Origin of the sequence: Fructilactobacillus hinvesii (assembly GCF_024029435.1) — a bacterium.
GTDB classification, from domain to species: domain Bacteria; phylum Bacillota; class Bacilli; order Lactobacillales; family Lactobacillaceae; genus Fructilactobacillus; species Fructilactobacillus hinvesii.
On record NZ_CP097118.1, the window covers coordinates 57,672 to 114,130 of the forward strand.

General features: G+C 46.2%; 59 protein-coding genes and 1 pseudogene (2 of these 60 cut by a window edge). 12 read left to right on the forward strand and 48 right to left on the reverse strand.

Annotated elements, in window-relative coordinates:
- From M3M39_RS00280 to M3M39_RS00305, 6 genes are all read right to left on the reverse strand, one after another.
- Window positions 1–374 carry the 5' portion of an ECF-type riboflavin transporter substrate-binding protein gene (locus M3M39_RS00280; RefSeq protein ID WP_420842999.1) on the reverse strand. 175 nt of this gene lie to the left of the window's left edge, so only the first 374 of its 549 coding nucleotides appear in the window; it begins with the start codon at window positions 372–374; its stop codon lies beyond the left edge, outside the window.
- 161 nt (window positions 375–535) lie between these two features.
- Window positions 536–1,171: a DNA-3-methyladenine glycosylase gene (locus M3M39_RS00285; protein WP_252797252.1), complete on the reverse strand. Its 636-nt coding sequence runs from the start codon at window positions 1,169–1,171 to the stop codon at window positions 536–538.
- 32 nt (window positions 1,172–1,203) lie between these two features.
- Window positions 1,204–1,650 (reverse strand): universal stress protein, encoded by a 447-nt coding sequence (locus tag M3M39_RS00290; RefSeq protein WP_252797253.1) that lies wholly within the window; start codon window positions 1,648–1,650, stop codon window positions 1,204–1,206.
- Between the two features lie 64 nt (window positions 1,651–1,714).
- Window positions 1,715–3,307 (reverse strand): BCCT family transporter, encoded by a 1,593-nt coding sequence (locus M3M39_RS00295; protein WP_274705492.1) that lies wholly within the window; start codon window positions 3,305–3,307, stop codon window positions 1,715–1,717.
- 150 nt (window positions 3,308–3,457) lie between these two features.
- Entirely contained in the window at window positions 3,458–4,030 is a 573-nt protein-coding gene (locus tag M3M39_RS00300) for a sugar O-acetyltransferase (protein WP_252797255.1), read from the reverse strand.
- On the reverse strand, window positions 4,020–4,736 hold the full coding sequence (locus tag M3M39_RS00305; protein ID WP_252797256.1) for a ribonuclease H family protein: 717 nt from the start codon (window positions 4,734–4,736) through the stop codon (window positions 4,020–4,022). Before M3M39_RS00305 ends, M3M39_RS00300 begins: the two co-directional genes overlap by 11 nt.
- A gap of 110 nt (window positions 4,737–4,846) precedes the next feature.
- On the opposite strand from M3M39_RS00305, the gene M3M39_RS00310 reads away from it, so the two are divergent.
- On the forward strand, window positions 4,847–5,284 hold the full coding sequence (locus M3M39_RS00310) for a hypothetical protein (RefSeq protein ID WP_252797257.1): 438 nt from the start codon (window positions 4,847–4,849) through the stop codon (window positions 5,282–5,284).
- Window positions 5,285–5,327: 43 nt separating this feature from the next.
- Here the strand turns inward: M3M39_RS00310 and M3M39_RS07460 are convergent, their stop codons facing one another.
- Complete coding sequence (locus M3M39_RS07460; protein ID WP_274705478.1) at window positions 5,328–5,453, reverse strand: hypothetical protein; 126 nt, start codon at window positions 5,451–5,453, stop codon at window positions 5,328–5,330.
- Window positions 5,454–5,553: 100 nt separating this feature from the next.
- On the opposite strand from M3M39_RS07460, the gene thiD reads away from it, so the two are divergent.
- Window positions 5,554–6,357 (forward strand): bifunctional hydroxymethylpyrimidine kinase/phosphomethylpyrimidine kinase, encoded by an 804-nt coding sequence (gene thiD / locus M3M39_RS00315; protein WP_252797258.1) that lies wholly within the window; start codon window positions 5,554–5,556, stop codon window positions 6,355–6,357.
- 39 nt (window positions 6,358–6,396) lie between these two features.
- Here the strand turns inward: thiD and M3M39_RS00320 are convergent, their stop codons facing one another.
- The gene (locus M3M39_RS00320; protein WP_252797259.1) at window positions 6,397–6,579 is read right to left on the reverse strand and encodes a hypothetical protein; all 183 of its coding nucleotides are present in this window, start codon (window positions 6,577–6,579) and stop codon (window positions 6,397–6,399) included.
- Window positions 6,580–6,581: 2 nt separating this feature from the next.
- Window positions 6,582–7,283 carry an NAD(P)H-dependent oxidoreductase gene (locus M3M39_RS00325; RefSeq protein WP_252797260.1) on the reverse strand — a complete coding sequence of 234 codons (702 nt, stop codon included), beginning with the start codon at window positions 7,281–7,283 and terminating at the stop codon, window positions 6,582–6,584.
- A 255-nt stretch (window positions 7,284–7,538) separates the two neighbouring features.
- Here M3M39_RS00325 and M3M39_RS00330 point away from each other — a divergent pair, with 255 nt between their 5' ends.
- Window positions 7,539–7,742, forward strand: a complete 204-nt coding sequence (locus tag M3M39_RS00330; RefSeq protein ID WP_252766374.1) for a cold-shock protein — start codon at window positions 7,539–7,541, stop codon at window positions 7,740–7,742.
- A 95-nt stretch (window positions 7,743–7,837) separates the two neighbouring features.
- Here M3M39_RS00330 and M3M39_RS00335 read toward each other — a convergent pair whose 3' ends face one another.
- The 15 genes from M3M39_RS00335 to M3M39_RS00405 form a co-directional block, all read right to left on the reverse strand.
- Window positions 7,838–8,377 (reverse strand): TetR/AcrR family transcriptional regulator, encoded by a 540-nt coding sequence (locus M3M39_RS00335; protein WP_252797261.1) that lies wholly within the window; start codon window positions 8,375–8,377, stop codon window positions 7,838–7,840.
- Window positions 8,378–8,404: 27 nt separating this feature from the next.
- The gene (locus M3M39_RS00340; protein ID WP_252797262.1) at window positions 8,405–9,163 is read right to left on the reverse strand and encodes a biotin--[acetyl-CoA-carboxylase] ligase; all 759 of its coding nucleotides are present in this window, start codon (window positions 9,161–9,163) and stop codon (window positions 8,405–8,407) included.
- An 8-nt stretch (window positions 9,164–9,171) separates the two neighbouring features.
- A complete protein-coding gene (gene fabI, locus M3M39_RS00345) occupies window positions 9,172–9,939 on the reverse strand; it encodes an enoyl-ACP reductase FabI (protein ID WP_252797263.1) in 768 nt (255 codons plus the stop codon).
- An 83-nt stretch (window positions 9,940–10,022) separates the two neighbouring features.
- Complete coding sequence (accA, locus tag M3M39_RS00350) at window positions 10,023–10,793, reverse strand: acetyl-CoA carboxylase carboxyltransferase subunit alpha (protein ID WP_252797264.1); 771 nt, start codon at window positions 10,791–10,793, stop codon at window positions 10,023–10,025.
- On the reverse strand, window positions 10,786–11,625 hold the full coding sequence (locus tag M3M39_RS00355) for an acetyl-CoA carboxylase carboxyltransferase subunit beta (RefSeq protein ID WP_252797265.1): 840 nt from the start codon (window positions 11,623–11,625) through the stop codon (window positions 10,786–10,788). The genes accA and M3M39_RS00355 overlap by 8 nt, the downstream gene beginning before the upstream one ends.
- On the reverse strand, window positions 11,612–12,985 hold the full coding sequence (locus M3M39_RS00360; RefSeq protein ID WP_252797266.1) for an acetyl-CoA carboxylase biotin carboxylase subunit: 1,374 nt from the start codon (window positions 12,983–12,985) through the stop codon (window positions 11,612–11,614). The genes M3M39_RS00355 and M3M39_RS00360 overlap by 14 nt, the downstream gene beginning before the upstream one ends.
- 10 nt (window positions 12,986–12,995) lie before the next feature.
- On the reverse strand, window positions 12,996–13,409 hold the full coding sequence (locus tag M3M39_RS00365) for a 3-hydroxyacyl-ACP dehydratase FabZ family protein (protein WP_252797267.1): 414 nt from the start codon (window positions 13,407–13,409) through the stop codon (window positions 12,996–12,998).
- Between the two features lies 1 nt (window position 13,410).
- A complete protein-coding gene (locus M3M39_RS00370; protein ID WP_252797268.1) occupies window positions 13,411–13,836 on the reverse strand; it encodes an acetyl-CoA carboxylase biotin carboxyl carrier protein in 426 nt (141 codons plus the stop codon).
- Window positions 13,836–15,077, reverse strand: a complete 1,242-nt coding sequence (fabF, locus tag M3M39_RS00375; RefSeq protein WP_274705479.1) for a beta-ketoacyl-ACP synthase II — start codon at window positions 15,075–15,077, stop codon at window positions 13,836–13,838. Before fabF ends, M3M39_RS00370 begins: the two co-directional genes overlap by 1 nt.
- Before the next feature lie 26 nt (window positions 15,078–15,103).
- Complete coding sequence (gene fabG / locus M3M39_RS00380; RefSeq protein ID WP_252797269.1) at window positions 15,104–15,838, reverse strand: 3-oxoacyl-ACP reductase FabG; 735 nt, start codon at window positions 15,836–15,838, stop codon at window positions 15,104–15,106.
- Window positions 15,835–16,755 carry an ACP S-malonyltransferase gene (locus M3M39_RS00385; RefSeq protein WP_252797270.1) on the reverse strand — a complete coding sequence of 307 codons (921 nt, stop codon included), beginning with the start codon at window positions 16,753–16,755 and terminating at the stop codon, window positions 15,835–15,837. The genes fabG and M3M39_RS00385 overlap by 4 nt, the downstream gene beginning before the upstream one ends.
- A 24-nt stretch (window positions 16,756–16,779) precedes the next feature.
- Window positions 16,780–17,037 carry an acyl carrier protein gene (locus M3M39_RS00390; protein WP_252797271.1) on the reverse strand — a complete coding sequence of 86 codons (258 nt, stop codon included), beginning with the start codon at window positions 17,035–17,037 and terminating at the stop codon, window positions 16,780–16,782.
- Window positions 17,038–17,067: 30 nt separating this feature from the next.
- Window positions 17,068–18,045: a beta-ketoacyl-ACP synthase III gene (locus M3M39_RS00395; RefSeq protein WP_252797272.1), complete on the reverse strand. Its 978-nt coding sequence runs from the start codon at window positions 18,043–18,045 to the stop codon at window positions 17,068–17,070.
- 1 nt (window position 18,046) lies between these two features.
- Entirely contained in the window at window positions 18,047–18,490 is a 444-nt protein-coding gene (gene fabZ / locus M3M39_RS00400) for a 3-hydroxyacyl-ACP dehydratase FabZ (RefSeq protein ID WP_252797273.1), read from the reverse strand.
- 236 nt (window positions 18,491–18,726) lie between these two features.
- The gene (locus M3M39_RS00405) at window positions 18,727–18,897 is read right to left on the reverse strand and encodes a hypothetical protein (RefSeq protein WP_252797274.1); all 171 of its coding nucleotides are present in this window, start codon (window positions 18,895–18,897) and stop codon (window positions 18,727–18,729) included.
- 154 nt (window positions 18,898–19,051) lie between these two features.
- On the opposite strand from M3M39_RS00405, the gene M3M39_RS00410 reads away from it, so the two are divergent.
- The gene (locus M3M39_RS00410; protein WP_338028473.1) at window positions 19,052–20,110 is read left to right on the forward strand and encodes a YczE/YyaS/YitT family protein; all 1,059 of its coding nucleotides are present in this window, start codon (window positions 19,052–19,054) and stop codon (window positions 20,108–20,110) included.
- Window positions 20,111–20,152: 42 nt separating this feature from the next.
- On the opposite strand, the gene M3M39_RS00415 is transcribed toward M3M39_RS00410, so the two are convergent.
- The 3 genes from M3M39_RS00415 to purB form a co-directional block, all read right to left on the reverse strand.
- On the reverse strand, window positions 20,153–21,535 hold the full coding sequence (locus M3M39_RS00415; RefSeq protein WP_252797275.1) for a class II fumarate hydratase: 1,383 nt from the start codon (window positions 21,533–21,535) through the stop codon (window positions 20,153–20,155).
- 21 nt (window positions 21,536–21,556) lie between these two features.
- The gene (gene codA, locus M3M39_RS00420; protein WP_252797276.1) at window positions 21,557–22,792 is read right to left on the reverse strand and encodes a cytosine deaminase; all 1,236 of its coding nucleotides are present in this window, start codon (window positions 22,790–22,792) and stop codon (window positions 21,557–21,559) included.
- Between the two features lie 81 nt (window positions 22,793–22,873).
- On the reverse strand, window positions 22,874–24,169 hold the full coding sequence (purB, locus tag M3M39_RS00425) for an adenylosuccinate lyase (protein ID WP_252797277.1): 1,296 nt from the start codon (window positions 24,167–24,169) through the stop codon (window positions 22,874–22,876).
- 256 nt (window positions 24,170–24,425) lie between these two features.
- Here purB and M3M39_RS00430 point away from each other — a divergent pair.
- Together M3M39_RS00430 and M3M39_RS00435 are read left to right on the forward strand one after the other, a co-directional pair.
- Window positions 24,426–25,085, forward strand: a pseudogene (locus M3M39_RS00430) (tyrosine-protein phosphatase).
- A 132-nt stretch (window positions 25,086–25,217) separates the two neighbouring features.
- Window positions 25,218–26,489, forward strand: coding sequence for an adenylosuccinate synthase (locus M3M39_RS00435; RefSeq protein WP_252797278.1), 1,272 nt, complete (start codon window positions 25,218–25,220; stop codon window positions 26,487–26,489).
- A gap of 160 nt (window positions 26,490–26,649) precedes the next feature.
- On the opposite strand, the gene M3M39_RS00440 is transcribed toward M3M39_RS00435, so the two are convergent.
- The 9 genes from M3M39_RS00440 to pyrF form a co-directional block, all read right to left on the reverse strand.
- On the reverse strand, window positions 26,650–27,903 hold the full coding sequence (locus tag M3M39_RS00440; protein WP_252797279.1) for an MFS transporter: 1,254 nt from the start codon (window positions 27,901–27,903) through the stop codon (window positions 26,650–26,652).
- A 163-nt stretch (window positions 27,904–28,066) separates the two neighbouring features.
- Entirely contained in the window at window positions 28,067–28,645 is a 579-nt protein-coding gene (locus M3M39_RS00445; protein WP_252797280.1) for a 4'-phosphopantetheinyl transferase family protein, read from the reverse strand.
- Between the two features lie 20 nt (window positions 28,646–28,665).
- Window positions 28,666–28,923 carry an acyl carrier protein gene (locus tag M3M39_RS00450; protein ID WP_252797281.1) on the reverse strand — a complete coding sequence of 86 codons (258 nt, stop codon included), beginning with the start codon at window positions 28,921–28,923 and terminating at the stop codon, window positions 28,666–28,668.
- An 86-nt stretch (window positions 28,924–29,009) separates the two neighbouring features.
- Window positions 29,010–29,903 carry a hypothetical protein gene (locus tag M3M39_RS00455; protein WP_252797282.1) on the reverse strand — a complete coding sequence of 298 codons (894 nt, stop codon included), beginning with the start codon at window positions 29,901–29,903 and terminating at the stop codon, window positions 29,010–29,012.
- A 92-nt stretch (window positions 29,904–29,995) separates the two neighbouring features.
- The gene (locus M3M39_RS00460) at window positions 29,996–30,880 is read right to left on the reverse strand and encodes an aldo/keto reductase (protein WP_252797283.1); all 885 of its coding nucleotides are present in this window, start codon (window positions 30,878–30,880) and stop codon (window positions 29,996–29,998) included.
- Between the two features lie 44 nt (window positions 30,881–30,924).
- The gene (locus M3M39_RS00465; RefSeq protein WP_252797284.1) at window positions 30,925–32,112 is read right to left on the reverse strand and encodes a DUF998 domain-containing protein; all 1,188 of its coding nucleotides are present in this window, start codon (window positions 32,110–32,112) and stop codon (window positions 30,925–30,927) included.
- A gap of 137 nt (window positions 32,113–32,249) precedes the next feature.
- Entirely contained in the window at window positions 32,250–35,180 is a 2,931-nt protein-coding gene (locus M3M39_RS00470; RefSeq protein ID WP_252797285.1) for an SH3 domain-containing protein, read from the reverse strand.
- 135 nt (window positions 35,181–35,315) lie between these two features.
- On the reverse strand, window positions 35,316–35,945 hold the full coding sequence (gene pyrE / locus M3M39_RS00475; protein WP_252797286.1) for an orotate phosphoribosyltransferase: 630 nt from the start codon (window positions 35,943–35,945) through the stop codon (window positions 35,316–35,318).
- 15 nt (window positions 35,946–35,960) lie between these two features.
- Window positions 35,961–36,692 carry an orotidine-5'-phosphate decarboxylase gene (gene pyrF, locus M3M39_RS00480; RefSeq protein ID WP_252797287.1) on the reverse strand — a complete coding sequence of 244 codons (732 nt, stop codon included), beginning with the start codon at window positions 36,690–36,692 and terminating at the stop codon, window positions 35,961–35,963.
- Window positions 36,693–36,932: 240 nt separating this feature from the next.
- Between pyrF and M3M39_RS00485 the strand changes: the two genes are divergently transcribed.
- Window positions 36,933–38,153 carry an MFS transporter gene (locus M3M39_RS00485; RefSeq protein WP_252797288.1) on the forward strand — a complete coding sequence of 407 codons (1,221 nt, stop codon included), beginning with the start codon at window positions 36,933–36,935 and terminating at the stop codon, window positions 38,151–38,153.
- Window positions 38,154–38,184: 31 nt separating this feature from the next.
- On the opposite strand, the gene M3M39_RS00490 is transcribed toward M3M39_RS00485, so the two are convergent.
- From M3M39_RS00490 to M3M39_RS00535, 10 genes are all read right to left on the reverse strand, one after another.
- Window positions 38,185–38,754, reverse strand: coding sequence for an LOG family protein (locus M3M39_RS00490; RefSeq protein ID WP_338028474.1), 570 nt, complete (start codon window positions 38,752–38,754; stop codon window positions 38,185–38,187).
- 30 nt (window positions 38,755–38,784) lie between these two features.
- On the reverse strand, window positions 38,785–40,206 hold the full coding sequence (locus tag M3M39_RS00495) for a basic amino acid/polyamine antiporter (RefSeq protein ID WP_252797289.1): 1,422 nt from the start codon (window positions 40,204–40,206) through the stop codon (window positions 38,785–38,787).
- Between the two features lie 138 nt (window positions 40,207–40,344).
- Window positions 40,345–41,274, reverse strand: coding sequence for a DMT family transporter (locus tag M3M39_RS00500; RefSeq protein WP_252797290.1), 930 nt, complete (start codon window positions 41,272–41,274; stop codon window positions 40,345–40,347).
- 20 nt (window positions 41,275–41,294) lie between these two features.
- Window positions 41,295–41,612 (reverse strand): DUF7671 family protein, encoded by a 318-nt coding sequence (locus tag M3M39_RS00505; RefSeq protein ID WP_252797291.1) that lies wholly within the window; start codon window positions 41,610–41,612, stop codon window positions 41,295–41,297.
- A gap of 3 nt (window positions 41,613–41,615) precedes the next feature.
- Entirely contained in the window at window positions 41,616–42,557 is a 942-nt protein-coding gene (locus M3M39_RS00510; protein WP_252797292.1) for a DMT family transporter, read from the reverse strand.
- A 116-nt stretch (window positions 42,558–42,673) separates the two neighbouring features.
- Window positions 42,674–45,367, reverse strand: coding sequence for an MMPL family transporter (locus M3M39_RS00515; RefSeq protein ID WP_252797293.1), 2,694 nt, complete (start codon window positions 45,365–45,367; stop codon window positions 42,674–42,676).
- Complete coding sequence (locus M3M39_RS00520; protein ID WP_252797294.1) at window positions 45,360–45,992, reverse strand: TetR/AcrR family transcriptional regulator; 633 nt, start codon at window positions 45,990–45,992, stop codon at window positions 45,360–45,362. Before M3M39_RS00520 ends, M3M39_RS00515 begins: the two co-directional genes overlap by 8 nt.
- A 101-nt stretch (window positions 45,993–46,093) precedes the next feature.
- Window positions 46,094–46,999: a DMT family transporter gene (locus M3M39_RS00525; protein WP_252797295.1), complete on the reverse strand. Its 906-nt coding sequence runs from the start codon at window positions 46,997–46,999 to the stop codon at window positions 46,094–46,096.
- A 33-nt stretch (window positions 47,000–47,032) separates the two neighbouring features.
- Window positions 47,033–48,025 carry a UDP-glucose 4-epimerase GalE gene (gene galE, locus M3M39_RS00530; RefSeq protein ID WP_252797296.1) on the reverse strand — a complete coding sequence of 331 codons (993 nt, stop codon included), beginning with the start codon at window positions 48,023–48,025 and terminating at the stop codon, window positions 47,033–47,035.
- 5 nt (window positions 48,026–48,030) lie between these two features.
- Window positions 48,031–48,303 (reverse strand): GNAT family N-acetyltransferase, encoded by a 273-nt coding sequence (locus tag M3M39_RS00535; protein WP_252797297.1) that lies wholly within the window; start codon window positions 48,301–48,303, stop codon window positions 48,031–48,033.
- A gap of 169 nt (window positions 48,304–48,472) precedes the next feature.
- Between M3M39_RS00535 and M3M39_RS00540 the strand changes: the two genes are divergently transcribed.
- From M3M39_RS00540 to M3M39_RS00560, 5 genes are all read left to right on the forward strand, one after another.
- The gene (locus tag M3M39_RS00540; RefSeq protein WP_252797298.1) at window positions 48,473–50,212 is read left to right on the forward strand and encodes a phospho-sugar mutase; all 1,740 of its coding nucleotides are present in this window, start codon (window positions 48,473–48,475) and stop codon (window positions 50,210–50,212) included.
- 244 nt (window positions 50,213–50,456) lie between these two features.
- Complete coding sequence (locus M3M39_RS00545) at window positions 50,457–51,839, forward strand: AAA family ATPase (protein WP_252797299.1); 1,383 nt, start codon at window positions 50,457–50,459, stop codon at window positions 51,837–51,839.
- Window positions 51,840–51,915: 76 nt separating this feature from the next.
- Entirely contained in the window at window positions 51,916–52,677 is a 762-nt protein-coding gene (proC, locus tag M3M39_RS00550; protein WP_252797300.1) for a pyrroline-5-carboxylate reductase, read from the forward strand.
- Between the two features lie 58 nt (window positions 52,678–52,735).
- Window positions 52,736–54,154, forward strand: coding sequence for an MFS transporter (locus tag M3M39_RS00555; protein ID WP_252797301.1), 1,419 nt, complete (start codon window positions 52,736–52,738; stop codon window positions 54,152–54,154).
- Window positions 54,147–55,373: a DUF2075 domain-containing protein gene (locus M3M39_RS00560; RefSeq protein ID WP_252797302.1), complete on the forward strand. Its 1,227-nt coding sequence runs from the start codon at window positions 54,147–54,149 to the stop codon at window positions 55,371–55,373. Before M3M39_RS00555 ends, M3M39_RS00560 begins: the two co-directional genes overlap by 8 nt.
- Before the next feature lie 52 nt (window positions 55,374–55,425).
- Here M3M39_RS00560 and thiM read toward each other — a convergent pair whose 3' ends face one another.
- Entirely contained in the window at window positions 55,426–56,208 is a 783-nt protein-coding gene (gene thiM / locus M3M39_RS00565) for a hydroxyethylthiazole kinase (RefSeq protein ID WP_252797303.1), read from the reverse strand.
- A protein-coding gene (thiE, locus tag M3M39_RS00570; RefSeq protein WP_252797304.1) for a thiamine phosphate synthase crosses the window boundary here: on the reverse strand, window positions 56,198–56,459 show its final stretch. 398 nt of this gene lie beyond the right edge of the window; 262 of the gene's 660 nt are visible here — the last part of the coding sequence; its start codon lies beyond the right edge, outside the window — the gene reads right to left on this strand; its stop codon occupies window positions 56,198–56,200. Before thiE ends, thiM begins: the two co-directional genes overlap by 11 nt.

Below are 56,459 nucleotides of genomic sequence, written 5' to 3' on the forward strand. Positions count from 1 at the left end.
GCCCAAAGTAAGTAGTTCGTCACAATTTGCAGCAGGTTGAACCACAGCATGTCTTTTCCAGAAAAGATGCCATCCCGAACCTTAAAGTACTTCCCAAAGTAACCGATTACCAATCCAAATAAGGCGGAACAAAGGACCCAACTCCACCAGGGGTTTCCAAACATCATAAAGTCATTTAACGCGTGACCAATGAAACCGACGGAAAAGCCCACTACCGGTCCATAAATCAGCGCAAAAAGGGCCAAAAAGGCGTAGGTCGTAGCCAAGTTTGTGTTCGGAAAGCCAGTTGGAATCGATGCAAAGCGATCTAAAATGACAAAGATTGCCGCTCCAATCCCAATGGCCACCACTTTTTTCACCGATAAACTTTTCATGAGTATTATTCTCCCTTTAATTTTTTAATACATTCACCATTATACGGTTAATTAGGGATTATCTCAATCACTTCCAGAAAATAGTTCGGTTTTCATCTAAGAGTAGTTCGTACTAAAAAACGTGACCCCCTAACCGTAATTAAGGAGCCACGCTGTGCATTTTATTCAGTTTTCCAACCGTGATTTTCAAGGTCAAAGGAGCGCTTGGGCAACTTTGAGACGTATGGATTCCCAGCCACGTAGAACCGATACGGTTTTTCCGTCCAACTGCCCCGATCACTTACCCCAATTCGGCCACTGGCCACAATTTGGTGGGGAACTTTTCCGTGGTCTAAGTCAATGTCTAGAGCGGTCTCGCCAAATTCAAGTTCGTTAAGGCGCTTATCGGTAATCCCAAGGGCTTCCATCAACTTACCGGGTCCATTGGTTAGATCATAACCATGTTTCGCTCGGTTTTGTTCCATCAATTCTCGGCCCTGAACCGGTTCTAAACCGCGAATCAGAATCCCTTCCGGAACGTCCTTGGCTTGCGCCGCCACATCCAAACAGAGTCTAGAATGAATCGAATAGATGTAAATCGTTCCAGGAACCCCATAAAGAGCTTCGTTAGCTGGAGTACGCTTTCCTTGGTAAGCATGAGCCGCAGAATCTCTCTGTCCGAGATAGGCCTCAGCCTCCGTGATGTAGCCACTCATCAATCCCTGTGGGGAATGATAAAGCAAGAGCTTGCCTAGTAACCGCTTGGTAATTTCATCCGTGGTTCCCGTTGCAAAGAACCGTCGTAGTCTCTCTGTCACTGCTCGCGTCCGCCTTTAAAAATCGTCATTAACTACCGCACCACGATTACTGAAATCTTAGCGCGTTTAGCCAACTTCACACTGATGCTGTAAAAGTGGTGTTCGCCACCCTTATCTGCCCCACAAACCAACAAATCTGGTTTGAAATCAGGAATAATGGTGTCGAGGATTTCATCGTCGATGTCGCCACCTTCACTGGCAATTCCCGTGACTTCTTGCACTCCAGCGTCCTTGGCCATGTCAACGTACTTGTAAATCACCTGGTTTAAAGCATCCCGCTTCTCGTCCAATTTCTTCGGTGTCAGAGAATCGTAAATGTTAATGTCACCACCCTCTAATACCGAACAAATTCCGAGATGGGCGTGGAACGTTTTCGCCTGCGTTACTGCATAACTTAATGCGCGCACGTTAGCCTCTGGATCATCAGCATCAATTGTCAATAAAATCCGTTTGAATTCTAATGGCTCTACTTGACTCATTTATCTCACCTCCTCGTCTTTATCATAGCATGAAACCATTTTTCTCGCCGGTTGAATTTAACCGTTAATCCTCATCGTCGTCCTTGGCGTTCAACTGGGCAATCATGTGCCGAGCCCGAATCCGTCGCATCTTTTCCTTCTTCTTTTCGACCCGCATGTCTTCCATTCCCTTGGCTTTGAGTACGATTCCTTCGTCGTTTTTCACCATGTGGTAAATGGAAATCAGAATCATGATGCAGACAAACATTAACGGGAATCCAGCAATCGCACAGAAGGTTTGAATGGTATCAAAGCCACCAACTACGACAATTCCAAAGGCAAAGAGTACAAAGACAACGACCCAGGTCATCCGATTAACTTGGCTGGGATCCTGGTTCCCCTTTAACTTCAAACTCGTAAAGGAAGACACGATGTAGGCCGAAGAAGAAATCGTCGTGGCCAAGAAAATAAAACAGGATAAACAATAAACTGCAAACACAATTCCCTTCATGGGAAGCGTCCCCAGCACCGCCGTAATCACAGCAGCCTGCCCGTGGGTATTCAAAATGTGGACGAGGTTAATCACGCCATTCTTTTGCAACCACAAGGAGTAGCCCCCTAAAATGGCGTAAAAGCTTAAGCACCCTGCGGAACCGTACATCATCATTCCCAACAGGACCTGGCGAATTGTCCGTCCTTTAGAGATCCGAGCAATGAACAGCCCCATCACTGGCATGTATGATAACCACCAACCCCAGTAAAAGATGGTTTCAGAATTCGCAATGTCTGGGGTCCCGTTTGGAACCGTGTTGGTGCTGAGCTTAATGAAGTTACTAGCTAACAGCCCCAGACTGTTTGTTTCCGAGCTTAAAATGTAAATCGTGGGGCCGACTAACAAAACGAAGGCTAAAAAGATAATGGCGGTCCAAATGTGCATGTCGCTTAACCGGTCAATTCCTCCATTCAAACCGTGCCAGACGGTCCAGGCAAAGATCACGAATAAAATGGCAAACAAGCCCAGCTTGAGGGCCATACTATCAGGCCAGCCGGTCAAACCACTCAAAACGTTAGAGATAATGGGAATTTCCATTCCAACGGACGAGCCAACCCCGCCCATGATTCCAAAGACCACCAGAAAATCAACCAACTGGCGTCCCGCATACTGCCACTTAGCGTCTCCCTGTAAAAAATTAATCGACTTGCTCAAACGCTGCACCTTATTCTTCTTCACGAATAAAATGTAGCCAATCGCGATTGCAGCTGGAGCAAACATCATCCATGCCATCGGACCCCAGTCAAACTGACCCAGCATGTGCGCGTAATTATAGGCATCCTCTGAGAAGGGTTTAATTCCAAAGGCTGGATGCGAGACGTAACGAATCGGGTCGACCATACTAAGCATTAAAATGCTAGCGTCAATCGCCGTCGCAAAGACCATGCTCCCCCATTGCAAACTGCTATACTGGGGCGTTGAATTGGGGTCTCCAAGCTTAATTGCTCCGTACTTACTAAAAATCAACCACATGAAAAAAACGAAATTAATGATGTAGACTATCATGTAGGCCCACCCCATCTGCTTGGTGATCCACGCTAGTGCCGTAGCTAGATCTCCCTGCAACGTGCTTCCCCCGGCAATTAAGATGACCGAGGCCACCACAAAAATCACCATGGTTGGAATAAAAACGAATTTATCAATGTTGAAATGCTTAAAAATAGTGGTCCTCCTGAAAGCTCAAGGCTTTTTCACACAAAAATGCCGCTACGTGCCTCGAAATTCGAACCTAATAGCGGCATTTTTAACTTTTAAATGATTCTGATTATAACACTTTTATCTTTCTTCCAAATCATGATTATCAATTGTTTTGATTACCCGGGCGGGATTACCGGCAAGCACCACGTCATCACCAAACGACTTCGTAACTACCGCTCCGGCACCCACAACCACGTTGTTGCCCAGGGTGACGCCCGGTAAAATCGTAACGTTTCCCCCAAACCAGGCATTATCACCAATGGTAATTGGAGCGCCTAGTTCCACGTCGTTAATTCGCTGGCGGGCATTTAACGGGTGAATGTTAGTGTATAGCCCACAGTTAGGTCCAATGTAACAATTTTTCCCAAACCGGATTGGACAGGAATCCAGCAGGGTTAAATTATAATTACCAAAGAAGTTATTGCCAATGTGGACGTTAAACCCATAGTCAAACTGCAAGCCACTCTCTACGAAAAATTCAGCTCCGGTCTCTGCCAAGAGACCTTTAATCATCGTATTGCGTTCCTCGTTATCAGGGGTGTTATTAATTTTTTGTAACAGCTTGCGCACTAAAATTCGGCGCTTAATTAGTTCATGATCAAACTGGTTAAATGACTCTCCGGCCGTCATTTTTTCTCGTTCAGTTGTCATCGGTGTGCTTCCTTTCCATCTGATCCATCGTTTGGTTTAAGCGTTCGTCCACAAAAACGTTCCCGTGGTTCGTCGCGTGCCCTTTGGTCCAAGCCAGTTGCAACTTAGGAAATTCACCTAGCAAGGCATCTAACTTTTGCCACAGTTCCTGATTTTTCAGCTCTCCGTTTGCCCGGCGCCAACCCCGTCGCTTCCAGCCGGAAAGCCACCCCTTTTCGATGGCATCTAGCACATACTTAGAGTCAGAGACCACGCCGATGGAAAGTTGATTAAACTGATTATCACATAACCATTGTAACGCTTTTACTAACGCTGTGATTTCCATCTTGTTATTGGTCACACCCCACTCACCGTCAGAATCACTATGTTGGCGACCTTGATAGTCAATTAGATAGGCCCAGGCAGCCGGATCGGTATTTTTGACGTGTCCCCCAGCGACGTTGCCGTGGTTTCGAGATCCTCCGTCCGTAAAGACCACGATCTGTGGGCGTTTGGTTAACGATCCAGGCCTGGTGGCCGGCTGTTGTTGCGCTCGATTGGACTGAGCATAAGCATGCATGAACCGCTCTGCCTCCCTTTGGGTAGCAAAACTCTTGTACTGGGCCTGTGGGAACCGTTCGACTTGCTCCTTGGTTTCAACCCAGCTACGGTAAATTCCCGGTTGGCGTCCCTTACGCACGGCGTAGTATTTTTGGCTTTTCACCATCAAACCACTTCCTTTCTAATTTACAGAAAAACTTCAGAATTAATCGGTCTAAATCCTTTGCAGGACGTGCTTTTTATGTAAAAATAATAGTAGAAATGGAGGAGAATAATATGTCTGAGCTTAATATTAAACTAATCACGGCTGACCAAGCCATGAAAATGTTGCGCGATCGTCATGCCAAGCGCAATGAACGTTTTCCTCAATTAATCTCAGCTGGCAGTTATATCTTACCCGACTACTATTTAACCAGAAAAAGAGAAGCTTTTAAAATTAGACGACACACTTTCTTAAAGAAAAAGTCGCGTTCATACGTTGCCTTTGACTCTGAAAACGGTCAGAGCTTATGGCTGCGGAACTTTAACAGTCTTTCAGAAGCAATGTTTTGGTTAAATACGGGCTTAACACCAGCCGACACGGACTCCAGCAATTCATTTGCCAAATGGAAAGAAAGTCACGTAGCAGAAATCAATGAAATTAAAGATCAGTTGCGGGCTATGTCCAAATTGAAGAAAAAAGAAATTGTGAAGGCTACGAAAGCCAAGAAATAAGTAAAAAGGGATTACGAAAATTATTTCGTAATCCCTTTTTACTTTACTTAGCAGCAGGTTTTTGTTTCAAGAACTTTTGTAAATCTGCAACTCGTTTTTGTTCTTTTTTACGTTTTTTCTGGTCGATTGGCCGACGACCTTGGACACCATTTGGATGACAAATTCTCATGATGAACACTCCTTTACTTTAGACTTACAAATAACAGCTCCCTGTATTATAATACACCCAACGTAGAAAAATCAAATTTCTTCAGGAAGGTGTGTCCCTTATGCTGAATGATTATCCCCAAGTTGTTACCATCGCCGGAAGCGACAGTGACGGCAGTGCCGGTATGCAAGCCGACCTCTTAACCTTTTTTGCTAAACAAGTTTACGGTGCCACGATTATTACGGCCTGTGTCTCTGGTAATTCCTTTGGCATTCATGCCGGTGTCAACATGAGTGCTGATTTTATCAGCCAAGAATTTAAGGATCTCGCTAATGACTTTCACATCCGCGCTGCCAAAACCGGAATGCTTGCTGATGCCGACATCATTAACACGGTCGCCAATAACTACGAAAAATACGACTTTGGTCCCCTCGTGGTTGATCCAGTTATCATTACTAAGCATGGGGACATGCTCCTCGAACATGCGGCCTACGAAACCCTCGTCCAACGCTTGATTCCGTTAGCAGAGGTCTTAACTCCAAACTTCTTTGAAGCCGTCAAACTCAGCGGTTTGGATCCAGACTTACCCGATTTTCAGGCTCAGGCAGCTCATCAGTTACAGAAAATGGGGGCCAGAAACGTGATGGTCAAGGGTCGTCACGATCAGGATAACCAAACAACCGTCACGGACTACGTGTTGCTTGAAAACGGAGACTCCTTTGAAATGACGGAACCTTACTACGAAACTACCCACAAAAACGGCACTGGAGACACCCTTTCGGCCGCCATTACCGCCGAACTTGGCCTCGGTAAATCAGTGGAAACGACGATTCGAAATGCCAAGAAATACGTGGATGCCTGCATCAAAAATGGGATTAACGTTGGTCACCAATTTGGACCAATTAACCACTGGGCCACTAAATAACTAAAATAACCTGAACCAAAATTGGTTCAGATTATTTTTTTACCACTTGTTCGGGCTCCAGATCCGTCCATCTAACTCGGCTTCCGCTTGTTCGATCCGAAGCGCTTGTTCCTGAGCAACTTGTTGGGTCGCTGCAAGTAGAGCTTGAGTGGTTAAGGGTGCGGTTGGATTGGCTGCTTCTAGTCGCTGAATTTCAGCTTGGAGCCATGCTTCTGTTTCCATGCCTATTCCTCCTCCGCCTGCCGAATCAGCTGAATCTGATCCTTTAAATCATCTAAATGATCCTGGTTAGCTTGCAGTTGGGCAATAATTAGCTCGATGGTTTGATGCTGGTCGTCAGGTTGTTGCGTTTGTAAATGATGTAGCTGCGTGATTAACCACTGCACCCGTTCTTGTAAGTGAAGTGGTTGGGGCGCCGTTAGGTATTGTTGATACTCAATCAGTAACTGCTGTTGTTCTCCCGGAGTTTGATAAGCAAACTGATTAATAATCAACGGTTTCAAAAACTGCATTCCCGCCCGGTGGGCCAGCGCCCGAAACGGCACCAGGATTTCGGAAAGGCTGAAGCCTTCAGCTCCTCCAACCTGAAATTCCGCTTCAGGATACCCGAGAGACGTCACGATTCCCAGTTGTTTGCCAGCTAACTTGCCCTGTTCATTGGCAAAGGTAAAGGCTCTGGTCAAAACCTCATCTTCCCATCGTTTCAATAACGCCGGAGCACTGTACCAGTAAAGCGGAAACTGGAAAATAATCCGCTCTGCTTGCAAAAGCAGTCGTTGTTCAAGCGCGACGTTGAGCGGTTGATCATCACTAAGGCGGTGCCAAGTGATATTGTCTCTCTGTAAGGCCGCTTGGGCCCGGTTTAAAAAGGCCTGTGTGCTGGAATCATCGTATTCAGGATGAGCCACAATTATTAAGGTGTGCACAATTACTTCCTCCATTCTGTTAACTTTTATTGTACGGGTTCCAGTCCCATGGGTAAAGAATGGTGTTTTACAGTGGCGCGGGAGGAAATTTCGCCATTTTGATTGACATCTAGGTGAGCCGTGTTATACTTAAAACAATGTTTGATAGGTTTCGAGTTTTTAAGGTTTCTTGTTTTGTTTTATATAGAATGACTTCCTTATTAGATTCAAACTAAAGCAACATTAAATTTATATTTTTTATGGAGGTTTCATATTATGAAACAAGGTACTGTTAAATGGTTCAACGCTGACAAGGGTTACGGTTTTATTACAACTGACGATGGTGACGTATTCGTTCACTTCTCAGCTATTAACAAAGACGGTTTCAAGACCCTTGACGAAGGCGAAAAAGTTACTTTAGACGTTGAAGATGGCGACCGTGGCCCACAAGCTGCTAACGTTACTCCCGTTGAAGACTAATTAGCCTTTTAAAAAGACTCACAGTTGTGAGTCTTTTTTCTTTTAGTTTTTTCATAAAAAATCCCTCCCACAATGAATGTGGAAGGGATTTTTTATTAGTTTGTTTTTAAATGCATATACTTGGAAGCAAATAGCACTAATTCTGCCACCGGCTGTTTCATATCATTCTTCGTCCACACCACGATAACTTCGGTTAGTCCACCGGCAATCATGGCCACTAAAAACTGCGACGATTCTTCCCGAGTAATCAAAATTTGTTGTGCAACTAAGGTCTTAACGTACTCAGTCATGGCATCTAACAATAGATTGGTCAACCCGTTTTGCACCAAGGCTTCCATCATTAACTGGTTTTCCTTAATCAGCGTAAAAAAGGTGGTGGCCACGTCATAAAAAGCAAGACGCTTTTGGGTGGCTAATCGTTGAATGAAGTGCTTGTAGACCATCGCAAACTGCCCCTTAATCACATCTTCCTTAGTATGGAAGTTCCGATAAAAGGTCATCCGCGAAACCTTAGCTTGCTTACAGATTGCTTTAACGGTGATGTCTGCATAGTCTTTCTCAAGCATCAATTCAAATAAGCCCAAAATAATGCGCTGACGCGTTTTTTCGCTTTTTTGTTTTCGTTTTAACTTCACGTGACTACCTCTTTTCTCTTATCGGCGCTAACGAACCGGGCGAAGCTGGGTTGCTTCCATCGCGGTTAAATGATGGAGCTTCCCAGTTTGATCCACTAATTCTAACCGCAGCTGCTGATCAAGCCCCTGGAGTAATCCTTGTTCTAGCTGTTCTTGAACGTGGACTTGCACTAGTTGGTTGTGCCACAGTAGGTGTTGATTATAAACCGTTTGCACCGATTGGACGTCTGGATGCTGCACGAATTTAATCACCTGTTGATAAAGCGCTACCACGAGTTCATTTTTACGGTCAGTCGTCGCACTTAATGCCGTGGCTTGGACCGTAGCTAGCGAACGGTGCGGCGCTAAATTCAACCCAATCCCAATTAAAAAGCTCTCTGGTTCGTTCCGGGCGTTATTTTTTAATTCCACCAGAATTCCTCCGGCTTTTTGGCCGTGGCGATACAGATCGTTCACCCACTTTAATTCCGTTTCTACCTGAAGTATTTGCTGGAGAACCTGATGCGTTGTCGCTGCCACTCCCATGGTAAGTAACCCTGGCTGGTGTAACAATTGATCCTGAACGGGAACTACGATGGTTACATAAACTCCGGTTGCGGGGGCCGTAAACGAATGCCCCCGTTGCCCCCGTCCAGCTGTCATGCGATCAGCCGCAATCAGGTGCGTGCCAATTAAATCGGCTCGTTCAGCAACCGTCATAGTGGAATCTACTTCTGAAAATAGGTGTACTTGTCCGCTAGTTAGATTCGTGTGGGCTAATAAGAATTGAGCATCTAACTTGGTCATTAGTCTTCCTATGTGTTAAACAGGTGAACCCCTTTATCGACGTAAATAATGTCTCCGGTAATTCCCGTGGCAAGGTCACTCAGTAAGAAAGCAGCCGCGTTCCCAATTTCTGGTTTCGTGACACTCTTTTTATCTACCGTCAGCGATTCAGATTCCTTTAATAAGTCACCATGTCCCTTTACCCCAGTAACTGCTAACGTCCGAACGGCTCCTGCAGAAACGGCGTTAACTCGAACTCCAGCTTCACCTAATTCAGTAGCTAGATAACGAACTTCAGCTTCTAAAGAGGCCTTCGCAATCCCCATCATGTTGTAGTTGGGAATGGCGTAGGTGGAACCCATGTAAGTCAAGGTCACAATGCTACCGGGATTGTTCATGATTTTACTGGCGTACCGCGTAACGGAAATCAACGAGTAGGCACTAACGTCTTGCGCCAGGTTAAAGCCTGGTTTCTTCGTTTCAATCACACCATTTTGGAGCGTTTCTTTGTCCGCAAAGGCAATCGCGTGGACTAATCCGTCAATGTTACCAAATTGATCGTTAATTTCCGTAAACGTTTTTTCTACGTTACTATCTTCGGCAACATCACATTCAAACATTGGTGTTTCTGGATCTACAAATCGATCGAGACTTTTTTTCATCCGTTCGTTTTGATAAGTTAGGATTACTTGTCCCCCGAGCGCAGTAACCGCTTGAGCGCAACCCCAAGCAATACTTTTCTTGTTTGCCACTCCCATGATGACAATCTTTTTACCTTCTAGTAAATTAGCAGCCATGGTTCTTGGTCATCCTTTCAGTTTCCAATTTAAAAAAATACAAAACTAACTAACGAACCTTCGTCCGTTAGTTAGTTCCTCCATTAAAAGTTCCGATAGCGTGCAAACCGATTGCGTAGCATTTCGGTTGTAGACATCGCACTTATCTCTTCTATTTTAACAAATAATTCCTGTTTTAGCTGCTCAATTTCCGAATCGGTCCGCACCTCTGGGATAATCCGGTCAATGATTCCCTGTTGTAAGAGGTCTGTGGGGGTTAGCTTCATCACCGCTGCGGCTTCACGCACCCGGCTGACATCCTTCCACAAAATCGTAGCGTATCCTTCTGGAGAAAGCACCGAGTAAATACTTTCTTCAAAGGCCCAAACGGCATCACCAACCGCTAAGGCTAGGGCACCACCACTGCCCCCTTCTCCAACGATAATTGAGATGTAAGGAACCTTAAGTTGCAGTCCCTGTAAGATTAACTGTGAAATCATGTATCCCTGGCCGTGGTATTCTGCTTCCACGTCGGGATACGCCCCGGGGGTATTAACCAGAGTCACCACCGGGCGGTGAAACTTTTCTGCCTGCTTCATCAGCCGCAGCGCCTTTCGATATCCATCCGGTTCAGCGGAACCAAAGTGAACGTCAGTAGCACTCGTCTGATCGTCAGCCTTGCGAATGCCAACCATGGTAACGGGCCGGCCGTTCATCTGTCCAATTCCACCGTAGACCGCCGGATCATCACCGTACGCGCGGTCACCGTGTAATTCCAAAAAATTATCAGTTAACCCATTAATCAAGTCTTTAATACTAATTTTATCCTCTGAACGAGCCTGTAATACCCGATCAAAGGCCGTGGGCTTAGTCATGCCAACCACCGCCTTCGTGAATTGCTAAAATTTGGCCGAGGGTGCTTACCATCTCGCGCCGGGGAACAATGGCATCTAAAAAGCCATGCTGTAATAACGTTTCTGACCGTTGAAAGTCTTTGGGAGGAACCTGTTGAATGGTTCGCTCAATCACGCGCCGCCCCGCAAACCCAATCAAAGCATGGGGTTCTGATAACAATAAATCCCCTTGCATGGCAAAACTAGCAGTAACTCCACCCGTGGTTGGATCACAAAGATAACTAATGTAAACCAATCCCGCACGACTGTGTTCGGCAACGGCTTCTGAAACTTTAGCCATCTGCATCAAAGATTCAATTCCTTCTTGCATCCGGGCCCCACCAGAAGCCGTAAAAATCACCACTGGCAGCTGGTGCTTAGTGGCAGTTTCAAAGAGGCGGGCTAACAGTTCTCCGGTAGCAGTTCCGAGACTCCCCATGATAAAGCGCCAATCCATTACGCCAATGGCAGTCCGGTGTCCAGCAATCGTTCCGATTCCGGTTAAAATCCCTTCGTTTAGACCCGTGATCTCCCGTGCCCTCGCTAACTTTGCTAAGTAGTTAGAATCATGAAATTTGGCTGGAGCACGTAATTCCTGATTAATCGGTTCAAAGTCGTCGCACAGCAAAGCAATGCGCTCCTGAGCCCCGAGTCGAAACCCATAGTGGCACTCTGGGCATTCTTGAAACTGGTCCAATCTTTTCTTATAAATCATGGCGCCACAAATCGGACATTTTTTCCAGACGTCCGGAATCTGATCCATTCGTTTTTGTAAGTCGGTCGGACTCGGTTGTTTGGCGTTATTTTGCTCCATGTTGTTTCATCCAATCCTTCAAAAAGACGTTTTCGATGTAGAGGTTATTAAAGTCCCCCGTTTGAAAATGCTGATCCTGTAAAAGAGCCAACAAGAATTCTTGATTAGTTTGAACCCCTTCGAGGTCAAATTCACGCAGAACGCGAATCATTTTGGCAACGGCTGCTTGTTTCGTCGGCATGTGAACGATAATTTTAGCAATCATCGAATCATAAAACGGCGAAATTAGGCTTCCAGTATCAACTCCTGAATCAATCCGCACTCCCTTGGTGCCAACCGGAAAGTGTAACTTGGTAATCTTTCCAGCACAAGGTTGAAAATCCCGACTAGGATCTTCCGCATTAATTCGGCATTCTAAGGCATAACCATGGACTCCACAATCGGCCTGTTGAAACGGTAAATCATCACCGTTCGCCACCATAATCATGGCTTTGATTAGTTCAACCCCCGCTACTTCTTCCGTAATCGTATGTTCCACCTGCAACCGGGTATTCATTTCCATAAAGTAGAAATGATGATCACGATCCATCAGAAACTCAAAGGTTCCCGTGTTTTCGTAATCAATTCCGCGCATCGCCCTTGTAACCACTTCTCCCAGTTGAGTCCGTTCTGCCGCACTTAACTCTAAACACGGTGATTCTTCTAAGACCTTTTGGTGGTTACGCTGCAACGAGCAATCCCGTTCCGGAAAATAAACCACGTGACCGTGTTGATCAGCAATTGCCTGCATCTCAATATGTTTGGCGTCTGATAAATCTTTTTCTAAGTAGAGCCGATCGTCTCCGTATGATAACTTACTTTCGCGTTTGGTATCGGTAAAGGCTTGGGCTAATTCGACCTGGTCATTGACCTGACGGATTCCCTTTCCTCCCCCACCTGCAGCGGCTTTCAGCATTACCGGATAACCAATTTCAGCGGCAATCCGTTTGGCTTCTGCCAGTGAATCCACAAAGCCATCTGAACCTGGAATCGTCGGCACGTCTAATTTCTGCATAGTTTCCTTGGCATTAGCCTTGTTCCCCATCAAATCGATTACGGACGCGCTCGGGCCGATAAATTTCACCCCATAGTCCTGACAGAGTTCGGCAAACTCACTATTTTCAGCCAAAAAACCGTAGCCTGGAAAAATGGCGTCGGCTCCGGTTAAAACAGCAGCATCTAAAATTGCTCCCATCTTCAAATAAGAATCCTGTGGTAATCCGCTTCCGATGCAAACGGCTTGATCGGCCATCTTGACAAAGAGTCCATCCCGATCGGCAGTAGAGTAAACTGCCACCGCTTCTAATCCCATTTCGTGGAGGTTACGAACGGTCTGGACTGCAATTTCACCCCGGTTGGCAATTAACACCTTTTTTATCATGATAGTCACCCTAAGCTTCAATGGCGAACATTAGGTCTGCACTGACGATTACTTCCCCGTCACGCAGGACCTCACCGTGGCCAACCCCGATGTTCCGTTTTAACTTGGTCAGGTTCACCTTTAACTGTAAAACATCGCCAGGGCGCATTTCGTCCTTAAATTCAGCCTGCTTAATTCCGCCAAAAAATACATTTTGTCCGTGGTGTTCTGGCATCGACAAAATTGCCACTACTCCCGTTTGAGCCAGGGATTCGATGATGATGGGATGGGGCAGCGTTAACTGGTTCCCGTTCGAAAAGTACCACTCATTCATCGTGATGTTTTTTTGGGCTTCAGCACTTTCACCTGGTGTCACCGCCACAATTTTATCAATCATTTCAAAGGGATACCGTTGGGGGATAAAGTCACTTACTTGGTACTCCATGCTAATCCTCCTCAATCTCAAATAATGGTTGATCATATTCAACCATTTCACCATCCGTAAAGAGCCGTTTTTTGATGATTCCACTTACAGGACTCCGCACTTCATTAATTAGCTTCATGGCTTCAATGGCACAGATAGTTTCTCCTTTTTTAACGTGATCACCAATTTCCTTGTAGGCAGGCTTTTCTGGACTTGGAGCCATATAAACTAAGCCAACCATCGGTGCTTTTAGTTGGTATGGAGCCTGCGCTTTAGGAACCACTGACTTTTCAGAAGACTCTGTAGTGACTGCAACAGAGTTGTCTGGTGCAGTGGGCGTGGTTTGCTTACTAAAGTAAACATTGACTCCGTCCCCATCAATTTTCAATTCTTGAAGGCTTGATTGATCAAATTTGGCTAATAGACGTTCGATATCAGCTTCATTCATTAATCTTCTTCCCACTTTCTCATTGCAATGACCGCGTTGTGACCCCCAAACCCAAACGAATTACTAATCGCTGTCTTAATGGGTGCCTGCTTGTTTTCATCGTTCACTAACTGAATGTGAATTTCTGGATCTTCTTCGTATAAACCAACGTTCACCGGCATTTGTCCTCGTTGTAAGGCTCCAACCAGCACGGCAGCTTCTAAGCCTCCGGCAGCTCCTAGAGAATGTCCAATCATTCCCTTCACAGAACTAGTCTTTAGATGATCGTTGTCTTTAAACAACTTCTCAATATCAGATGCTTCTGCCACATCATTGGCATGGGTAGCCGTTCCGTGGGCGTTCACGTAATCGAGTTCTTCTGGGGAAATGTCTCCCTCATCCAACGCCTGTTTCATGGCTCGGATGGCACCCTTTCCTTCTGGATCCGGAGCAGTTAGATGGTACGCATCGCTGGTCGTTCCGTATCCGACAATTTCAGCTAAAATGTGTGCTCCCCGTTGTTTAGCGTGGTCGTAATCTTCTAATACTAAGGAAGCCGCCCCTTCTCCGAGCACAAATCCATTTCGATTTACGTCAAATGGCATGGACGCTTTGTCGGGATCCGTCGAAGTTGACAGAGCTGTCAGGGCCGCAAATCCAGCGATTCCCATCATACTAACGGCTGCTTCCGTTCCTCCGGCAATCATCACCTTGGCTTTTCCGTTTTTAATATATTCAAACGAATCTCCCACTGCATTTGTTCCTGAAGCACATGCTGTCACGACCGTTTGGGAAGTATTTTCAGCATCAAAGTACATCGAAACATTTCCAGCGGCCATGTTTGAAATGGCCTTAGGAACGAAGAGAGGTGAAACCCGCCGGGGACCCTTTTTAAAGGCCTTTTGCAGTTGTTCTTCAATCGTAGAAATTCCACCAATTCCCGTTCCGTAAATAACTCCAAGGTCTTCCGGACGGTAGTTTTCGTTCACAACCAAGCCGGCTTGATCCATGGCTTCTTTGGCCGTGTATAAAGCGTACTGAGCATACGGATCTAACCGTTTGTAGTCCCGCTTGCTAAGCCGTTGGCCCGGATCAAAATCCTTCACTTCGGCCGCCACCGAAATTCCAGTTTCACTGGCATCGAATTTGGTGATGGGACCAATCCCATTTTTAGACGCTAAAATATTGTCGATAAATTCATCAGCAGAATTACCGATTGGGGAAACAACTCCCATTCCTGTTACTACTACTCGATTACTCACAAGTTTCCTCCTTTAAGAAACTGTCCTTACATGGTTAATCCACCGTCAACGGTGATTACTTGACCCGTAATGTAGTCATTTTCAACTAAGAAGGCCACCGTTTGGGCAATGTCTTGGACGTCTCCAAATCGTTTTAACGGAATTTCACTTTCAAATTGTTTCACAATTTTATCGCTCAGTTTGGCAGTCATTGCGGTGGTAATCATTCCCGGTGCAACCGCGTTACACCGAATCCCCCGGAGTGCTCCTTCCCGAGCAGTGGTCTTGGTTAATCCTACAATTCCTGCCTTACTAGCAGAATAGTTTGCTTGCCCCAGATTACCATGGGTTCCGGCAATGCTGGACATGTTGATAATTACACCTGCCCGTTGCTTCTGCATTGCCTTTAAGGCAAATTTGGACATGTTAAAGGTGCCCACAAGGTTGGTATCCAACACGTCTTTAAAAGATGCTTCCGTCATCCGGGTCAACAGTTTATCCTGGGTTTGCCCGGCGTTATTCACCAACACGTCTAAACGGCCGTACTTTTCTAGTACCGCCTGAATCATCCGGTCAGCGTCTTCCTCTTTGGCAACGTCTCCGGTCACAATTTCAATGGGGGTGGAAAACTGAGCTTGCAGTGCTTCCACTTCAGCAGCAGATAACTCTCGGTGTGAATTTAACACGACCTGGCGGTTGTCCGTTGCTAGTTCTTTAGCGGTTGCTAAGCCAATTCCCTTCGTTCCTCCGGTGACCAGTACCACTTGTTTGGTTGTTGTCATTTCGTTTCCTCCGTTTGTAGTGCGTCCCGGACCTGTTGCAACGTTGCCACGCTATCCACGTGATAGGTGGTAATTCCCGGCAACGTCTTTTTTGCAAACCGGGTCAACGTTTCTCCCGGGCCAATTTCAATCAACGTTTCCACATCCAGGTGCTGTTGGATGTACTCCAAATCAGCCTGAAAATGCGTGGGACGAATCAACTGCTGCGTCAACGTCTCTTTTAGCGTATCCTCACTAAACGGTACCGCCGTGGTGTTACTCAAAATGGGCACCGTCCAGTTATGAACTGGAACAGTGGTGAGGCGTTGCTGTAATCGCGTGCTTGCCGGTTGCATTAACGGGGTGTGCGATGCCACCGCCACTGGTAGTGGTACGATCCGTTTGGCACCGGCTTCCTTAAGTTTAGCTGTCGCAGCTAGAACCCCGGGTTTCGTTCCCCCGATGACCGTCTGGGTCGCCGTGTTGTAATTAGCAGGGTAAACATCTGGAATATCATCAACAATCTCTGTGACTCGCTCTGGAGCAAGCTTTAGAACCGCTGCCATTGATCCTGGTTGAGCAGCCCCGGCTTCTGCCATGTACCGCGACCGGTCATTGACGAGGGCGAGAGCATCCGGATAAGCAAATGCTCCCCCAGCAACTAGCGCACTGTATTCTCCAAGACTCAGACCGACCATCGCTTGGGGGCGAATTCCAGTGGCCGAAAGAACCTGAGTGATTCCCTGGCTCATGGCCAGAATGGCCACCTGAACGTTTGCTGGTTGATTGAGCTGGTTAGAATCCGTTAAATCAATTCCCAACGTGGTCTGCACTTGATCAATCGCTTTTCGGTACAGGGGTTCCTCTTTATAAAGATCCAATCCCATGTCCTTAAATTGACTGCCCTGACCGCTAAATAAATAACCTACTTTTGTCATAACGACCTCAATCTAACCTAGTAACTACTTAGATTGGTTAACTTGCTTTTCAACGTAGTCTACTAGTTGACCAACCGTTTCAATCCCTTCGTCACCATCAATTTCAATGTCATACTCATCTTCTAAAGCATCCACGATTTCAAAAATGTCTAAGCTATCAAGATCCAAACCATCTTTAAAGTTCGTGTCTAACGTAATGTCGTTAACGTTCACGTCATCAGTTTGGTCTGCAACAATTTCTTTAATCTTTGCTAAAATTTGATCCTTGGTAGTTTCACTCATAATTTCTTCTCCTCTTTAAAAAAACTTAATCTAATATCTAATGATAACAGTTCCGACCGTTAATCCGCCACCAAAACCAGTTAAGGCGACGTAATCACCACGTTGCAACTGATTCTGCTCAATTAATTCGGCCAGTAAAATTGGTTCGCTAGCGGCCGCGGTATTCCCATATTCAGTAATGTTAATCGGAAAACGTTGTTCTGGCAAATCGAGTTTCTTCGCAACCCGTTTGACAATACGAGCGTTTGCCTGATGCATCACAAAATACTTAATGTCTGAAAGAGCTAAACCGGCGCGGGCTGCCGCCTGCTGAATGGAAGCGGGCGCCTGACGGGTGGCAAAGTTATACACCACGTGGCCGTCCATCTGAAAGAAGCGGTTTTGTTCGTTAACGTTGCCATTGCCAAATGGCGTTTTTTCCACCATTTGACCGGCAGTCAAGGCGGATCCCAACTCTCCGTTAGTTTGTAAATCCGTCCCCACTACTGCTGAGGAACTACCATCGTTTGCAACTAACACTCCGGCAGCTCCATCACCAAACAGTACGGCAGTAGAGCGGTCATTCCAATCAACTAACTTACTAAGCCGCTCACTCCCAATCACAATCCCGGAGCCACCCGGAAGAGTGGCCAGCAACGAGTTCATAACGTTTGTGGCGTAGACAAACCCTGAACAGGCTGCGTTAAGGTCAAAAGCAATCGCATTCGTTGCCCCTAAAGATCCCTGCACTTCAGCCGCCACTGCCGGGGTTAAGTGATCCGGTGACATGGTAGCCACGATAATGTAGCTCAGCTTATTCACGTCCACCTGTGCTCGCTTCACTAGCTGTTGTGCCACCGTAGTGGCTAAACTAGCGTTTGTTTCCTGGACGGCAATGTGACGGTTAGAAATTCCCGTCCGTCGTTTAATCCACTCGTCCGAGGTATCCATAATTTGTTCTAAATCTTGGTTCGTCACGACGCGCTTTGGCACCGCTAGCGCCGCTGCTTTAATCGCGTAACTTGTCATTTCATTCTCTTTCTTTTCGATCTACAATAAAGGTTAATTTCGTTTCACAGGCCTTTTCGTCCCCTACGTAAGCAACACAGGAAACCAAGCCCGTTCGATCCCGGATCTTATCCATGGTGACCTTAAAGGTCAAGACGTCCCCTGGTTCAACCATCTTCCGGAACTTAGCGTTCTTAATGCTCCCTAAGTAAGCCGTTTTATGGGCAAACTGGGGGGTTTTAAGAATCAAAATCGAAGCAACTTGTGCCATCGATTCGATAATCAAAACGCCTGGCATGACTGGATTATTGGGAAAGTGACCCTGAAAGTATTCTTCGTTAATTGTCACGTTTTTAGTGGCAACGATTGATTCTCCTGGCGTCATTTCGTCAACCCGATCGATGAACAAAATTGGATACCGGTTCGGAATCAAATCCATGATTTCTTTTGCATTCATTACAGCCATAGTTACCTACTCCTATTTTATCTAAAAAATTGAAATCTGTTTGCGAGGCTTATTTTCCAGAAAACGGAAAACGGATGCAATTTATTAAAAATTCATTCCCAAACAGATTCATATAAAAGCCCGGCTGCTGTGGGTTACTGCCGCTTTTTATAGCGGTTACAAATTAAATAATCAGTAACATAAACTGGAGACAGACTTCAATCTAAAAAGGACAAAGTTCATTATCCTTTGTCCGGTTAGTACTTTAATTTAGCTTGCACAAACAAGTTGAGTTGTTGCGCGCTTAAGTTAAACGTTTTTGGTTGGCCCTTACGAATCAACCGATGTAAGTGCATTAATTGTTGTTCACGTTTACGCCAGTTGCCTAACGCCGCAAAATCTTGCTTGGTTAACTTAATTAGTTTCAAGCGGGTTTCCTCCTTGCTGAACTAGCGGTTTTGCACCATCAATTTCGTTACTGACTAAATTATAATATAAATGGTAAAAAGACGCACGATTCTTCCTGTTTTTGCCGACAATTAATCAATTGAACCGCTAACAACTACTGTGCGTTATGATATAATGGAAACATCAAATTTTGGAAAGGATTTTATTAAAAATATGAGTAATGAAAATAACGATAGCGAGAGTGGTAGAACCACTACCGCCCCGCAACAAAATTTTTCTTTCTTCGGAAAAGTCATTAACATCTCATTACGGACGTTGATGTCATTCGTCGGAATTGCCATTTTATCAATGGGGGCCGCTTTGTTAAAATCCTCCCCAATTTTGGGGCTGGATCCCTTCACAGCCGTCAATACTGGGATGGCCACCTTGCTCCACACTTCACTAGGGGTTTACCAGTTATGCGCGAACTTTGTCATCTTCATTTTCGTACTGTTACTCGACCGCAAGAAGATCGGAATCGGAACGATTATGAACATGGTGTTAGTTGGGTTTGAAATTCAATGGTTCTCTGCCATCTACCACCAAATCTTCCCGGGCCACGTTAACTTCCTGATTTTGGTTGCTGACTTAATCCTCGGGTTGCTGTTCTTTACGGCCGGAAGCTCACTGTACATGGCACCATCCCTGGGGGTTGCTCCTTACGATGCGATTGCCCCGATTGCTTCGGCCCGGTTGCACTGTAAATATAAGACAGCCCGGGTAATCCAGGATATTTGTTTCTTGGTTGCCGCTGTCTTAGTTCACGGTCCGGTTGGATTTGCTTCCATCATCGTGGCCTTCTTCGCTGGTCCATTGATTTCCTTCTGGGATCGGAGCATTAGTACCCCAACGATGGATTACATCGATGATCTTAGTGGACACCCATCCATCAAGAACTTGGCTAGTGGGGTTACGAAAGCCACTAAATCCGGATACAATTCGCTGTCAAAAGCCTACAACTCCACGCTGGACATGCAAATGCACCTGGCTGGTTACACGAACCGGGAATTAATTAAGAAGATTCAGGAAACTGAACACAACATGCAAGCCTCCCAAAAAGCCTACAACGATTACCGCTCCCAATACCGGATGTTAATCGCTGAAATGGTCAAACGGGACAAACGGGGGGATCTCAAACAATCACCCGTTAATAACTCCAGCACCAAGAACAACCAAAACGCTGGCCAAAAATAACAGAATTAAACAAAAAGAAGTTGCCAACTGGCAACTTCTTTTTTAGTCTCTGTCATAATTAGTCATCCGTAACGGGTTCACCCATTGATCAAACTCTGCCGCCGTTAAATAGCCGGAGGCCACGGCTGCTTCGCGCAGATTTTCATTTTGCTGTGCCGCCCGGTTAGCAATCTCAGCCGCATGATGATAACCAATGTGCGGGCTTAACGCCGTGACCGTCATCAAGGAATTGTCTACCAACTGTTGCATCCGTTCCTGGTTGACCTGGATGCCGCTAACCATCTTATCCGTAAAGTTAGGCAATAAGCCCGTCAGTAAATCCACCGACTCCAAGAAACTGGCAATCATGACCGGTTTATACACGTTCATTTCAAAGTTTCCCTGACTGTTAGCCACCGTGAGGGTCGTATCGTTTCCCATAATCCGGGTGGCCGCCATCGTCATTGCTTCGGCCTGAGTCGGGTTAACCTTGCCCGGCATAATTGATGATCCGGGCTCGTTGGCAGGAATCGTTAGTTCGCCATAACCAGCCCGGGGACCACTGGCAAGAAAACGAATGTCGTTTGCAATTTTCAAGAGGTCCGAAGCCAGGGTACGAATCGCTCCGTGCGTAGTTAACAGGGCCGAATGGTTGGCTAGGCCAGCGAACTTATTGCCAACTTGATAGTTGACTCCCTCTGCCTGACTCAACGCCGCCACCATCTGCTGGTCATAGCCTGTAGGAGTGTTCAGCCCAGTTCCTACGGCTGTCCCACCAATTGGCAGTTGCAATAAACCTTGGGCCGTTTCCTGAATGGCCGTGGCATCACGTTGCAAGGTGCTCCGCCAACCAGAAATTTCCTGGCCAAAGGTCAACGGAGTGGCATCCTGCAGGTGGGTCCGTCCAATTTTAACCACCGCTTGGTACTGTTGTTCCAACCGTTCCAATTCCATAATCAAATGGTGAAGCGGTGGCTGTAAAGTCTGAACGGCCTGGTAAGCGGCCATGTTCATCGCCGTCGGAAAGGTGTCGTTCGAGCTCTGTGAGGCATTCACATCGTCATTAGGTTGCACCACAACGGTTCCAGGTTGCTGCTGCACTAGATGTGAGATTACCTCGTTGACATTCATATTAGTCTGCGTTCCCGATCCGGTTTGATAAACGTGCAAAGGGAAATCTTTCATCAAGTCAGGATCATCTAACGCCAGCAATTGATCAACGGCAGCCGTAATCGCTGTGGCTTTTTCGGGTGCTAACTTCTGATCCTGAGCGTTCACCTGCGCTGCTGCTCGCTTAATCGTCAGCAAAGCGCGAATCACTTGAACTGGCATGAGTGGCCCGACCGGAAAGTTATGGCGACTCCGTTCCGTTTGGGGTCCCCACAGCGCTGCTTTCGGAACCTGAACTGGTCCAATTGTATCTGTTTCAGTACGATATTCTGCCATGTTACCCTCCTGTGGTTGTCTTTAAAAGTTAAGTTGCGACGTTTGGGGATGATTTTCCACCAAAATTTGACCCTTGCGAATCGAATATAGCAACGGCCGTCTTTCGTTCAAAACGTCGTAAAAGTTAGCTCCTGCAAAAATCAAGAAGTTCGCTGGCTTCCCCACTTCAATCCCATAGTGATCTTGCACGTGGAGGGTTTTGGCTCCGTTCGTACTAACCAACCGGTACGAATCAAGAATCTGATGGTAGCCCATCAACCCACTGGCTAAGATCCCGACGTAGAGCGCATCCAACATGTTGCCATCCCCCATCGGATACCACGGATCCTTAATGTCATCTTCTCCAAAGGAAACGTTGATGTGATGCTCTAACAATTCCTTAACCCGGGTTAAGCCACGCCGTTTCGGATACGTATCAAAGCGTCCACCCAGATGCATGTTCACCAGTGGATTAGCCACAAAGTTCAGTTGTGCCATTTCTAGCACCCGCATTAACTTGTAAGCATAAGCGTCGTTCACGCTGGCAAATGATACCGTATGACTGGCGGTGACCCGGTCCTTCAAACCTGATTCATAAGCTAACGTGGCCAGAACTTCCAGGTTCCGCGAGCCCGGATCATCAATTTCATCACAGTGAACGTCGACCAGCTTGTTGGTTCGTTCCGCGAGGTCCATGAGAAATTCCAGTGACTCCTTGCCGTAGTACTGGTTAAATTCGTAGTGCGGAATTCCACCAATTGCGTCCACCCCCATTTGGGCGGCGGTTTCCATCAATTCCTTCCCCTTGGGAAAAGACAGGATTCCCTCTTGCGGAAAGGCCACCAACTGCAGTTCCATGAAGTCAGACACTTCTTCCCGAACCTCTAACAAGGCCTCCAGCGCCGTAAAGCTCGGATCAGTCGTATCAACATGACTGCGGACAAACTGCACTCCATGTTCCGCCTGCCGCTTTAACGTGGCAACGGCCCGGCGTTTCACGTCGGCTTTTGTTAACTGGGGTTTGCGTTCTGACCAGATCTGAATCCCATCAAACAACGTCCCGGTCTCATTCCAGCGCGGTTCACCCGCCGTAAGCGTTGAATCCAGATGGACGTGCGAATCAACGAAGGGTGGTAATAGCAGGTTCCCGGTCGCGTCAATCACCTGTTCGTCCGCATAGGGCGTTAAATGGTCTGCAATCTCCGTGATGGTCTCGTCTTGACACCGGACGTCTTGTAAATTCTCGTTATTCTCAATTGAAACCTGTTGAATTAACATCTTGTTTCCTTTCTGGCGGCTAACTTAATCAGAAAAAATTCCATTCACGCTCTCGACGTCAATGGAATCTTCTTACAATTACTATTCTAATCCAACTCGTTTGAAAATATCATCCACGTGCCGCAGGTGATAGTGGTAATCAAACGCATCGTTAATTTCTGCTTCACTGAGGCGGTCCGTAATTTCTGGACTATTTTCAACCAATTCTCGGAAGGAAGTTTGTTCGTCCCAGGACTTCGCCGTGAGGGGCTGGACCAAATCATAGGCCGCTTCTCGACTCAAGCCGGTGTTAATCAGCTTCAACATGACCCGTTGGCTGTAAATTAACCCGTGGGTGATGTTCATGTTTTCCTTCATTCGATCTGGGAAAACATCCAAGTTTTTCAGGATGTTGTTAAACCGGTGCAACATGTAATCTAACAGGGTTGTTCCTTCTGGGAGAATGATTCGTTCGGAAGAAGAGTGCGAGATGTCTCGTTCGTGCCAGAGCGAAACGTTTTCGTAAGCCGGCGTCATCAACCCCCGTACCGTTCGGGCTAATCCACAGATGTTTTCTGAGCCAATGGGATTCCGTTTGTGTGGCATAGCTGAAGAGCCCTTTTGCCCAGAGTTAAAGTGTTCTTCTACTTCATGAATTTCTGAACGTTGGAGACTCCGAATTTCTGTCGCAAAGTTCTCTAAGCTGGTAGCAATCAATGCAATCGTGGCAATGTATTCCGCGTGCAAGTCCCGTGGCAGCACCTGACTGGCAATTTCTTGGGCCCGCAGTCCAAGCTTATGACACACGTACTGTTCGACTTCGGGATCGATGTTAGCAAAGGTGCCAACGGCCCCCGAAATCTTGCCCGCTTCAACGCCATCCGCTGCGTGGTTAAACCGCTCGATATCCCGATTTAATTCAGAGTACCACCGCGCTAGTTTCAGTCCAAAGGTCGTCGGTTCAGCTTGAACACCATGGGTCCGCCCCATCATGACCGTATCTTTGTACTGCAAGGCCTTCTCTTTAATCGTTTCCTTTAACGTCTGTAAATCGTCTCGCAACACGGCGTTGGCTTGTTTCAAACGAACTCCCTGGGCCGTATCCACCACGTCAGTACTGGTAACTCCGTAATGAATCCACCGTTTTTCTGGTCCTAATGATTCCGAAACGTCCCGGGTAAAGGCCACCACGTCATGGTGCGTTACGGCTTCAATCTTGGCAATTTCCTCTGGATCAAACTTCGCCTTTTGCTGGATGGCAGCTAAGTCCGCATCGGGAATTAAGCCCAGCTTGTTCCACGCCTCATCAATGGCAATTTCAACGTCTAACCAGGATTGGTACTGGTTTTGCATACTCCAAATTTTCTTCATTGGTGCACGTGTATACCGATCAATCATTCTTATATCCCCCACTTTTAAATTACTTTAATTCTAATGTTTTCTTGTGATTTGTCAATAATTGTCCGGGTTTGCGCCATTAAGTATGTCAATTAAAAAATCATTATTCTCATTTTCCCGTTATAAATGACCATCAAATTAATCTTATTAAGCAACGGTATCATGACAACCAGTAAAATTGTTAACTTTCGTGATCTCGGGGGCATTAGGGTTCCTGGGGGACGTTGAAACCCGGGATCTTATTGAATAGTAGCCAATTAGTGGACCTGACGCCGGCAGAAGTCCGCCTGCTCACGGACCACTACCACGTCAAAATGTTTATGACTTTGGGAGACAAAAAGAAATTAACCAGTATCCAGACACCAATTTAACGGGAGGAGCGGTTCAGCACCACATTGACATCTTACAGAGCGCCACGATTAGTAGTGTTTCCGTACAGGACATGTTGTTCCACGACGCAGACATCACGGCTGGAATGCTCCAGAACTACGAAAAACTAGTGCTTAGTGAGTCGGCCCAAGCTGGCTACCGCCAATTTTTGACGGAGGTCCTCGCGCAAAACCAACCCTTAGTCTTTCATTGTTTTGCCGGAAAAGACTGCACTGAGTTCGGGGTTGCTTTAATTTTGAAACTAGTCGGTACATCAGACGAGTAAACCTACGCTGATTTCCTCAAAACTAACGAAATGCGGAAACAAAACAATCAAACAATTATTGATTCATTACAAGGAAAACTTACGGAGCAACAGACCGAAGCACTCCAAGTGGCCCTCAACGTTCACAAACATTACTTAGAAAACGTCTTGGCTACGATTTACGAGCACTACGATAATTTTGATAACTATCTAACGGAGGAGTTACAGTTAGACGCTGATTTTCAAGCCCAGTTTAACCAGACGTTTGTCATCCCGGATTAAATGCTGGAATGATTTAGCTACTTGTTCAAGAAAAGCCGAACTTTAAATCCAGCAAAAAGCCTGAAGTTCTTGATTTCCCCGGGTAAGATTGGTAAACTTGCTACTGGTAAAAAAATTTAACGAGGTGCTTATATGTCAGTAACAGTGGTTGTTGGTAGTCAATGGGGCGATGAAGGTAAAGGAAAAATCGTCGATTATCTCAGTAAAAATTCCGATGCAATTGCACGGTACCAAGGGGGTGACAACGCCGGCCACACGATTGTCTTTAACGGACACAAGTTTAGCTTGCAGTTGTTACCATCTGGTATTTTTTACTCTGACAAACTGGCTGTCATCGGAAATGGGGTTGTGTTAAACCCGAAATCCTTGTTTCAAGAAATTAATTATCTCAACGACAACGGGGTCTCCACTGATAACCTCCGCATTTCTTCGCGAGCGCAGGTTATCATGCCGTACCACATTCTGTTAGACGAACTAAGCGAAAAACAACGGACTAATAAAATCGGAACCACCCACAAGGGAATCGGTCCCGCTTACATGGATAAAATTGCCCGGGTTGGGATTCGCGTGGCCGATTTAGTGGACCCGGAAACGTTGAAACGGGAGTTACAAGAAACGCTCCGGCAAAAAAACGAATTATTAACTAAATTATATGAAGTGAAACCGTTAGACTTTGATTCCATCTACGCTGAATACAAAGATTACGGAGAACGGATGAAGCCGTACGTAACTGATACATCTGTTCTCTTAAACGACGCCATCAATAAACAGCAAAACGTCCTCTTTGAAGGCGCTCAAGGAATCATGCTGGACATCGATCAAGGAACTTATCCGTACGTCACATCTTCTAATCCAGTGGCTGGTGGGGCTGCCGTTGGTGCTGGACTCGGTCCTACCAAAGTAACCGATGTCATCGGGGTCTGCAAGGCCTACACGTCTCGGGTTGGTGAAGGTCCCTTCCCGACAGAATTATTAAATGAAATTGGGGATCACATTAGAGACACTGCCCATGAATACGGAACGGTCACTAAACGTCCTCGCCGGATTGGTTGGCTTGATACAGTGGGACTGCGCCACGCAGCCCGGGTTTCTGGTTTAACAGCCTTGGCCATGAACTGTGTTGACGTTTTAGATGAACTAGACGTAATTAAGGTCTGCACGGGCTACCGGCTTAACGGAAAAATCATTGACTACTATCCTGCGAACCTTGATGAATTGGAAAACTGCGAACCAGTTTACCAAGAACTGCCTGGTTGGAAGGAAAGTACCACCAACTGCACTACTTTTGAGCAGTTGCCAGCTAACGCCCAAAACTACATTAAGACGGTGGAAAAACTCGTTCAGGTCCCCATCGAATGGTATTCGGTTGGTCCAGATCGAGAACAAACGCACCGGCGCAAATAATTAGATGTTAAAGAGTCTGGGTCAAGTTAACAATTAGTTAACTTGACCCAGACTCTTTAATTATTTTCTTTTTTCTTTGCTTTGCCACTTAATTAGGTGAATGCAGCAAACTAATGCTAATAGAATGACAGTAATACCAAACGTAATCCAAATTAACAAACTACGCGTACGTCTGATATCTCTTCCATAAAGAAATCGCATATCCAACTCCGAAAATACCTAGACCACACATTAGTCCCCAAATAAATGTTAACGGGATGAGATTCCCCAAAGCCACGACCACTAGCGAACCTAGAGGAATGGTCAAGGTTACTAATGAATTAATGGCACTCATAATCGTTCCCAACTGTTCTTCGGGAGCGGCCTTCATAATGAAAGCGTCGATTTTAGGAAAAAGAATTCCACATAAGTATCCAACGATGGCAACCAACAGAATCATCACAATTCCATTTCGTGCAACTAGCATATCTAAAAATAACCCTAATAAAGTAACCAACACCAAGATCACATTGCTTTCAATGCTGGCGCGGCGCAACGGTGGTAGTCCGAAGAAAGCACCAACAATCATACCACCACTTATCACTGCACCCACGAGGGCCACCGTAAATCCGTAGTTAAAGAGGATTAGCGAATGATAGTGTAAAAAGGTTAACGTCATCAGCACTTCTTGCATGGAGGTCAGTAAATTGGTCAGCGCAAAGAGCAAGACAAAATGAAATAGTTGCGGAAAATTACGTAATTCGCTGTAATTATGTTTCATTTCCTCCAATAACTTTTTCAGACTAAATTTAGTGGACTGGGGAGTAGCACTTTGTTTCACAGGTACATCCAAATCGGCTTGGTGCCGTTTTAAAATGATGTAAGACAACAGAAATGTAATCGCATTGACTAAGGCGAACAAAACATAATTTTGGTTTAACAGGGCTAGCAAGGACGCCCCCACCATTCCCCCAATCAAACTAATTGATTGGTTGACTCCACCTTGGAAGCCTCGGGCCGCGGTTAGATCCTGTTCCGGCACAATCTTTTTAAAAATCGGAAGCATTAAATAGCCCCCATACGAACCTAGAAATTCCGTCAAGAAGTTCAGCAATAAGAGAATCCCAAATAAATACCAGCCCGGAGATAAACTGATCAATCCACTCAGTATTAAAAAGAGCCCCATTTGGAGTAACCGAGTGGTCAGCATACCGCGATAATGCTCGTGCGAGTGATCGGCAAAAACACCGGCAACGATATTCGTAACGAAAGGTAACGAGGAAATTAGACTCACTGCACTAACTGCCAGATTGGGATTAGGCATGTGGCTAGCATAGATAATGAAAACAATGTTAAATAAGGTCGTTCCTAAGCCATCCAAGAGACCGGAACACACCAAGGCCCGAAATTTTGCGTTTTGCCAAAAGATTTGCAATTAGATTTCCTTCTTTCGTCTTGTCTACAATTAAAAATAAGAATTTTTCTTGTGTAAGTTTCCTTTTAGCTTACCAAACTAAATCCGAAAAGTAATAAGCAAAAAAAGCACTGAATCATTTGATTAAGTGCTTTCAATGTATTTTCATAATGTAATGTTCGGATTATTCTATTTTCTGGGCCATCGTCCCTAAATAATCCTCATGAATGGCTAAAAAATTAATCGCAAACCGTTGCCCGTGCTGTTCGGCCACGTCCATCCGGGGAACGTTGACACTCACCGTCCGTGGTTTCCCAGGCAAACCAGCTCCCGTTTCTTTTAAAACTGCTTCTTTCACCGTCCACAGGCGTAACATGGTTAACGACTGTCGGGCTGGGGGCAATTGCTCTAGGTAAGCCAACTCCGCCACCGTAAAGGCCCGTTTTAAACGTTTCAATTGCACCGGCTTCACCTTTTCCACATCAACCCCTAGTGGTCGGTCTGAAATCGCCACCAACACCAGATCAGCTGAGTGCGAAATATTAAAAGCCGTCGTTCGCTTCGCAAACAACGGCTTTCCGTTCGCAATCGTCGTAAACTCATCGTCAGATAATAACGCGTCGTCTGGAAGTTCCATCAGTTTAGCTAGTAAAATCCGCCCGACAACTTCCTTCTGTTGGCGTTGATTATCCTCGATCTGAAACCGACGATAGTAAGGTTGATACTGCAGGTCAGTGAGCCGTCCGGTTTTAAATTTAAACAAACGAACTGCCTCCTCCCCGCTTATTTTTGTGCGTCTAATTGCTTAGCAACATAATCCACTAGGTCTTGGACCGTTTCCATTCCTTCGTCGCCATCAATTTCGATGTCATATTTATCTTCTAAGGCATCCACGATTTCAAAGATATCCAAACTGTCTAAGTCCAAGTTGTCCTTAAAATTGGCATCTAATGTAATTTTGTCGGGATCGATATCAGTTTGATCCACTACAATATCCTTAATTTCTGCTAAAATTTGATCTTTATTTGCTTGTTCAGCCATCGTTACCACTCCATTAGTTAGTCTGAAATTTGCTTGAAACAGTTTTATTTTATCATATTCTGCTCGTTTTTAGTAACACAGGGGCACTAGTCCTGGTCTGGAGCAGCAGGTTGCGCCTGATCAGCCTTAATGTCACGTAGCTTCAAAAAGAACTTAGCATTTGCAACTGCACACCAGAGACCGTAAAAGATGTAAGCCCCCAGAAAGACCACGAAAGCAATTAAGCCAAGAATGGCAGCGACGACGAGACGTAACCCAGGGTTACTCATTACTGCTAAAATAGCCAAAATGATTCCACTCACTAATCCAACAATCGTCATTAAGACTAACCCGATCAGGAATTGCATCAACATGAAGCCAATTAATTGCCATCGGTGTCCTTGAACTAACTTCCAATTCGAAACAAAAGCGTTAAAGAAATTAGTATCATCATCATCTTTAGTCACAAAGTATGTAAAAAACACAAACTTTAATCCTAATGCCACATAGGTTAAACATACCACTCCCAAAACTGCCACAATGAAAGCAATGATTCCAAAGAACCAACTTTTAGCAGCAGCAATCGCAAATCCAATCGTAACGAGCATAAAGAAGGTCGCTAGCAGTGAAATAATCACAACCACTACTACGTATAGGCCTAAAGTAACCAGCCAAGTAAACCCGTGAAAAGCCGCAAAGGCGTTTTTAAACCGAAATTTTCCGTCTTTAAAACTAGTAATTAACCCGAACTCAAATGATATGGCTAGTAAAAAGGTGATGATCTCTAGTAACAAAACTAATGAAAAGAAGCCCCCCATACTAGTTGGCAAATCTTGCGAGCCAAGCATCACACTTACGACCATCGAATCAAAATTCGTCAGCATTGGCACTAACCATCCTGAAAAGGCGGAAAAAACTAAAGTGGGCAAAAACATCGCCACCAAGGACCAAAAATTCTGCTTCACCGTGGTGTAAGCCTTACTTAATACATCTGTAATCATAGTAACCTCCGTTTATCTTTAATAGTTCCAGTATAGCAAAAAAACTCCAAATAAAAAAAGAACCCGAATATTTCGGGTTCTTCGGCAATTTTTTACTTATCCCATTCGTCAACGGCATCGACGATTCCAGCTGGATTACCGTTCCAACTAAAGGCTCCATACCAGAGGGAACGTTTGTCAACGTCCAAACTGTTAATCAACGCTACGTCTTCGTCGCTTAATTCAAAGTCGTACAAATCAGCATTTTGCTTGATGTACTCTTCATGAGTTGACTTTGGAATCGTAATGACGTCGCGTTGTAATTCCCACCGCAAAATAACTTGGGCGGTCGACTTGTTGTACTTGTCGGCAATCTTTTGCACAGCTGAATCATTCAATGCATCACCGTGGCCCAATGGTGACCAAGCTTCCAACCAAATGTGGTGCTTATCACAGTAATCTTTAATGTCTTTTTCTTGTTCTACAGGGTTAAATTCCATTTGGTTCAAGACTGGTTTAACCGAGGCATGTTCCATTAAATCAGTTAGGCGCTCCAGATTAAAGTTAGAAACTCCAATCGAACGAACTTTACCTTCGTGGTATAACTTTTCCATTGCCTTCCAAGTGGCGTTGTACTTGCCATTTACAGGCCAGTGAATCAAGAGGAGGTCCACGTAACTAGTTTGCAACCGTTCTAGTTGCCCTTCAAAGGCTTGTAACGTGCTTTCGTATCCCTGGTCTCCGTTAAAGATCTTGGTGGTTAAGAAAACATCTTCACGCTTTAAACCGTTTTCGGCAAGACCGGCTTTCAAGCCTTCCCCGACTCCGGCTTCATTTCCATATTGTTTAGCAGTATCAATGGCCCGATAGCCATTTGCCAAAGCCCATTTTACTGATTGAGCAGCAGTTTGGTTATCACTCTTCCAAACTCCTAATCCCAGACGGGGCATTTTAATTCCGTTGTTTAAGGTAATCGTTGAATCTAAATTTAGTTTCATAATTAGCACCTCCAACTTTATTATAGGAGAATGCGACCCGGATTTCATTGATTTGGTTTCTTAATTTTCAATTGCACGACCTGTTGGTTATTCTGATTAATTGAATCCAACAAGTATTGAAAGAGCATCATAATCCAAGAAAAACTCAAGGCTGAAGCCAATATTTCAAAGGCCGTCAGTGACAAATAGTGCACGTGGCGGAACAAAAAACTAACTACAATAATCAAAAAGACAATTAGATAGGAATTCCACATAAAACTGTTCGGAATGCGGGGTAAGAGCCATTTAATTCCCCCAATCAAAAGAATAATGACGAGCGCCATTGCCCAGGCAAACTGATCATGCCAATAGTGCATCCACGGAATCTGCCGGTTGTTCGAAATCAAACCAACGGCCAGGGCATCAATTGCTAGTAAGGTGAGTAACCCCCGCAAAGCAAAGGTTCGCAGTCTTGGCCAATGTAGCGGTTTCAGTGACACAAACAAGTAATCGACCAGCGCCAACATTAATAACGCCGAAACGATAAAGGTTAGGTTAAACTGCCAGCTATCGATTGCCTTGGACGTTCCTAAAAAACTAATATTATGTTTCCACCATTGTCTGTTTCCGTTGGCCAACATTGAGATCAACAGTCCCCCAATGATCATTAGAATCAATAAATCAACTAAAATTGTCGGAGTAATGTTATCCGCTACGTTAATCATGATGGTATTAATGATAATTCCAAACATGAATAACATTCCCGTTGCCGTGTAATGATCAAACGCCACCCCGTAAAACACTCGAGCAAAAATCCAAAAAATCCCCAGTAACGTAACTAATAAAATCAAGGCAACCGCCACGATGATGGTCGGCAAATTTCGCCAGTAAATATTTCGATAGAACGAGTTCACGGAATTATTCCGAGTTTTGATGAAGAAAATGGTAAACAAAATTGAGCCCATGATGGTCCCTAAAATAATGGTTCCAGTGGCAATCGAATAGTCCCCAGTTAATGGGATTAGTCGTGCCTGGTTCAGCGTACAATAAGTAAAAAAGATGAGGGCCATCAAAATCGCTGGAATGATGTTCCACCAGTAGGACACGTTCCAAAAGGAAGTACTCTGCGTCCCCTGTTTCTCTAACTGAATCCCATTCTTATCGACCTGGAGGGTGAATTTTTCACCTGCTTCTAATTTCAGTTTTTGGGCCGTTTGCTCTGGAATTTCAAAGTAATACTTGGATGACTTCATTATTTAAACCCTTCTAAGTTTAGATAGAATCAAATCGTTATTCCAAATTATACCCTATCTCAACCAGAACGAAAAATCACGGATTATCATAAAGATAATCCGTGATTTTAGTCAGCATTAAAGCTTAATCATTTTAATTAGAGTTGTGCAATCCAGCGATCAGCTCCAGCAAAGTTAATGTAGTGTAACCACTTGTAACCATTAGCTTCCTTGATCGCATCGTAATTAATCGTGTCACCAGCTTGTAATTGGCCAGTAACTCCAGCACTTAAACTAGCATCCGTCCGAACGTTTTGTTCGTAGTGAACCGTGTAAGTTCCATTTACTTTTACCGTAGCACCGTCTCCACTGTCATTGTTAGCAGGAGTAGTTGGTACGGGAGCAGCAGTGGCTTGACTGCCACCGTTTAAGTCAGCTACCCACCGTGCTTGTCCAGCATAGTTATCGTAGTGTAACCACTTGTAACCATCGGCTTCCCGGGTGCCATTGTAGTAAATCGTGTCACCAGCTTGTAACTGACCAGTAACTCCAGCACTTAAACTAGCGTCATTGCGCACGTTTTGGGTTCCGCTCAACGTGTAACTACCACTTTCTTGATCATTGTTAGTGGTTTGCTTGTTTTCACTAGGAGCAGGCGTTGGTTGCGCTTCTGGTTGGCTAGTACTGTTTAAGTCAGCCACCCACCGGTCTTGTCCAGCGTAGTTGTTGTAGTGAAGCCACTTGTAGCCATCAGAGTCCCGCGTGCCATCGTAGTAAATGGTATCGCCGGCTTGTAATTGACCAGTAACTCCAGCACTTAAACTAGCGTCATTGCGCACGTTTTGAGTCCCACTTAACGTGTAACTACCACGTTCTTGGTTGGTAGCTTGGTTATTATTATTGTTGTTGTTTGGTTCTGGAGTGGGCGTTGGAGCTGGAGTTGGTTCAGCAGGTGTTTGGTTAGCGCTGTTTAAGTCAGCCACCCACCGTGCTTGTCCAGCATAGTTATCGTAGTGTAACCACTTGTAACCATCGGCTTCTCGAGTACCGTTGTAGTAAATGGTATCACCGGCCTGTAATTGACCGGTAATTCCAGCGCTCAAACTAGCGTTATCCCGCACGTTTTGGGTGCCACTTAACGTGTAACTACCGCTTTCTTGGGTCGTGCTCCCGTTGTTATTAGCTTGGTTTGAATCACCTTGGTTGGTATTGCCGTGATCCTGGTTGTTGTCAGTGTTTGGTTGATTATTCGTTTCTGGGTTTGTAGCTGGAACATCAGCGTTAGGACCAATTTGGGCTGCATATTGGTAAGCACCATTGCTTCCCTTAAACCGCATCCACGTGTAACCATCGTTATCAGCTAATCCATCGTAATGAATCTGTTGACCGGTGTAACCAGTCCCAACGATTGTTCCTGATAGGCTTGGCGTATTCCGCAGGTTAACGTCTGAGTTAAACGTCCACGTCCCGTTAGCAGCAACAACCTTGGTGGAGTTATTATCAGGATTAGTTGGAACCGTTGATGGGTTATCCAAGTTTTGGTCAAACCGAGATAAGTTGTTAGATTGGATAACATTAATTAAGGTATTTGCATACGTTGGTGACGTTGCATACCCGTCATTTTGTAACATCCAAGCTACTTGTGAGTAATCACGGTTTCCCAATAAGTTTGCGTAGCGAGAGTTTTGGTATAAGAAAGCTCCGTGATCTTGGATACTTTCCGCAAAACTTGGGTAAGCTCGGAAGTGATCTTGAATGGTTACGTAGTGACCGTTAATCCATTCTTGGGTTTGAACCGTCACTGATTGGCCGTTGTAAGATCCCTTAATTCCAAAGAGGTTGTTTCCTGGAGCAGCTTGTCCCCAGGCACTTTCTACAATTGCCTGTGAAATGGAGATACTTGGTAACACACCGTACTTCTTCCAAGTTTCAAGGGCTCCGGCAGAAAGTGAGTTAATGAAGTCAGTATGACTAGTTGTAGCACTGGCTAACTGAGCAACCCAGCGATCCTTACTTTCATAATTCGTGTAGTGCAACCACGTGTAACCATCCGCTTGAACTTTTCCATCGTAGTTAATGGTATCACCGGCCTGTAATTGACCAGTGATATTCCCAGCTAGGCTCGGCGTGTCCCGCACATTTTGTTCTGCAGAAGGAGTGTAGGAACCCGCTTCCTTCGTCATGTTATCAGTAGATAAGTTTTGCGCTGCACCTTGAACAGCTAAGTTAACTAACCGAACATCCTTTTGTTGGTTCTCAGATCGGGCTTCGTCATCAGTTTTAGTTTGTTCATTAATTTTAGCTGTAGCAGTGGTTGCTTGGGCTTGATCAGCAGATTGAACTTGCTTAGCATCAGTTGCTTGCAGCTTATCTTGTTGATCAGTAGCAACCGGTTGAGCATCAGCTTTGGTTGCAACACTTGCTTGAGCAGGTGCTACAGTAGTCTTTTCTTCCTTCTGAGTGGTTGCGATTTGGTCAGCAGCAGGAGCCACCGGTTGATCGTTCGTTTCCTTCGCAACAGATGCAGAAGCCTTTGCATCCGGTTGGTCAGCAGTTGCTACCTTTTGATCAGTAGTCTTGCTGGTAGCACCATTGCTAGCTTGTTTAGAAGTCGTGGTAGCGGACTTTACATCCTGAGCTGCTGATTGATCTGCCTTGGAATCAGTTTGAGTTGCAGCTTTAGAATCGTCTGCATTTGGAGCTGCCAGCTCAGTGGCTTGGGCGGTTCCCGTTTGATCAGTTGTTGCTGCCGGAGTTTGATCAGTAGCTACTGGCTTTGCGTCAGCAGTTTGCTTTTGTTCAGCCGTCGTTGCTGATTGAGAAGCGGTTTGCTCATCAGCAGTTGCTTGAGTTGGTTGGTCATTAGTTTTTTGATCGTTAGTAGTTTGCGCAGTAGCTACCGCAACGGGAGCGGAAGATTGAACATCCGCATGCGTTGGGTTACCCACTGCAAAGAGGGCCGTCGAAGCAAAGGTTAGCCCCATGGCAATCTTAAGCCAGCCATGTTTTGACTTAGTCAGCTTAGCTCTGGTTTTAGTTTCCCCAGTGGCTAAAGCCATCTTATTGTGCGCCTTAGCATACTTCTTCATAGAATATAGGTCCTTTCGTAAATAGCTTTTTAATCATTAGTTTTTTTAGTTACCAATATCATTCTAGCATAAAAAAGACCCGTCTTTATTACGAGTCTTTTACATTTTAGAATAACCTTAGTTTTATTATTATCTTTATTTCCAATTCCAAGGATCCTGATGCCACTGAGTAAACTTTTCATACTGGGCGATACTAATCACATCTGTGTCCAATAACTGCTGAATTAATTGGGCGTAAGTTAAGAGGGGTGTAAACGGAATGTGGGCCGTCGCAAAGTTTTGCTCCGCATCGGGAAATCCATACGAAAAAATTGAAACAACGCCCGCCACCTGGTACCCCGCTTTTTGAACGGCCTGAGCGGCTTTAATGACACTCCCTCCGGTTGAAATCAAGTCGTCAATGAGAACCACCTGATCATTCTGACTAATTTTTCCTTCAATTTGTTTCCCAGTTCCATGATCCTTGGGCTTGGAGCGCACGTACACCATCGGCAGGTCTAACCGATCTGCAACTAAAGCAGCGTGGGGAATCCCTGCGGTAGCAACACCCCCAATGACCGTAGCATCTGGATATTGGGCGTGAATGAGCCGAGCTAGGGCATCCGCAATGTTACTTCGGAGCTTGGGGTAAGACACCGTCAACCGTAAATCTGTATAGATGGGAGAATGAATCCCACTCGCAAATTGGAAAGTCTGGTTTGCTTGTAGTTGCACGATCTGATCGTCAACTAACTGGTTTAAAATTTGAGTTTCAAGTTTCTTCATAATGATTATGCTCCTTTACTGTTTACTCCAAGCCTTCAGGTACCGATCGTAAGCCGGACCCGGCTCTGGACTCTGATTAATTGGGCGACCAACTACAATCGCCGTTGCCCCGTCATGACGAGCCGTTTGCGGAGTGGCCACTCGTTGTTGATCTCCGGCAGCATCACTTTGTAACCGAATGCCAGGGACGACGTATTCAAAATCTACGCCGACCTGATCTACCAACGCCGGTAATTCTAGCGCCGATGTAATTACCCCATCACAACCAGCTTGCTGAGCCAGATGTGCTAGTGAAACCACCTGGTCCGTCATATCTAACCGGCAGTTTTGTTCATTTTGTAATCCTGCTGGAGAGATGGAGGTTAATTCCGTGACTCCCAACAAATGGGGCACTGCGGCTCGGGCACGTTTGGCACCCGTAGTTAAACCCCGTTTGGCGGCTTGAATCATCGTAGCTCCTCCCAGTGTATGAATCGTCACGTAATTAACGCCAAGTTCTCCTAATTGTGAAAGAGCTCGCTCCACCGTATTGGGAATGTCAAACAGCTTGAGGTCGAGAAAAATTGCACAGCCTAGTTGCTGAATGGCCTTCACCACGGCTGGTCCATAGCGATAAAAGAGTTCCATCCCAATTTTCACCGTCAACTGCTCGGGATGCGGAAACTGCTTTAAAAAGGTTTCTACTTCTGCTTGCGTTTGAAAATCGAGGGCAATCATCAACGGGTGTTTCGGTTGCGAGTTCGTCATTAGTACCTCCCATGGTGGCTGGGTTCAAAAAAGTCCAAATAAAAAGAGCCTTCCCCTTGGTAGAGAAAGCCCCTGGTTACTGGTTAATTAACTTGTGATTTAATCTGGCTTCTCTGAACCATTTAATTAGTTTATCGCATTATAATATAAAAACGGACGTTGTACAAACCAAATCTTTGTGGCACACTAAATAAAAAAACAAATAATTGGGATCCGTGAATTCCAGTTTGGAGGATTAGTATGACAGATACGCAGCAACCGCACGCTCCCATGACAGCCAATCAGAAATTAGTTTTATTTTCCGCTAGTTCTGGTTTTGGTCTGGAAAACATGGACGTGCTTTTTCTTTCCTTTACCCTGAGTTCCATCATTACCACTATGCACGTGTCACCTGGAGCAGCTGGGTTGATTGGAACCATTACCAACTGGGGGATGCTAATTGGTGGGATCTTGTTTGGAATGCTTGGTGATAAGTTGGGGCGGGTCAAAGTCTTTACCCATACCATCTTCGTCTTTGCTCTAGCAACCGCCCTAATGAGCATTGCCACTAACATCTATTGGATTTACCTTTTCCGGTTGCTTGCTGGAATTGGAGCCGGTGGTGAATACGGAATTGGGATTACTTTGATTGCGGAAGCTTTTCCCAAACGCAACCTCGGCAAGCTCTCCTCCATCGCTGCCATCGGGGGCCAAATTGGAGCAGTGGCAGCTGCCGTTTTAGCTGCCCTTGTGATTCCGCGGTTTGGCTGGCACGCTCTGTATCTCTTTGGCCTCTTACCAATTGCGCTGGTCTTTCTAGTACGGAGGAATTTAAAGGAATCACCTGCCTTTCTCGCCGAACACCAGCGCCAGACCATGTCGCCACTAACGGCCATTCACCGCTACATGTTTGCTAATGCCAAGACCACCTGGACGACGATCGGTCTCATGATTATGACCACGGTTCAAATCGCTGGCTACTTTGGGTTAATGAACTGGTTACCAACGATTGTCCAAAAGCAAAGTCATCTTAACGTGGCGGGGTCTTCGTTATGGATGCTAGCAACTATCGGAGGCATGAGCGTGGGAATGCTAACCTTTGGGACCTTCCTCGATTGGCTGGGTCCTCGGTTAGCCTTTGGCATTTTCTTACTGGCTTCGGCTGGACTAGTTTATAGTATTGCCCTCGCACACTCCACCGGTCTCTTGTTAATCATCGGGGCCATTGTTGGCTTCTTTTCCAACGGGATGTATGGTGGCTACGGAGCGGTTGTCAGTCAACTCTATCCAACGGCAGTCCGTTCCAGTGCCAACAATATTATTGTTGGGGTGGGGCGAGCCGTAGGGGGCATGTCTTCCCTAGTAATCGGATTATTAATGGAACACTTTAACTTAATCGTCGTCATGCTGTTCCTCTCGGTACTCTACCTGATTAGCTTCGTCACAATGCTGACCATTCCAGGGCTCAAACAAAAAGCTTAAAAAAAGGTCATCCCACACTGGAGATGGCCTTTTAATATTTTCGCACCGTGGGCGGTGTGTAGTTGTTAATAAAATCAGTAATTTGTGGGAGGGACTGGGCAAAACACAGTTTAGCTCGATCCGCGGCCGTTAAGAATTCGTTTTGCACCATGGCACTAATCATTTCCCGTAAAGGTGCGTAATAGTTGTTGACGTTATACAGAATGCAAGGGTTGGGATTGGCCCCGATTCTCGTCCAAGAATAGGCTTCCACAATTTCTTCCAGCGTCCCTGGTCCTCCCGGTAAGGCGATGCAAGCATCCGCCGCTTCCAACATCCGTTGCTTTCGCACGGACATATTCTGAACCACCTGCAAATTATGCAGGATTTTTAAGGCTGCTCCCCGCTCAACCAGTGCTCTGGGCATGATCCCCAGCACTTCCCCACCGTCATCTAACACGGTTTGGGCAAACAGACCCATCAGACCAACGCCACCTCCACCATAGACCAGGGTTAGCTTGTTTTTTACAAGCCAATGAGCCAATTCCACCGTGGTCGCTTGATATTCCGGTTGATTACCGGGGGCTGCCCCACAGTACACCGCAACTGCTTTAATTTTCATAATGGACGTCCTTTCCGGTCTCCCATGTGGTTAGCTCAGAGATAGCTGGCCGGTGGCAACCGTGACAACGGCTCCAACTGCCGCTAACGTAATCAAAAGCATTAACCCAATTTCTCGTTTCGATAAGTCCCGGTGCTGTTCTTTAGCAGCACGTATGTAGAAAACAAAGCCCAGTACATACGCAATCGTACATAACCACAGATACTGCAAACCGGCCAAAGTAATCCCAATCACTTCAAAGCCCAAGGCCACCATGCCGGGAAGCATCAAGCCAAGCGAGCGCCGGTGCCATCCCACCTTCACCTGAAATGCTGCCACAAGGGCGTAACAAACCACAATTGCCGCCGTACACAAAGAAATGGCAAAGTTATAGGCTTGGGTGGAAAATAACAGTGAGATTAAAAAGAGTTGCAGGAGAATCTGAGTCATCCACAAAGCGTGCGCCGGTGAATTCTTCTGGTTCATCACCCCAAACCAGTGGGGCAACAGTCCCTTCTCTGCCATCTGAGTGGTAGCCTCGACCGGCAACATCGTCCAGGATAACCACGCTCCCGTAATCGTGATGATTAAAGAGATGCTTACCAGAGCACCCCCTACCGGACCAATCATATCCTGTACGACATAGGTAAGGGCAGGATTACTGACGTGGGCTAACTGAGCTTGGGTGAGATAACCATACGGTAACATCGAAATCACCACGTTCAGCGTTAAAAGGGCTAAAAAACCGATGATGGTGGCTTTACTGGCATCCGAACGTTTCCGTGCCCGATCGGTCATCATCGTGGCTCCCTCGATTCCAACAAACACCCACATCATGGTAATGATACACCCCTTGAGTTGGGTAAAAATTCCCTGCGCCGTGGCTGGGTAATAACGGAAGTTCTGCGTAAAGTTGGCCCAGAAATGCGCCGTAAACACTCCGGTCTTAAACAGAACGATCCCCAGCAGGATAAAGGCGACCAGCGGAATTAGTTTTAAAATGGTAATAATTACATTAATTGAAGTGGCCAGCTCAATTCCATTAATTACTAATAAAGTGAGGGCCCAGGAAATACCGGAGGCCGTCACGACTGCCGCAACCGAATTGCCACTGCGAAAATTCGGTACAAAGTACCCAATCGCAGACATCATCATGGTGGCAAAAGCAACACTGCCGACCCAGGATGAGAGCCAGTAACCCCACCCAGACAGAAAACCAGCAAAATTACCAAATCCCGTTTGGGCGTACTCAACCATCCCGTTCAGCTCCGGCTGGGTTTCATTCAAGGACTTAAAACTCCAGGTGAGTCCCAAAATTCCAATGCCAACAATCAACCAGGCTACCAAGGCGGGTCCTGGCGTCGAAACGGCTGCTAACTGAGCACTTGCGTTATAGATACCGGCTCCAATCGCCGCACTAATCACCAACATGATGAGGCCGACGAGTGACACTCCGGGTTGTTTTTGTTTCAACAATTCCGCTTCCTTTCAAATTCGTAAAATTCAGAATAACCTTTATTATACCGAAGTTAGACCCGAGTTTAAAATAGGGAAACTTCAATCAATTTCTGCTTAACTAAAAAACGCTCCTCAATTGAGGAGCGTTTTTGCTTATTGCTGAATTCGATCTTCGTGTCGTTGTGTATATTGTAAAAGATAAATGGCGATAATTACCATGATGGCTCCCACCACTTCGGCTAAACTCAGTGCTTCTTTAAAGAAAATCACACTCAAAATGAAGGTCGATACGGGTTGTAAGGCATCCATCAAACTAATGTTTTCAGATGACGTAAACCGAGAAGCGTAGATTAAGGTGGAGAAGGTTAGTAACGTTCCAAAGAAGATAATTCCTAAGACTCCTAACACTGCACCTGCACTCAACGGCGGCACATTCTTCCACACCGGATGGTTTAGGTTAAAGGCCAAGCTGGCAATTAACGTTCCCCATCCCATCACCACGATGGGTGGATTAGTTTTACCTAGGGGACGAGGAAGCACCACGTATAACGCCGCTGTCACTCCAGTTACTAATCCCCAGAGAAAGGAATCCAATGGAATGGATAACTGGCTCAAATCACCCTTAGTAATTGAAAGCACTACCCCGATGATGGCAATCACAAAGACCACTAAATCCATCTTGACCGGTTTTCTGTGTTCAAAGATAAATCCCCCAATTACGATGAATAGGGGAGCGAGGTACTGCAAAATGGTCGTGGCAGCTGCATTCCCCGTTTGAATACTAACGTAGAAACTCCCCATGTTAGCCGCTAATCCAAATAATCCGTAACAGATTAAAATTCCAATTGACTTCCAACTCTTAAAAATATCAAAAATTCGGCCCCGATAAATGATGGCACTGGCCAGAATTAAAATTAAGCCCGCCCCAGTTGTCCGCGCCGACAAAAACCAATCCGCCGGGATGGCTTCGTTTTGGGAAACAAACTGGGTAATGACTCCGGCAATTCCCCAGGAAACGGAGGCGAGTCCTGCCAGTAAAATTCCCTTCATGTTGTTGCTGAGTTTGCGATACCATGTAAACATTCATTTTCCCCTTATCGTGTTTATAGTTCTTCTAGTTTGGTCTGAGCGCGTGCCAAGACCTCCGCGGAAACCGTTGCCGGTAAAAAGCGCGCCATCGGTTGATACTGATGTCGTTTTTTAAACGGCACGTCAGTGGCAGCCACAATGGCAATCCGCATGTGATTCTCAGTTATAAAAATCTGACCCAGACCCTGGTAGTGACCCTTGGTGTGTTTGCCAATCCGCCACTCATGAAGTTTAAACTGCCCAGTCTGATCCGTTTTAATTTTGTACAGTCCGTTTTCCGTTTGCGCCACCGGCACACCCACGAAACGTAAAACCTTGTACTGTTGCGCCATAATTTACTCCGTCATGCGGGCGGCTTGATCTGCCTTGCGCCGGTAATTTTGCAAAATATAGATGGCAATGATAACCAGAACGGAGCCCACGATTTCCATGAAACTAATCTGGGTGTGCAAGAAGATGATACTCAATGCAAAGGTCATCACGGGTTGCACCGCATCTACCAGACTGACGTCTTCTGAGCTGGCAAAGTGCATACTGTGCAATAAGCAGGCAAACGGTAGGACCGTTCCAAAGATCACAATGGCCGCGATCCCCAGAACACTCCCGGTCGTTAGGTGGGGCACGTTTTCCCAGACTGGTTGGTGCAGGTTAAAGAAGAAACCGGCAATCAACGTTCCCCAACCAAGCACCGTTAACGGTGAGTTCTTTTCCATTAAAGGCCGTGGAATCACCACGTAACAAGCGGCGGTAATCCCAGAGATAATTCCCCAAAATAACGAAACCGGGGGAATCGATAGTTGACTGATGTCTCCCTTGGTAATCGAGAGCACCACTCCAACCAAGGCGATTACAAAGACCAAGATGTCCACCTTATTGGGGATTTTGTGCTTAAAGATGAAACCTCCCAACAAGATGAACAGCGGTGCCAGGTACTGCAAGATGGTTGCAGAAGCTGCATTTCCCGTTTGAACACTTAAAAAGAACGACAACAGGTTGGCACCTAGTCCTAAAATGGCATACCCAAAGATTAACAGGATCGAGTGAACGTCCCGGAAGACGCCAAAGATCTTGCCCCGGTATAAAATTGCACTGATAAACAGCAAAATCACTCCCGAAAAGAGCGTTCGCACCGACAAAAACCATGGCGCCGGGATGTTAGCGTTCTGCGAGACAAACTGGAGAATTGTTCCAGAAATCCCCCAAAAGGCGGACGCGAGGGTGGCCCAAAAGATTCCCTTCATAATGTTTTGGTGTTTTGCTTGTGGTTGTTTTTCCATGCTAATTCCCCTTCAACCTTAAAATTTCCAATACTTTTATCATACGCTTTTTTCGCCCAAATTGCTGGATTCATTAGACAAAAAATAAGCCCCGCCGAAGCAAGACTTATTTTTAGTTATTCTGCATCCGCTTCAGAAGTTTTCTGCTGCGAAGTAGGAGTTGGATACGTTAATTTAACTGCTGCAGGCATCAGCACTGGCAGAATGATGACTAAGATCAAGAGCCCCACAATCACAGCAATGGCCACTTGAATCAGAGTCAAGACTCCAGATGGAATCAAGGCCGCAAAGGTCCCACCTAAAATCAAGGCCGCCGAGAGCACTACGACCCCAATAAATTTCGAGGACTCAATGATCCGTTCAGCAGGACTAGCACCTGGAACCGTCTGGTACTTCCGCATCAAGAAGATGCTGTAGTCCACTCCAAGGGCAATGATCATGATGAAGGCAAAGAACGGTGTGTTCCAAGTCAACATGGTCCGACCAAGAACTAACGTACTAATCCACCGGGTAATCATCAAGGAAGAGAAGTAAGCTAACAACAGCGTTCCTTCAATGTAAAGCGGTTGTAAGATGGACCGGGTTACAAAGATTAGCGCAACTAGGATTCCAACTAACATAATGACTGCCGTCCGGAAGAAGTCTCCAGATGCAATCGTTTGGGTATCAGAAATCAAAGCACTTTGCCCGTTAACGGCAACCGTTGCCTTTGAAAGGTCACTCCCCTTCAGGTTTTGTTTAACCTGATTTTGAATGTCATTAACGGTCTTCATGGCCTGGGCACTCGATGGGTTCTGGTTTAAGACGACCGTAATCTTCGTGATTTTTTCGTTTCCAGACAGGTAGTTATTGACCGCCTGCTTAAATTCGCCACTGTTCAAGACTTGGTCGGGAATAAAGAAGGTTTGCCCGGCTGCCGAACCCTGAACGGAAGTCAGGTAGTCGTTGGCCTGCCCCACTCCACCAGAGATTTGGCTTAAGCCTTGTTGGGCCTTTTCGGTTTGGGCCTGGAGAGCTTTGAGTTGTTCTCCCAGCGTCTGGGCGTTGTTGCCAATGCTTTGCGTGTCGCTGGCAATTCCATTCAGTTGCCCGCTGACGTTACTTTGACTTGCTTGCGCCTGTTGCAAAGCTCCAGCAATGATTTGTAACTGCGCCTGGTTCAACGGTGAACCCATGGCCGTAGCTTTTTGCTGCATAGCAGCAACGACTTGGTCCCCAGTCATCTGGTTGCCTGCCGTCGACTGAATCGTTTGTAACTTTTGACCAATATCCTGAGCCGATTCGCCGATGGCCTTTAATTGGTCAGCGTTAAAGCCTTGACCACCACCCCCGGCTTGAATCTGTTGTAATCCTTGCCCGGCTTGGTTCATCTTCCCCGTCAGGGTTTGAAGTTGATCGTTAAGGTACAGTTGCTTGATTGGTTGCCCGCTGGGTTGGGTAACCGAAGCAACAGTAGCGACGTCCTTACGACTCCGCAACTGATTAGTAATCTCATCAATCTTCATTAAATCAGCCTGATTCTTCAACGAATGATCAGACTTAATGTAAATCGTGGACGGTTCAGCCGTCCCCTTCGTAAAGTGCTTTTCAACCACGTTCAGTCCTTGCTTAGACGGAATTTGATTGTTTAATTCTGCCGAAGTGTCATAACTCAGGTTACCGTGTCCAAAGAAAATTAATGGCAAGAGCACGACTAGTACAATCACTACGGCTGGCACCGCAAACTGAACGGAGCGCTTGGAAAGCCAACCCCAGAGTCGGCTGTTTTGCGCCTGGGCCCCCAAATTCTTGTTGGGCCAGTACATTTTTGGTCCCAATACGGCCATGAAGAATGGGTTCAAAGTCAAGAGCACGAGCAGTAACACGATGACTCCTACGGCCACCGCAAATCCAGACCGGTACACGGAGAACTTCGCTAACCCAAGGGCCGCAAATCCAATTAACACGGAAATTCCGCTATCTAGGATGGTTCGTCCCGCTACCTTCCGGGCTGCCACCGTAGCTTTAACTTGATCCATCCCCTTGGCCAAGTTTTCCTTAAACTGGTTATACAACAGGATGTTGTAGTCAGTCCCAATTCCAAACAAGACCACCACAATGAAAACCTGAGTAAAGTTTGAAAGTGGAAAGTTAAAGTATTTCACGAGGTTCATAACCACGCTGAGGGAGACAATAAAGGAAACCCCCACGGTCAGTAAGGAAATCAACGGCACAATTGGGGACCGGAAGACGAGAATTAACACAATCAAAATGAAGATAGTGGCAATAATTTCAGTCTTCTTAATTCCCGATACCATTGAGAGCCGCATGTCATCGTTTAGGACGTCTGCTCCGGTTACATATGAGCGAACCCCACTAACCTTGCCGCCATCCTTCAGTTTTTGGTTCATCTTTTCAACCGAATCATGCTTCGAAACGTTGAGCTGGACGATTTCGGTTGATTTATCCTTCGACAGCAGCTGTTTCTTAGCTACCGGCGTATTCGTAATCGACGTGACGCTCTTAATTCCGTAATCGTCAGATTTTTGTTCTAAATGATGCACTCGTTGGTCAATTCGTTGTTGTTGCCCCTTGGTAATTGGCTGATCGCCATTGTTATATACCAAGACCACCTGACGGGTGTTACTAATGTGGCGTCCCCAGTGCTTTTGCATGTTGCTAGCCACTTGACTCTGCATGTTCGCCGGGATCTTAGTTTGCCCCTTTTCGGCCTGCAAACTTCCCGTATTCGGAAGAAAGAGAACCGCAGCTAAGACAGCGATGAGCCACAGTAGCGCAATGCCACTGTATTTCTTAACAAACTTATTCATCGTGAAGCTCCTCCTGTTGATTTTTTGTCAACGATAGTAGTTGAAATGGCGCCATTTGTTGCAAATTGGCAATGATCTCGGCCACCACGATTGGGGGCTCTGGGTGTGGTTTTTTAATCCAGTACACAATCACGCCCATGATTTCATCAATGATGAACTCCCGCACGTAGTCCAGGGGAATCGTCTTGGGTCCGTGCACGTGATTGCCAAACTGCGTTAATGCCGCATCCAAGTCAGCAAAAACCACTTGTTTAATCCGATTCAAAAAATACGGATCCCCTTGTTCACCCAGTAAAGCCGCAATTAAACGTTGATTGGCGTAAAAGTTTTTGAGCGTCTCTGTAATAAACGAGGCCGTGGTAGGCGCTGCTCCAACGAGCCATTTCATCGCATCCGGCATAATTTGATTTAAATCAGTCTGCAATTTTTGCAACAACTCATTTTCTAGTTGGTTGACTAAATCGGCTTTATCCAGGTAGTGCGTATAAAATGTCCCCCGCCCAATTCCGGCGGTGCGGGTAATATCCGTCACGTTGAGATTTTGCAATCCCTTTTCATGGATTAACTGAATCAATGCCTCCTGAATGTCAGCGACCGTACTGGTTTTACGCGTTTGTTTTGCCATCACCTGTCCCCCCTTTTTCCGTCATATCAAATTCCATTTTACTCACTTTTGTTATCAAGTCAACACGGTGTTCAATTAATTTTTTTAAAAAAGCAACCTTCCTAAAAAGAAGATTGCTTGTGAACCGGAAGGGCCAGGATAAAGACGGTACTTAAAACCAATAATCCCCCGATGATTTCGGCCCCGTTAAAACTGGTGTTAAAGAACCACACCGTCCCTAGGGTCGCAGATAATGGTTCGAAGGTATCCAGTAACCCGGCCGTAGTCGGTGAGATATAGTGCAAACTGGAGATGAAACAAATAAAGGCCAGCATCGTCCCAAAGAGAACAATAAAGCCGACGCCCAGCACCACGCCGACGCTAAAGTGTGGGGGTTGCACCCAGACGGGATGAATGCAACTAAAAATCAATCCGCCGATTAACATCGACCAGCCAATCACCACCAGGGTATTGTAATGTTGAATCAATTTCACCGGGAGCATGGTTTGCAGGGCTCCGGCCAACGCAACCAATAACCCTAGTCCAAAAGCGGTCGGACTAATCGCCAGCTTGGTGAGGTCTCCCTTAGTGACAAGGAGCCAAGTTCCGAGTAAAGCCACCACGACCGCAATTGCTTCTGGGCGAGTTGGTAATTCTCGGTAAACGAGGGCCGTTAAGATCACGATCATGACGGTCCCGAGGCTCTGCATGATGGTGGCAGTGGCGGGATTACTGGCCCGCACCGTCAGTAAGAATAGGTACTGCACCCCGGTGAGCCCCAGCAACGCGTAACATAGCAACGTGAACCAGGTCTTTTTATTCCAAATTGTGAAAATGGGTTGGTGCTGAAAAACGCGCACAAAGAAAAGGATTAAAATGCCTGACACAAGCATTTTAATCCCCATGAGCCATTCGGTAGAAAAGCTCCGATCTTGATAGAGAAATTCGGAAACAGGTCCCTGAATTCCCCACATCAAGGCTCCGGCAATGGCCAGCACAACTCCCCAGTATTTTTTCTGGTTAGTCATTCTACCTCCATTATTGATTAATTTACATGATGATTATTGGTCTTCGTAGCCATTTGGATGTTTTTGTTTCCACGTCCAGGCCGTTTTGATGATGTCTTCCACGTTATCGTACTTCGGCTTCCAGCCCAGTACTTCGCGAGCTTTACTACTATCCGCTACTAACGTATCCGGATCGCCACCCCGGCGTGGGGCAATTTCAGCTGGGATTTCCTGACCGGTGACCTTCCGGGCGGCGTCAAGAATTTCCTTATTCGAAAATCCGGTTGAGGAACCCAGGTTAAAGACGTCACTGGCATGCCCCTGCTTCAGGTATTCCATCGCTAGAATGTGGGCATCCGCGAGGTCCAAAATGTGAATGTAGTCCCGCACGTTGGTTCCATCCGGCGTATCGTAGTCGTCACCAAAGATTTTAAGCTGATCTTGTTGACCTGCAGCTACCTTCAACACAATCGGAATCAAGTGCGTTTCTGGGTGATGATCTTCCCCAATTGATCCATCAGCTTTGGCACCGGCCGCGTTAAAGTAGCGCAGCGCCACGGAATGAATCCCATCGGCTTGTTCCACCCACTTCATGATGTGTTCCATCATTAACTTACTTTCTCCGTATGGGTTGATGGGTTCCTTGCGGTCGGCTTCATGAATCGGAATCCGTTCTGGGTTTCCGTACGTCGCTGCCGTTGATGAAAAGACCACGTACTTCACGCCGGCCCGTTTCATGGCTTCTAACAGTACAATCATCCCGATCACATTGTTGTCGAAGTACTTCAACGGTTTCTTCATTGATTCCGGAACCAACGAAAAAGCGTCCATGTGAATCACAGCATCGATGTCTTCTTTGGCAAATAAATCGTCTAAGAAGTGGGCATCGCGCGTGTCGCCTTCGTAAAAACGAGCTTGCGGATGCACCGCGGCCCGGTGTCCCGTAGACAGGTTATCGGCGACGACCACGTCATATCCTTCGCTAATCAAGCGATCTACCATGTGAGAACCGATGTAACCGGCTCCTCCAGCAACTAAAACTGCCATTAACGCTACTCCTTTACTAAATCTTGGTACTCGGTAAACTTCTGAAAGAACATTTGGGAATAGGAACAAACCGGCTTAATCCAGTAGTGGTGCTTACGAGCGTAATCAGCCACGGCAACCATTAACTTACCAGCCACCCCTTGTCCCCGTAGGCTTGGGTCCACAAAGGTATGATTAATGGATACAACGTCATCTTTAATTGTAAATGTGACTTCAGCCACCATGTTACCAGCGGCATCGTTTTGATAAAACCGCCCTGGACTAGCTAAAAATTTCATTGGTTGAACCTCCCTTAGTTGTTTACCCGTATTATATCATACCTATTTCTTTCACCAGCAAAGCAGGCCAAGCGTTATCAGACCGGCGCTCGTTGACTATTAACTGATTAATAACTATAATTTGGATTGAATTATTACTCTTAATCGACTTTGTTGAGGAGATTACTATATGAATAACACTGAAATCATGGCAAGTTACACGGACTGGAAACAAGCGGAAAACATGCCAACGGACTTACGCACTGAACTAGCTGCGATGGCCAATGACCAAGCTGCCATTACCGATGCCTTTGGAACTTCCCTTTCATTTGGAACGGCCGGCATGCGAGGTGTCATCGGTGCTGGAACCAACCGGATGAACATCTTCACCGTTCGCCAAGCGACAGAAGGATTAGCCCAAATGATGGAAACCCTTCCGGCTGCTGACCGCGACCGTGGGGTTGCCATCAGCTTTGATCCGCGGTACAACTCCCGCTTGTTTGCGCATGAGGCAGCGCGCGTTTTAGGCGCCCACGGCATCAAGAGCTTTGTCTTTGATGACATTCGCCCGACGCCAGAACTTTCCTTTGCAGTTCGTCATTTACATACGTATGCAGGAATCATGATTACCGCTAGCCATAACCCGAAACAATACAATGGTTACAAAATCTACGGTCCAGACGGAGGCCAGATGCCCCCCAAGGAATCAGATTTAATGACTACCTATGTGCGGCAGGTTAAGGACCTCTTTGCCATTCCAGTGGCTGCTGAACCAGAGTTACGGAAACAAAAATTATTGCAAATCATCGGCGAAGATGTTGACGTGGCCTACTTAGATCAAATTAAAACCGTCAACGTTAACCACGATTTGATTCAAACGGTCGGAAAAGATCTGAAATTTGTCTACACCCCGTTACACGGAACTGGAAAAATCATTGCCCGCCGCGCCCTTTCTGACGCCGGTTTTCAAAACTACGACGTGGTAACGGCCCAGACAATTGCCGATCCAGAGTTCCCTACGACCCCATTCCCGAACCCCGAATTTGCCCAAACTTTTGATCTGGCCATTGAACTGGGGAACCGGGAAAATGCGGACGTGCTAATTGCCACCGACCCTGATGCAGACCGACTGGGAGCCGCCGTCCGGCAACCAGATGGAACCTACCAACTGATGACCGGAAATCAAATTGCAAGCGTCTTGTTAGACTACATTTTAAAGGCCAAACAAGCTGCCCATGACTTACCAGCCGATGGAATGGTCGTTAAATCAATCGTCTCAACTGAATTAGCCACAGACATTGCTAAGCACTACGGCGTTACCATGAAAAACGTGTTGACCGGGTTTAAGTTCATTGCCGAACAGATTCAGCTCGCAGAAACTAACCACGATCACACCTTCCTCTTTGGCTTTGAGGAAAGCTTTGGGTACCTGATCAAACCGTTTGTCCGGGATAAGGATGCCATTCAGTCCACGATGTTGTTAGCCGAAGTGGCTGCATACTACAAGCAACAGGGGCAAACCCTTTACGACGGCCTGCAAGGATTGTACAAGCAGTACGGTTACTTTGAAGAAGAAACGATTTCCGAAGAATTCGCCGGCTTAGATGGTCAAGCTCAGATGCAACAGTTAATGGAGAACTTCAGAAACCATCCGCTAACCGAATTTAACGGGAGCCAGGTGCTGGCCAGAGAAGACTTCCTAACTTCTGAAAAAACTACTGCCGACGGAACCACCACGCCAATTGATCTTCCCCAATCCAACGTGTTGAAATACTGGTTGGCAGACGGAACTTGGTTGGCTATCCGTCCGTCCGGAACGGAACCAAAGATTAAGTTCTACGTTGGAGTTAAAGCTGATTCTCAAGCAGCAGCCACTGACCGCTTACAAAGTTATGTAGCTGCCATTCACAATGATTTATTGAAGCAATAATCCGCACAACCAAACGCCTCGTTAGTTAGCTAGCGAGGCGTTTTTAGTTGAATTCAATTCTTAATCCACCAAAAAACGAACAATTTAATTGATTCTACCGCTAACTTTAAATAACCTTTCAGTAATAAGCCCCTTTTGTTCTGGAATTGTCTGATTTTCTCTTCCTTTCTTGTTTACAATTATTAATCTTCCTTATAAAATAAATAAGTTAGAAACAAATTTGCCATGGAAAGGGAGTGTAGCAATGACTTTTGAAGAACTAAAAGAATACGGTCAGCTATTCTACCGCGAAAATTATAAACTTGATCGCAACCTGGAGACCAAGGTTTTTAAAATCAATAACATTAAGTCCTATCAACGCGAACCCAATGACGCGGGCGGAACCACTGATTGGACTGATAATCTAATTCTCCTGTACAACCAGCTCCACCAACTTCTAGGAAGTAAGTTTAGCTTTCAACTAAACTTTAAAAAACGGACCATGTCCATCTACTTCGCCATCAAAAAGCCCGTTACCGTTGCTGCCCTCCAAAAGCAGCTCCCCCTAGTGGACGTCTTGGACGTCAAGACCGATGAAGTGTCCTCAATCGCTACCGTGGACATCAGTAAATTCACTACCAACTACGGTCATGCGACCCAGTTGTTTGAAAAAGATCCGTACGCAGACCTTGATCTTAGTGACCTCAGTGAACTCCCGAATCCTGAAACACCAGACACCGACGAAACGCACAAGAAACAGTCAGACGATGAACCTGAAAGCCCTAACGATGACCTAAGTCTAAACGTGGAAACCCTTGATACTGAGATTGATGCCCTAGCTGAACTCCAAGGATTAACCGGTTTAGAGGAAGCCAAACAGCAAATTACTGACATGGTGGCCATCGCCAAGATGAACCAACTCAGAAAGGACCAGGGGTTAAAGGTTCCCGCTGGGCTCAGTAACCACATGATTTTTACCGGTAATCCTGGGACCGGAAAAACAACGGTAGCTAAGTTATTTGCGACAATTCTTTACCAAAACCACATTATTACCGCCAACAAATTGGTTCTTACCGATCGTTCGGACCTCGTCGGTCACTACACCGGAACGACTGCTGATCGCACAAAAAAGGTCATTAAAGCCTCCCTGGGTGGGGTGCTCTTCATCGATGAAGCCTACCAGCTCTCTCATCCAGACAGTCCCACCGACTTTGGTCACGAAGCAATTGACCAACTCATCATTGGGATGGAAAATCACCGAGAGGATTTAATCGTAATTTTAGCCGGCTACACGGACCAAATGGAAACTTTTTTAAATGATAATCCCGGCTTGAGATCCCGGATTCCCAACCGGGTTCATTTTGAAGACTACACCACTGGCGAACTAACTCAAATCATCTTAAACATGATTAGTAAGGAACAAATTGTGACGCTAGAACACTCTAGCTATTTTACAGAAGTGGTTACTAACTTCATCAACCAAAATAGTCCTAGTGGGAACGCCCGGTGGGCTCGCAACGTTTACCAAGCAATGCTGCAGGCCCAGGCGCGGCGCGTGGCTTTTCAACCGCACCCCACGAAACATGACTTGCAAACCATCACGAATGATGATGTCGATGCCGCCCTCATGGCGACTCCGACTAACTAAAATTAGTTGCCAGCAAACTTTTAGTGCCAAACATGATACAATTAAAGTAATTTATCAATAGTAAAGGAGAATTACTATGAAGATTGGAATTCTAGGCGTTGGTCACATGGGGACCGCTATCATCCGCGGCCTCGCCAACCGTTACGAAGCCAGTGATTTATTTGTTAAGGGACACCACGTCAATGATGCTTTAAAAAACCTGCAACAAGAACTGGGCTTTCAAATCCTGTCTGATAACGACCTTAGCGGGTTAGACGTCTTGTTCGTAGCCACTCCAGCTCCAGCAACGTTGGCAATCTTAAAGGATACCAAGATTGACGATCACACGCTCTTAATTTCAGCAGCTCAGGGAATTACTCCCGCACAAATCAAAGAGCTCTTCCCGCAGAATTCAGTTGTCTGCATCGTTCCTAACATTCCCGTCGCTGTGAACGCTGGTTGCATCGCCATGACTAGGGCTGATGCGGCTACGCCAGCAGCTCAAAAAACGGCGGACGAAATCCTCGCCAACTTAGGAACCGTAGTGGCTGTGCCCGCTCGTAACGCTGGCATCGTTGGAACCATCGCTGGTTGTGGTCCGGCCTTTGTCGACGTCTTTATGAGCGCCCTGGCTGATGCAGCCGTTCAAAACGGACTTGACCGTGAAACAGCCTACAAAGTGGCCGCCAGCATGGTCTTTGGAAGTGCCAAACTCGCCTTAGATACCGGCACCAACCCCGACGTTTTAAAGGACCAAGTGACCTCACCAGGTGGTTCTACCATCAAGGGAGTAGTTGGTCTCGATGCCAAGGGCTTCCGCAACGCTGTGAACCACGCCGTCAACGAAGCAAACGGGTAATTTGAAATTACTAAAAAGACGCCCATGCGTCTTTTTTCTTTGAAAAGGAGCATTATTTATGTCGAATTCGGAACAACCTAAAATTCCACTTACTACTAATCTGGCTATTTTAGCCGCCGCCTTTCTTTCCTTCGCTGGTGTCTTACTGGAAACCTCGATGAACGTCACGTTTCCAGAACTTGCTAAGGAACTCGGTGTCTCCTTAGACACGATTCAATGGATTACGACCGGCTACCTCTTAGTGGTAACGATCACAATGTCCACCACTGCCTTTTTACTAAAACGGGATTCGGTTAAACGCCTCTTTATCATCTCGAGTGCCCTCTTTGTGATTGGAGACTTACTGTCCGTGTTGGCTCCCAGTTTCCCAGTCCTCTTAGCGGGACGGTTAATTCAAGCCGGTTCCACGGGACTCAGCATGCCCATGATGTACCAAGTCATCTTTGCCCTCATCCCCAAACGACGAATTGGAACCTACGTGGGCATCGCCTCAATGGTGGTTTCCCTTGCTCCCGCTTTGGGTCCCACTTACGGAGGAGCGCTCTCGTCGCTCTTATCCTGGCGCTACATTTTCATCGTAATTCTACCATTCGTCTTACTTAACTTCTTCTTAGGAACCCATAACTTGAAACTCAAACCACAGGGAATTCAGAAGCACTTTGATTTTATCTCCCTCGCGTTTCTCGCTGTGACCTTATTTTCATTCGTCTGGGCAACCAACCAATTGGGAAGCGCCCACGGAACCGTCCTTCCCTGGCTCATTCCCCTTCTCATCGGGTGCTGTACCCTCGCGCTCTTTATTTGGACCAATAACCACGGCAACACCCAGGTGCTCTCGCTTCATCCCTTAAAAAACGCCAGCATTTCCATCAACGCGATTGTCTATATGATGTTAATGTTTGTCAACATCGGGATTTCGTTTGTGATTCCCATCTATTCGGAAGTCGTCTTCCACGTGACCCCACTCGCGGCTGGTCTCATTCTCCTGCCCGGTTCCATCATTGGAGGAGCAATCTCTCCTGTTGCTGGTTTAGCCTATGACCGTTACGGGGCCTTTAAACCCATTTTAAGCGGGATGGTCCTCTTTACGATTGCCACCTTCTGCTTCAGTATTTCCAGTAGCTGGGCCACTCCCATGGCCTTCATGTTCCTCTTCATCTTGTTACGGGCAGGAATGAATATGGCCTTTGCCAATTTACTGTCGAACTCTCAATCTCTAGCTCCCATGCAACAATCGGCGGACGTCAACTCCCTCTTCAACATGTTGCAACAGTACGCCGGTTCGCTTGGTACTAGCATCCTTGCCTCGGGACTAGCCTTTTACCAAAATCAAGCTCATGGTCCAGCGGCTCAAATTGCCGCTACGATTCAGGGGGGCCATCTCGACTACTCCCTCCTCTTTGTAATTGCTGGAGTCATCACCATTTTGGCCTTCACCAACTGGAATCGGCAACGAAAGCTGGGGTTCCATGTCTAAGAACGCCGCTACGGAGAAACTAGCTCCTAATCACCACCAGTTAACTGAAGAGCAACGCCAGTTAGTCGACCGCATCATGGCTTTTACTAAGCAACAACTTACAACCAAACAAACTCCGGCCGTTTTTACCATCACGGGAGATTGTGGGACCGGTAAGAGTGTGATTTTAAGCCAACTTTTTTATGAACTCCAACAGGCCGCCCACGCCACTGAACCACCATTGGCGCAAATGCAGAACTACTTTCTGGTTAACCATCCGGAGGTTTTAAAGGTCTACAAAGAAATGGCTGAGACAGAAGCCCACGTCTTAAAGAAAAATTTTCTCCGACCGACCTCCTTTATTAACCAAATGCAAAAACAGCACCAACAAGCGGACGTAGTAGTGATCGACGAGGCCCACCTCCTGCTGTCTCAACCCGACCACTACAATAATTTTTACGGTCAAAATCAGCTAGAAGAGATCCTCAAGGTTAGTCGGGTTGTCATCTGTGTTTTTGACTTTCACCAGGTGATTCAAACCAAGAACTACTGGGATGAAAATCTGTTACAACGAATTGTTGCTCCCTACAAACATGAAAGTTACCACCTCACCCACCAGTTTCGCATGACCGCCAGTCCGGCCTTAATTGACTGGATTGATGCCTTCAGTCGGGGAAAACTGCAGCCCCTCCCGAAAACGGCGCGAGCTCACTACGACTTTCGCATCTATGCGGATGCCGAATCAATGCGGCGCGCCATTGTTACTCGCAATCAAGCAGTAGGCTTATCCCGCATCGTAGCAACAACGGGGTATCCATCGACGTTAGATGGTGGTAAACACTACATTAATGAAACGGGTGGCTTTCGGATGCCGTGGGATCAATACAACTATACAGCCACTCCCTGGGCCGAAATTCCCGCTACCATTAATGAGGTGGGTTCCATTTACACCTGTCAGGGCTTTGACCTTAACTACGTTGGCCTCATCCTGAGCCCCCTGCTTTATTTAGATCAAACTGACCAACGGATTAAAGTGGATCTCAGCAAGAAGACCAACAACGAAATGTTGAAACGCCGCAAGGACATCACTGATCCCCAGTTATTTACACAAATGCAGCACCAAATCATCTTAAATTCCGTCAATGTGCTTTTAAAACGGGGCATTCACGGCGCCTATCTGTACGCCCATGATCCAGCGTTACAACAAGCACTTTTAACTAGCTATCAAAAAATTCAATAAACCACAAGAACCGGACCTGGAGTGCTTCTCAAAGGCCGGTTCTTTTTTTACCTTATTTAATTTTTAACCGTTGTTGTAGGGTTTGGTCGTCGAGACGGGCTAGTTGGTTATAGGTTTCTGCTAAAAACGAGAAGGGCGCATCTGGATATTGGTGTGTCGCAAGTTCCGCGGCCACCGGCAGGATGCCCGTTGCTGTGGTAATCGTTTCTAAATCAGTGCTGATCCCAGCAGCTACCCCTAAAATTCCATCTAAAACGTCACCCATGCCCACGTTAGTAGTTAACATCGGGGCGTTGTTTTCGACTTGGTACACAGTCGTTCCGTCCGTAATAATATCAGTGGGTCCCGAAAGAACTACGATGCACTGACACTTTTGGGCAGCAGTTTGGGCTACTGTTACCGGATCAACGCTGCCCTGACCGGCATCAATCCCCCGTTGATCCCAGCTAACGCCAGCCAGCGCTGCTACTTCCCCAGCGTTTCCCCGAATCAGCGTTACGGGGGCTCGCTCCAACAGTTGCTGAGTTCGTTTTCTCCGAAGTGGCGTCGCACCAACGGCCACTGGATCAAAGACCACCGGTTTATGCAGTCGATTGGCAGTCTCTCCTGCACCCAGCATCAGCGCCTGCGCAGTCGGGTTGGTCGAGCCCAGGTTCAAAACAACGGCATCAGCAATTTTAGTTAAATCAGCCGCCTCTAGTGGATCCGCCATCATCATTGGCGAACCCCCGATGTAGTTAATTCCATCAGCCACCCGTTGTGGAGTAACATGGTTCGCAACGTTCAGGACAATTGGTTGTTGTTCGCGAATCGTTTTCATTAAATTAGTTTTCATGACTTACTCCCTTGCTTTTTAAAATCTGCACACTTTTCGTAATATCATCACTTTTAGCCAATGCCGAAACTACAGAAACCCCGACTTCCGGTACTGCTTGTAGGTCACTGACATTTGTCGTATTAATTCCTCCAATGGCAACCAGCGGTAAAGCTGTCTGTTTCTGTACAGCTTGAACCCCAGCCACGCCAATTGGTTGTTTCGCATCTGGTTTGCTAGTTGTCGCAAAGACCGGACCCACCCCGAGATAA

What these genes read in the sequence shown, in the direction of transcription:
- M3M39_RS00485 (WP_252797288.1), top strand. Translation starts at nt 36,933, where the DNA reads ATGACAGATACGCAGCAACCGCACGCTCCCATGACAGCCAATCAGAAA.
- proC (WP_252797300.1), top strand. Translation starts at nt 51,916, where the DNA reads ATGAAGATTGGAATTCTAGGCGTTGGTCACATGGGGACCGCTATCATC.
- thiM (WP_252797303.1), bottom strand. Translation starts at nt 56,208, where the DNA reads ATGAAAACTAATTTAATGAAAACGATTCGCGAACAACAACCAATTGTC.
- M3M39_RS00435 (WP_252797278.1), top strand. Translation starts at nt 25,218, where the DNA reads ATGTCAGTAACAGTGGTTGTTGGTAGTCAATGGGGCGATGAAGGTAAA.
- M3M39_RS00545 (WP_252797299.1), top strand. Translation starts at nt 50,457, where the DNA reads ATGACTTTTGAAGAACTAAAAGAATACGGTCAGCTATTCTACCGCGAA.
- M3M39_RS00455 (WP_252797282.1), bottom strand. Translation starts at nt 29,903, where the DNA reads ATGATTACAGATGTATTAAGTAAGGCTTACACCACGGTGAAGCAGAAT.
- M3M39_RS00510 (WP_252797292.1), bottom strand. Translation starts at nt 42,557, where the DNA reads ATGGAAAAACAACCACAAGCAAAACACCAAAACATTATGAAGGGAATC.
- galE (WP_252797296.1), bottom strand. Translation starts at nt 48,025, where the DNA reads ATGGCAGTTTTAGTTGCTGGAGGAGCCGGTTACATCGGTTCTCACATG.
- M3M39_RS00560 (WP_252797302.1), top strand. Translation starts at nt 54,147, where the DNA reads ATGTCTAAGAACGCCGCTACGGAGAAACTAGCTCCTAATCACCACCAG.
- fabI (WP_252797263.1), bottom strand. Translation starts at nt 9,939, where the DNA reads ATGGCTGCTAATTTACTAGAAGGTAAAAAGATTGTCATCATGGGAGTG.
- M3M39_RS00535 (WP_252797297.1), bottom strand. Translation starts at nt 48,303, where the DNA reads ATGAAATTTTTAGCTAGTCCAGGGCGGTTTTATCAAAACGATGCCGCT.
- M3M39_RS00500 (WP_252797290.1), bottom strand. Translation starts at nt 41,274, where the DNA reads ATGTTTACATGGTATCGCAAACTCAGCAACAACATGAAGGGAATTTTA.
- M3M39_RS00460 (WP_252797283.1), bottom strand. Translation starts at nt 30,880, where the DNA reads ATGAAACTAAATTTAGATTCAACGATTACCTTAAACAACGGAATTAAA.
- M3M39_RS00465 (WP_252797284.1), bottom strand. Translation starts at nt 32,112, where the DNA reads ATGAAGTCATCCAAGTATTACTTTGAAATTCCAGAGCAAACGGCCCAA.
- pyrF (WP_252797287.1), bottom strand. Translation starts at nt 36,692, where the DNA reads ATGACGAACTCGCAACCGAAACACCCGTTGATGATTGCCCTCGATTTT.
- M3M39_RS00505 (WP_252797291.1), bottom strand. Translation starts at nt 41,612, where the DNA reads ATGGCGCAACAGTACAAGGTTTTACGTTTCGTGGGTGTGCCGGTGGCG.
- accA (WP_252797264.1), bottom strand. Translation starts at nt 10,793, where the DNA reads ATGACTAAGCCCACGGCCTTTGATCGGGTATTACAGGCTCGTTCAGAG.
- M3M39_RS00355 (WP_252797265.1), bottom strand. Translation starts at nt 11,625, where the DNA reads ATGGAGCAAAATAACGCCAAACAACCGAGTCCGACCGACTTACAAAAA.
- M3M39_RS00520 (WP_252797294.1), bottom strand. Translation starts at nt 45,992, where the DNA reads ATGGCAAAACAAACGCGTAAAACCAGTACGGTCGCTGACATTCAGGAG.
- fabG (WP_252797269.1), bottom strand. Translation starts at nt 15,838, where the DNA reads ATGACAACAACCAAACAAGTGGTACTGGTCACCGGAGGAACGAAGGGA.
- M3M39_RS00385 (WP_252797270.1), bottom strand. Translation starts at nt 16,755, where the DNA reads ATGACAAAAGTAGGTTATTTATTTAGCGGTCAGGGCAGTCAATTTAAG.
- M3M39_RS00290 (WP_252797253.1), bottom strand. Translation starts at nt 1,650, where the DNA reads ATGAGTCAAGTAGAGCCATTAGAATTCAAACGGATTTTATTGACAATT.
- thiD (WP_252797258.1), top strand. Translation starts at nt 5,554, where the DNA reads ATGCTGAATGATTATCCCCAAGTTGTTACCATCGCCGGAAGCGACAGT.
- M3M39_RS00395 (WP_252797272.1), bottom strand. Translation starts at nt 18,045, where the DNA reads ATGACAAGTTACGCGATTAAAGCAGCGGCGCTAGCGGTGCCAAAGCGC.
- M3M39_RS00305 (WP_252797256.1), bottom strand. Translation starts at nt 4,736, where the DNA reads ATGGTGAAAAGCCAAAAATACTACGCCGTGCGTAAGGGACGCCAACCG.
- purB (WP_252797277.1), bottom strand. Translation starts at nt 24,169, where the DNA reads ATGATTGATCGGTATACACGTGCACCAATGAAGAAAATTTGGAGTATG.
- pyrE (WP_252797286.1), bottom strand. Translation starts at nt 35,945, where the DNA reads ATGAAGAAACTTGAAACTCAAATTTTAAACCAGTTAGTTGACGATCAG.
- M3M39_RS00540 (WP_252797298.1), top strand. Translation starts at nt 48,473, where the DNA reads ATGAATAACACTGAAATCATGGCAAGTTACACGGACTGGAAACAAGCG.
- M3M39_RS00365 (WP_252797267.1), bottom strand. Translation starts at nt 13,409, where the DNA reads ATGGAGTACCAAGTAAGTGACTTTATCCCCCAACGGTATCCCTTTGAA.
- M3M39_RS07460 (WP_274705478.1), bottom strand. Translation starts at nt 5,453, where the DNA reads ATGAGAATTTGTCATCCAAATGGTGTCCAAGGTCGTCGGCCAATCGAC.
- M3M39_RS00390 (WP_252797271.1), bottom strand. Translation starts at nt 17,037, where the DNA reads ATGAGTGAAACTACCAAGGATCAAATTTTAGCAAAGATTAAAGAAATT.
- M3M39_RS00490 (WP_338028474.1), bottom strand. Translation starts at nt 38,754, where the DNA reads ATGAAAATTAAAGCAGTTGCGGTGTACTGTGGGGCAGCCCCCGGTAAT.
- M3M39_RS00300 (WP_252797255.1), bottom strand. Translation starts at nt 4,030, where the DNA reads ATGACAACTGAACGAGAAAAAATGACGGCCGGAGAGTCATTTAACCAG.
- M3M39_RS00450 (WP_252797281.1), bottom strand. Translation starts at nt 28,923, where the DNA reads ATGGCTGAACAAGCAAATAAAGATCAAATTTTAGCAGAAATTAAGGAT.
- M3M39_RS00515 (WP_252797293.1), bottom strand. Translation starts at nt 45,367, where the DNA reads ATGAATAAGTTTGTTAAGAAATACAGTGGCATTGCGCTACTGTGGCTC.
- M3M39_RS00310 (WP_252797257.1), top strand. Translation starts at nt 4,847, where the DNA reads ATGTCTGAGCTTAATATTAAACTAATCACGGCTGACCAAGCCATGAAA.
- M3M39_RS00370 (WP_252797268.1), bottom strand. Translation starts at nt 13,836, where the DNA reads ATGAATGAAGCTGATATCGAACGTCTATTAGCCAAATTTGATCAATCA.
- M3M39_RS00330 (WP_252766374.1), top strand. Translation starts at nt 7,539, where the DNA reads ATGAAACAAGGTACTGTTAAATGGTTCAACGCTGACAAGGGTTACGGT.
- M3M39_RS00340 (WP_252797262.1), bottom strand. Translation starts at nt 9,163, where the DNA reads ATGACCAAGTTAGATGCTCAATTCTTATTAGCCCACACGAATCTAACT.
- M3M39_RS00470 (WP_252797285.1), bottom strand. Translation starts at nt 35,180, where the DNA reads ATGAAGAAGTATGCTAAGGCGCACAATAAGATGGCTTTAGCCACTGGG.
- M3M39_RS00555 (WP_252797301.1), top strand. Translation starts at nt 52,736, where the DNA reads ATGTCGAATTCGGAACAACCTAAAATTCCACTTACTACTAATCTGGCT.
- fabZ (WP_252797273.1), bottom strand. Translation starts at nt 18,490, where the DNA reads ATGGCTGTAATGAATGCAAAAGAAATCATGGATTTGATTCCGAACCGG.
- codA (WP_252797276.1), bottom strand. Translation starts at nt 22,792, where the DNA reads ATGTTAATTCAACAGGTTTCAATTGAGAATAACGAGAATTTACAAGAC.
- M3M39_RS00410 (WP_338028473.1), top strand. Translation starts at nt 19,052, where the DNA reads ATGGAAACATCAAATTTTGGAAAGGATTTTATTAAAAATATGAGTAAT.
- M3M39_RS00525 (WP_252797295.1), bottom strand. Translation starts at nt 46,999, where the DNA reads ATGACTAACCAGAAAAAATACTGGGGAGTTGTGCTGGCCATTGCCGGA.
- M3M39_RS00320 (WP_252797259.1), bottom strand. Translation starts at nt 6,579, where the DNA reads ATGGAAACAGAAGCATGGCTCCAAGCTGAAATTCAGCGACTAGAAGCA.
- M3M39_RS00415 (WP_252797275.1), bottom strand. Translation starts at nt 21,535, where the DNA reads ATGGCAGAATATCGTACTGAAACAGATACAATTGGACCAGTTCAGGTT.
- M3M39_RS00360 (WP_252797266.1), bottom strand. Translation starts at nt 12,985, where the DNA reads ATGATAAAAAAGGTGTTAATTGCCAACCGGGGTGAAATTGCAGTCCAG.